Raw genomic sequence first — 57,671 nt, forward strand, 5'->3', positions numbered from 1 at the left:
ACAGGATAGTAAACTTTATTTTTCATATTATGAATAAATTTACGACATTTTCGCCAATGAGTTGACTGACATAGTAGAAATAGAGTATACTAATTTCTGCATTTTTAAAAGGAGGAAGAATATGACGCTACCGGAAATCAAAAAGCTTGCCCAGCAGGTTGGAGTCCCTGCAACTGGTAACAAGGTTGATCTCATCAAATCTATCCAGAGAAAAGAGGGGAATTTCGATTGCTTTGGATCAGCAACCGGCAATTTTTGCGATCAGTGGAACTGTCTCTGGAGAAATGACTGCCTGAAACCATCTAAAAAATCTCAGTAATCTTCTGATAGCAAAAATCCTGATACTGAGAATCCATAAAACAGGTCAATACTGTCATTATAAAGATAAACTATAAAAAGGGCGGCGTAGCCAAGTGGTAAGGCAGAGGTCTGCAAAACCTTTATTCAGCGGTTCAAATCCGCTCGCCGCCTCCAATAGACTCAGATCATCAATTCTTCCCTTATCGTAAATATAGAAGGCCATACCCTGGCAGGCTCTTCAGCAAAGATCTTATTAACATCTGCCTTTATGGTAATCCAGTCGCCGCGCATTATCTCGTGTTCAAGCTGACCAGGCGCCCAGCCGGCATACCCTGCGTAAACACGCACCATGGCATTTACCGGTCCTTCCTGCAGGAGTGAGAGGATCAATTCCTTTTTCCCGGTAAAATACACATTATCAAAGACCTGTTTTGTCCCTTCCCCTGACTTATCAGAGGTAAACAGGATATTTATATCACCAATGTCCACAGGCCCACCCTTGAAAAGGGGTATAGCTGCACCTTTCAGTCCCTTTAGTTCAGGGATTAAGTGGCGCAACTGAACATATGACGGCCTGTTGATAACCACCCCCGTTGCCCCTTCCTTGCCGTAAGAAACCAGCAGGACCACTGAATGAATGAAATTAGGGTCAGCAAGATGAGGTTTCGCAACCAGGAATACGCCCGGCTGGAGCGGCACGATCTCATGATTATCAGAGGGTACGGCTGCTTCAGGGAGAGAACAGAGGCAGAATGCAATAACAACGAGACATAAAATATATTTTGTCTGTTTAATTGTTTTCATGAAGATCCCTCCTCATTGACAACGTATTTGCAGGCGACGAGACCGATACCTGCAACAGGATAGAGAAAATCCTGTAAAGCAAAGAGAATTATTTTGATTCTGCTTTGCATAGAGGTATATAATATTATCATAAAACTGAACCTTAAAAGGATAAATAATGGAACAACATTTGGACGACAGCCGCCTGCAGGCGGATATACAGTATCTTGAAGACGCCCTTAGCGAGGTAATAAGGGAGCAGGAAGGGGATGAGCTCTTCCATTTAATAAAAGATTTTGAAAATGCCTGTAAGAAAATCAAGGACCAATACGACCCTTCCATCGAGGAATTTCTTCTACGGGAATCAGAAAAACTCAATATTCCTACAGCATCAAAGCTAATCCAGGCGTTTGCGCTTTATTTCTATCTGCTGAATACGGCTGAAGAAAACTTCGGTATGCAGCAGAGAAGGGAGATTCTGCGGGAGGGGGAAAGGATCAGAGGCTCCTTTGAGGACTGCCTTGCAAGGTTGAAAGACAAGGGTGTAAACAGGCAGATTATCCTTGATGTTATAGACAACCTTTCAATAGAACCGGTCATGACTGCCCATCCAACTGAGGCAAAACGTCTTACCATACTGAAGAAGTACAGGAAGATATACCTCACAATATTTAAAAAAGAAAACCCTATATGGACACCTGATGAAAAGGCGCTTCTTGGCCAGGAGATAATCAATGAGATACAAAAACTCTGGCAAACAGGCGACATATTCCTTGAAAGGCCCACTGTACAGGAAGAGATTACCAACGGGATCCACTATTTCCGGGAGGCATTTTATCCGGTTATTCCAAAACTCTACCTGGCGTTAAAAAGGGCACTGGGAAAATTCTATCCTGATAATGAACTACACCTCCCCCCTTTCCTTAAATTCGGTTCATGGATTGGGGGAGACAGGGACGGTAATCCTAATGTAACGCCTGACCTGACAAGGTGGGCGCTGAAGGCTCAGAAAGACCTGATCCTCTCCCTTTATATTCAGTCTGTCAATGAGTTAATAGGCAGTCTCAGTCAGTCAACAACAAAGGTCAATGTCTCCCCGGAACTCCTCGCATCAATAGAGATTGATGCGGCAAATATGCCAGATACAGGTCAGCGTATCATTGACAGAAACCCATATGAACCATACAGGCAAAAGCTTTCATTTATAAAAATAAGACTTGAGAAAACAAGGGAGGTCAATACCGCAGTGTTGACCTCTGCGGTGGCCCATTCAGAGAAGCTCTATCAAAATGCATCAGAGTTCCTGAATGACCTGCAGATAATCCGGAGGAGTCTTTATGAAAACAAGGGTTCAAAGACCGCAGAGATAGAAATAGACGCGTTGATAAAGAGGATAGAGGTATTTGCATTCCACCTCGTCCGGCTTGACATACGGGAAGAGGCGTCAAAGCATACAAGGGCAATATTGGAAATATTTGAAGTGCTGGGAATATATCCGGATTACATTAATATGCCTGAAGATGAAAAGATCCGGATCCTTGCAATGGAAATAGAGAACCGGCGCCCGCTGATCCATGAGGACATGACCCTGCCTGCTGAGTGCCGCAGGACAGTAGAGACATTCAGGGTTATTAAATGGGCAAGAGAAAACATAAGTCCTGATGCGATTAACACCTATATAATCAGTATGACCCATGAGTTAAGCGATATACTGACAGTACTGCTTCTTGCAAAAGAGGCCGGCATCAGGTTCCTTGACATCGTCCCACTCTTTGAGACTATTGATGACCTTAGAAGGTCCGGCACAATAATGGAGGGCCTGTTCTCACTTCCTGTTTACAGGAGACATCTGGAGCAGCGTGGAAAATTGCAGGAGATCATGCTTGGCTATTCTGACAGCAACAAGGACGGCGGTATAATTACATCCGGGTGGGAACTCTATAAGGCGCAGAAGATACTGCGGGATGTTGCTCAGAAACATGGGATGCGCCTCAGGTTGTTTCACGGCAAAGGCGGTACTGTAGGAAGGGGCGGCGGACCAACGCACAAGGCTATTCTTGCGCAGCCTCCGGGCACTATTCAGTGCGACATTAAGATTACGGAGCAGGGTGAGGTTATATCATCAAAATATGCAAACCAGGGAACCGCACTCCACAACCTTGAGCTCCTGTGTGCAGGGGTTATCGAGGCCAGCACACCCGCCTTCCACAAGGAGATAGAAGCGCTGGATGAAAAATACACCCCTATCCTGGATGAACTCTCGTATATGGCGTATAAACTTTACAGGGAACTTGTAGATGACCCTCATTTTTACACGTACTTTATTCATGCCACGCCGGTTAATGAAATAGGTCTTGCCAAAATTGGTTCACGCCCCTCAAAAAGAAAGGAAGAGGGCTGGAGGATTGAAGACCTCCGGGCAATACCATGGGTATTCAGCTGGACACAAAGCAGGTGCATGCTGCCAGCATGGTATCCCATAGGGAGCACCTTTAAGAAATTTATTGATCGTGACCCTGCGGCCCATTCCATCCTCCTGAAGGAAATGTATCAAAAGTGGCCATTCTTTGAAAACCTGCTCGATAACACTCAGATGACTATGGTAAAGGCGGACATGAATATTGCACATCTATATTCCCACCTGCTGCCGGATTCAGCTATAAGAGACAGGATTTTTGATATCATAAAAATGGAGTTTGAATTATCAAGAGAGATGATACTCTTTATCACCGGACAAAAAGACCTGCTCGACAATGATCCATGGCTTCAGCGATCCATAAGGCTTAGAAACCCTTTCATGGATCCTATAAACTATATCCAGGTAAACCTGCTGAAGCAACTCAGGGGGGATAAGACCAGTGCAGTTAATAAGAAAGAGCTGACTGACACTGTTTTACTTACAATCAGTTGCATAGCGGCCGGCATGAGAAACACTGGATAGGTTCACTCGAAAATCTCCGTCCAAATCCCCCCTATCCCCCCTTTACTAAAGGGGGGAACTAATTTCCCCCTTTTCCAGGGGTAATATCCAATTCCATCGCCTCTCTACAGGAGTTCTTTATTTACCTTAATTTTTGCTTTGGCCCGCATGGCAACCGCATATGACATGACTGCCTTTTCCTGCTTCTGGAATTTCAGGAACTTCTTAAGCCTCTGAAGTTCCTCTGGAACCCTCTCTGCCGAAGCCCCACCCTTGCCTCCGGGCAAACCTGATGGAAAAGCCTCATTGACTTCAGCGTCCGAGACTGTAACTGAATCCCTTATAATGCTCTTAATCTTTTCTATAAGTATTTCCTCCCGCTGGGACCCCTCAAAAACCGCTTCAGACAAACGGTTTGCATCAAGAATGCCTTTATAAAGGCTGCGGTCAAATTTTCCTTCCCTGTGAAACATCTTCATTTTCATTATGCCATCCCTTAACTCGTCATCACTGACACTCAAACCAACATCACCTGCAGCCTCAAGCCAGAGTTTTCTTGCTACGAGATCGTCCATAACCTTATCCCTAATGTTCAGCTTCTCCAGCATTTCAGCATCAAACTTGTCTTTATACATATCCTTGTAACTCTCTACAGTCCTGTTGTAAACCCTCCTGTAGTCCTGAGCCTTTATATCCTGGCCATTTACAGAGGCGACCACATCGGCATCACGTGACTGAATACCATACCAACCCATTGAAAGGACAAACGTAACAGCAATAACCCCCATTATAATTTTGAGAACCAATGGGTTATCAACAGCAAGTTCGCGTACTATTTTTAACATGTTGAACCTCCCTAATACAGATCGTTTTTAAAATGCTTGCTAAGCGCCAGCTCCTGAGCATGATAGTGCGAGCCTATATCCGTTCCATAGCTTGTCTCAGGCCGTCCAGCCATTTTCTCATACCGTATCTTGAAAAAGACCTGACCATCTTCTATGCGGAACGGCACATCATGCGGCCTTACCTCAAGGACAGACCTCGTGCCATTAACCTCACCATGTCCATAACCAAAACCGCTGTCAAAAAAACCGGCGTAGTGCGTCCTCAACTCGCCGGACCCTGCATCGAACTCTATCATCTCGGCTGCGTATTCAAGAGGCACCCGCACCTTTTCTTTTGATGCAAATATATAAAACTCCTCAGGCTCCAGGATCAGAAATCCCTCCCTGGGGGCATGTATAGGCTCCCAGTAGTCAGACGCGAGATATCCACCAGCCTTGCTGAGATCAATGATTGAACTGTTTTTTTTTGCCTTAAATCCTACAATGCCTTTGCTTGTCCTTCCCTTTAGATCCACCCTCATGCAGAGCCCGTCTCTAATAATGGCCGCCTCTGACGGCAATAACACACCATCCTCGTTAAATAACAGTTTTTCTGAATCACAGACACTGGAAAGCAACCTGTCTTCAACATGCTGGCGGTCATTAAATAGTCTTAGCTGATTGAGGCTCTGGCCGGTCGTTACCCTGACTGTAAATGACCTTGGGAAGACTTCAAGGTATAGGGCACCGGAATATCCGTTATCAATCTCATCAAATCTGTAACCCTTGTCTGTAATAACCCTGGTAAATATATCCAGTCTGCCGGTTGAACTTTTTGGGTTGGCCTTGCCATTTATCTCCGGTGGCAGGTGCAGCTCTTCGATTAATGGGATAACATATACATTCTTCTTTTCGAGTATCCCATTATCATCAAGGTCTACCTCATACATGTACAGCTCATCGAGCAGTTCCTGCACACTCCTGCGCTGCGGCAGGAAACTGCTTCTGACCCGATAGGCCTTGCTGCCAAGCCTTAAGTCTATACTTGCAGGCTGCAGTTGTTTATCAATGACAGGGACTGAAGGCTTTATCACCCCGGTCCCGATTAGCTGTTTCAGATTTTGTATTGGCAGAGTGCCTTTATTCATCCCAAAATGCTCCTATGTACCTGTCATTCCCACGGAACCCCCCGTATAATTTAAGCGGAGAGTGGGAATCCAGAACCAGGCCTCAGTCTGGATTCCCGCTTACACGGGCATGACGTTTTCATGAACCTTGTGAGCCCTGAGCTGTGAGCTTGTCGAACAGTCGAAGGGCTCATGACGGTTCACCGGAAAATCTCCGTTAATCACAGCTAACCTTCTCCTGATCTGGCTGAGGGTAGCTGTAGACCTTATCATTATAATTCCTTGCTACTACCTCCCTGTCATTAATCTCTACGACAAAATCCGAAGGGAGCAGCGGGATCTTTCCCCCGCCTCCCGGCAAGTCAATAACAAATCTGGGTATTGCCATTCCTGATATCCTGCCCTGAAGCGCCTTTATTATGTTTAATCCACACTCAACCGGAGTCCTTAAATGATCTGTGCCGCGGGTGAGGTCAGCCTGATAAAGATAATACGGTTTTACCCGTATTGCCAGAAGTTTCTGCATTAGCTCCTTAATCGTCTCCACATTATCATTGATCCCTTTAAGCAGGACAGTCTGGCTTCCGAGCGGAATGCCTGCATCAGCGAGCCGGCCGCAGGCAATGGCAACCTCTTTCGTTATCTCAGCCGGATGAATGAAGTTTATATTCATATACAATGGATGATATTTTTTCAACATATTACAGAGTCTTTTTGTTATCCTCTGAGGCAGCGTACCGGGAACACGTGTGCCTATCCTGATTATTTCGACGTGCGGTATCTCATTTAATGACCGCAGTATCTCTTCAATCTCCCTGTCCTTTAATAGCAGGGGATCTCCGCCGGAGAGTATGACATCTTTTATCTCATTATGCTCCCGGATGTATGCGATGCCTTTTCTCACCATCTCTCTTGAGACAGGCTCCCTGCCTACAAACCGTTTTCTCGTGCAGAACCTGCAATAGACAGGACACTGATGGGTCACCATTAGCAGCGCCCTGTCTTCATAACGGTGAACTACGGAAAATACCGGGCTGTCACCCTCTTCATTGAGAGGGTCATCAAGTCCGGCATTATCATGGATCTCCTGGGCATCAGGGACAACCTGCCTGTAAAGCGGATCGTCTTTCCCAGTGATGAGACTCAGAAAATAGGGATTAATTCGTGCAGGATATTCATCCATAATCCTTGCAAGGGTCTCTGCATCAAGTCCGAATTCCTCAGAAATCTGCGAAGGCCTTATAAGGCTCTTTTTTAGTATATGCTGCCAACGCTCCACTATAACATCACCCCTTAATTATTGACTATCACTTCAAATCCCATTCCTGCCTTATCGCGACTAATCCCCACAGCAGTAATAACAGCATCCTTCATCCCATGGATAAGCCTCTTGTCGAGCGGGCATATGGTTGCCATTATCCCCCTCAACTTAACCTCTTCACCTTCCACAAAATAATATGGACAGAGCCGGACACGGCCTGTCATGGCCTTTATACCGTCATTCCCCTTCCCTTCCTCCAAATAACCTATCTGCACATGCCTTCCCTTATGAAACTCCTGAAGGATGTATGGTGTCGTGTTGAACCCCCCCAATACCTCTTCAATAACAGCGCTCCAGTCCTCTTTCGACACATCCTCACCGACTGTCACACCCCTGCTGCCCCACGCCAGCTCTGAAAATCCGGAGGGCTTTATGACAAACTGCCTCTCCTTCTGCGTAGCATCTGAGAGATCAGACCAGTGAGAAACCGCCTTTCTTTTGCCAATCCTGAGTCCTGGTATTATACCATATGGCGGCATTTCAGAGGGATCGAGAATCCATGTGCAGGGAAAGAGATCAGCCAAAGTATTAAATACATCCTGCCCCAGTTCATTAATCCAATACTCTTCGAGGAGAGGGTGATGAAACAGGGCATAAAGCATCTTCTCCTCAAGGAAGTGTTTAAATGGAGGGGTTACTGCCACCTCCTTTTTTTTAGCGCAGTACAGCATTAGTTCTGTTTTAGGTACATTTCTGAGATCAAAGAGTTCGAAAAATCTGTAAATTGCATCAACCCTCAAACGTCCGGCACCTGTATCAAGGTATAATCCATCTTCATCATAAATCAAGTCCTGCGGTTTCACTGTATACGCCCTGCCGCCGGACTCCCTAATTGTTGCTGACAGAAACTCCATTTCAGCCATGTAATCCCTGGATTCATCTGATACTACGGTTGCGACTACAGGGTCATGCAGCGAGGAAACACCCCTTATCATATTCATAAAACCATTAAAAATCCCATCATCCTGACCTGTTACTGAATAGCCGAAGGAACTGTACACCCTGTTAAGACTTCCTGTTAATCCTATTCCCCCGGGAACAGAATCCAGTTCAGCCGCAACCATCCCCTGTTCTGTAAGAATTATATCAGGTCTTATAACGGCCGGGAGCAGCCGTTTCATCCTGTTCATTGAGGCATATTCTATAAGAGATTGAGGCTTTCCCTGATTGAGATATCCGGCAATCCAGGAAGGCTGCCTGCCAATAATGCTTTCGTAATATATTTTATTCGATGCTTTATAGAAAGAATAAAGGCAGGGGCCAAGCTGCTCAAGCGCTCTGACTTCAGTGTCTTCCAGCAGGTAAGGCTCAGGGGAGACACGCCACTGGTTATACACACCATCAATTGTAAGTCTTTCCCTGATATGCCGGCACCGGTCTTCTGGTGACATACCCATAAATACCCGTCCTCTACTGAATGGACCTTGTACGGCCGGAAGAGGTCTGTGCCAGTTTTTTTGCAGCTATATACTCGTGAGGAATTCCTTCCACCTTGGAATTCCTCAAACCAAGCACATATATAGTCAGGTCCTTTGCCTGCTCCTCAGTAAGGCCAAAATTGGGCATTATGGTAGCAGCAAAGTTCATCTCAGGATTGCCGGGAACAACCTTCTGTGGATCAAGAAAATGTTCATATATCCAGTGTGCCATTGTATGATGACCTTCGATATGCTGGAAATCATGAATCAAAAAGAAGGCGAGTTCTGTCTTGCTGCCCAAGCCTGTGAGTTCCGGACCGATCGTGCCGCCAGTGCCATTTATGTTGTGGCACCCCCTGCACCCAAATTGAAAAGAAAGGTCCCTGCCTCTTAAGAATGCAGCAGCTCCTGGGAAATCTGCGGCTGTTATTGAGTTATCATGCAGCTCCATATGGCATTTGGGGCACGACGACTGGGCATACTCCTGCGCCAAAAGCTGGCGATTGAGGTGATGAACTGCCCCATGGGTCCCTTCCACAGAAACTACCTGGCCGTCACCCTGATGGCATACAGTACAGCCAAACTTATCCATTGGATGGGTCTTAAGAAAATCACCCGGATGCGCAGTCAGCGGTTGAGGTTCATCAACAGCAAGAGGATTGCTTACCCCCATATGGCAGGTAATACACCTGTCCGTAGTATTTAATTGCGGAAGCCATATCTGATCTATTTTGAGTGGCGCCTTGAGATACGATGGGTCATTCAGCTTCGATGCCATCTTTTTATTGTAATTCCTCTGATAATGCATCCACTCTTTGTTATTCTCCCTGTAGAAAATAAAAATTGCAATGATCATAATAATAACAACTGCAGCGGCAAATATCTTATTCCGCTTTCTCATGACTGCTCTATCCCAGTTACGATCTTTCATAATGTTACTTTCTCTTATTAGTCCTCTTGTATAAATTCTCCATATAACTGGAAACACCCATAATACCAAAAGTAATTATTGCAGTCACGATTACGAAGAATACCCCTATGCCAAGTCTTTGCAACATATTGTCTCCACCCTAAATTTTAAACCACGGTGTCAGCACTACATATTTTATATTAAAAACAAGCCTGAGTCCGATTTTTACAGGTATGCCAATCATTATGAGATACATTACCGCCAGAGGCACATACCTGACCAGACCGAGCTTTTTAACAAAATCCTTAAAATACATTGCCGGTATAATAAGGCCGGCCCCAAAATACGCAAGCACTATAAGGTCTGACAATGCCTTTCCTGCAAACACACCTATACCGAGTACTCTTGCAAAGATAATTGGCAGGTCTTCAAGGCCAGTAGCCGGGGGTTTGTGTACATGGGCATTATCCCACGGCCAGTACCAGTTCCAGTCAAGACCCCTGAACCAGACGCCAATGACAATAAGCACCAGCCACAGGGCCATGCCAAATGAATAGCTGGTTACAGCAAATTTACGTTCCGAGAAGGTATAATAGCCCCTGCCCCTGGGATTTCTGTCGAGGAAGGGTATCAGCATCAGACCGCCTGCAATAAGAATAGGAAGTCCGACACCTGCTATCCACGGGTCAAAAAATACAAGCAGTTCCTGAAGACCCAGAAAATACCAGGGCGCCTTCATCGGATTTGGCGTTGTATCCCGGCTTGCCTCTTCTTCAAGGGGTGCGCCAAGATAAACAGAGGCAAAGAGAAGGAGGCCTGTCACAATTAATACACAGAGAAATTCAAGATAGAACAGATGCGGCCATGAAAATATCGTATCTTCCGGTTCTTTTTCGATACCCGGGGTTGTCCCCTTGACGAGCTCCATCAGACCATATGTCTTATCAGGATCTCTCGGGAAAATATCGTGAGATTTCTCTGCCATCATATCTCCCTGTTTATTATAGCGGGCCTGAGAACCCGTCTTTCCTTACCCTCCAGAAATGGACTGCAAGGAATAACACTACAAGCATTGGCAGTACTACACAATGAAGCACATAGAATCTTAGGAGGGCGTTCTGACCCACCTCAGTACCGCCAAGCAGCATAAACTTCACATCATTGTCGGGCCTCATGCCAAGCTGTGTCCCGAAAGGTCCTTCAACACCAAACAGCGGGGTTGCAGCAGCCATCTTTGTTCCCACGGTAATAGCCCAGAGTGCAAGCTGATCCCACGGAAGCAGATAGCCGGTCCAGCTTAACAACAGTGTAAGCATCAAAAGCACCACACCTATCACCCAGTTGAATTCGCGGGGAGACTTGTACGAGCCTGTAAGAAATACCCTCGTCATATGTATCCAGACTGTAGCAACCATCCCCTGGGCAGCAAACCTGTGTATGTTTCTGAATGTCGTCCCATACGAAACAACAGTCATCATATCCTTGATATCCTGATAGGCACGCCTGACATCAGGTACGTAATAGAACATCAGCATAACACCTGTTAATGCGAGCATTACAAATAACAGGAGTGATACACCTCCCATGCACCATGTATATCTGAATCTTATGGACTCCCATCTCGTCTTAACAGGATGGAGGTGATACAGGACATTGCTGAATGTAGTAAGCGACCGGTTGCGAGGCGTATCTTCATAACCATGACGGAATACAGCCTTATAGACTTGTGTGCTCTTTATCCACTCTGTTATCTTATCCGACTTACCGCTGGCCATCATTCCTCCCCTTAACTACACGTTCAAAAAGAACGGCTCTACCTCACGTGAGGCCTCATCAACCCTTAAACCCTGCTCTGTTGATACAGGATCAGGGTCCTGCCTGTGGTTAAAGTCCACAACAATCTGTCCATCAGTGGGATCAATCTTGATCGCTGCACGCCACAGGAGCCTTGGTGACGGCCCTCCTAATACATTCCCTTCTATACTAAAAATGCTGCCATGACACGGGCAAAGGAACGCCTGTTTGTCCTGAAACCAGTTAGGGGTGCAGCCAAGATGCCTGCATATGGATATCATCACATAAATACCGCGTTCATTGCGGACTACCCATACCTGCCTCTCTTTCTTCCACTTCTCACTAAGTCCCTCAGGATAATCCGATGGCTTGCCTATTTTAAAGACCTTCTGAGTTTCGTACAGCACATTAGGGAAATAAAATTTATAGAAGCTGTATGCAGACCCGCCGAACGTAGCAGCAATCCCGCCCCACCCGACTAAAGAGAAAAAGTCCCTTCTTGTTATTGTCTCATCAATATCTTTCACTTATTCGAAACCTCTTCAAACTCCTCTATATATTCAAATATCTCCATAGTTACGGCGCCTGTAGGGCAGCGCTTGGCGCAATGCCCGCATCTTATGCACATATCTTCATCCTTTATCATTGCTGTGCCCATCTGTGCCACCGCAGCCCTGTCGCCAACAGCAAGCTCTTCCCATGAAATCTTATATCTTGCCTCAACCACCTTTCTTAAGTTTTCATCCCCGTCTATTTCCGTTACAGGGACCATCTTAAGACAGTACGTTGGACACACATCAACACACCCTCCGCAGAGTATGCACAGGTCACCATCAAATATTGTATTTATGTGACACTTCAGACATCTGATCCCCTGTTCTGTGGCTGCATCTTCTTTATATCCTATCTCAACAAGGTCTACGTTCTTCTTTCTTGCCCCCGCATCTATTGCCGGAGGCTCTTCCCTCTCAAGACGGTCATAGTCCCTGAACATCTTATAATCTTTTGGCCCTGCAACAGGGTGCATGATGCCCCTTCGCTTTATCCGGATACTTACGCCCCTAAGATATTCATCAATAGACCTTGCGGCCTTCTGTCCAGCAGCCACAGCAGTAATCAGGAGCTTAGGCCCATACGCCACATCACCTGTTGCAAAGATGCCGGGGACACTCGTTTTATAGTTATCAAGGTTAACCTTTAAAACGCCTGGCCTTACCTGTTCAATCCCGTCCTCTTGTTTTATAAATGAGAGATCTGCCCCCTGACCAACGGTAATGATCACCGTGTCGCACTCTATTACAGTCTCTGAGTTGGGAGCAAACTGCGGATTAAACCTCTTATTCTCATCAAACACACTTAAGCATTTTTGAACCTCAAGCCCTGTGACCCGGCCGTCTTTTCCAACTATCCTCTTAGGGCCAAAACCGTCGTGAAGGATGATACCTTCTTCTTCACCTTCCATTATCTCAACCGGATCAGCAGGCATTATACTTCTTGTCTCAAGACATGACATATGAACCTCTTTATCCGGCCCAAGTCTTACAGCAGACCTTGAGGCATCGTAGGCCACATTACCACCACCAATTACCACTATCTTTTTGCCGATCTCAGGCGGTCGCCCGTAATTACATGCCTTGATAAAATCCATCCCTATATGTACGCCTTTTAGATTCGTTCCTTCTATAGGCAGGGAGCGGCCATTCTGCAAACCTACTGCTATGAGAATCGCCTTATAACCCATATCTTTCAGATTAGCAAGCGTCAGGTCTTTTCCGACAGGCGTGTTGCACCGAATCTCAACACCCAAAGCCTCAATGGATGCAATTTCAGATTTGACAAGCTGTCTGGAAAGTCTGTAGTGGGGAATTCCAAAAACCATCATACCGCCCGGCTCTGGCTCTGACTCAAATACAGTGACTTTGTAGCCAAAGAGTGCCAGATCATGCGCAGCAGTGAGCCCTGCCGGCCCTGCGCCAATTATGGCTACCTTCTCTGCAGTTCCGGGTTTTAGAAGTTCTCTGCGGGTTTTTGAAAATCTGAGGACGCCGCGGGGATCGGCTACAGCCTCAACACCATACTTTTCTGTTACAAAACGCTTAAGGGCCCTTATTGATACGGACTCATCAATATTCCCCCTCCGGCATGCAGCTTCACACGGATGGCCGCATATGCGGCCGCAAACTGATGCAAAGGGATTGGGCCCCCTCGCAATTGCATAAGCCCTCTCATAATCGCCCTCGGCAATCGCCTGAACATAACCGCCAGAGTCAGTTCCAACCGGGCACGAGCTTCTGCATTTTACCTGTTCAGCAAAGTAGTCCACATCAGGGACTACCACCTTATACCTGCTCTTCAAATAAACCCCTCACAACCTGATTGTCTGCTACCAGGCCTCCTCATCATATTGAGATGGATTGATAAGATCTCGGACAGATATTACTCCAACTACCTTACCACTCTCTGTAACTGCAAGGTGTCTTACCTTCTTTTGATCCATGTAATCCCCTGCCTCAAATATTGTCTTATTGCTATCTATAGTCAGAAGAGGAGAGCTCATTATTCCTTTAACCAGATAACTGCTCCCATCCACCCCTTTTGCCACAACCTTTTTAACGATATCCCTTTCAGTCACGATTCCCGCTATCTCACCGCTTTCTTTATCCAGGACAAGGACACTTCCAACCTCTTTAGATTCCATGATCTTTGCGACCTCCTGAACGGTTATTTGCTTGTCCACAGTCACGAGACTTCTTGCCATCACCCTTTTCACAGGGATCATTAAAATGCCTCCTTTTAGGATCTGATTTGCGGGAATTCTAAATTATCATGTAAATATTATGCTTGTCAACTGGCTGGTATGATTTTTTATCAAAAAATTTTGAGGAATATGAATAAAATTACTAAAGAAAAAAGGACAGGTTTCCGAATTTACGAATTATAGACACAAAATAGCCTGTCTGCCTTTCAGGGAGGTGCAAAATGAGCCTTACAGTCCTTAAACAAAAGATCTTTGCGTTATACGACAGCTTTACAAATGATACCATTGATGCCTTCAAAATAGCTGAGGTAAAAAACCTGCTATGGGTGCTGAAACCTCTGAACAGAATAGGCAGGGAACAGATAGATATACTGTGGGAATTCTTCGGCCGCGACGTTGAGGAGAGAGCCACTGGCGGCAAGTGGAACCTGGAGCATCTACTGGAGAGAAAGGCCAATATTGACTCAGCACTGGATATTGTATTCGAGCTTGGCTGCGTAGCCTGAATCACACTAAAAGTATTGGCGCCCCCGAGACGAATTGAACGTCCGACAAACGGTTTAGGAAACCGCTGCTCTATCCGACTGAGCTACGGGGGCGGTGTTAGTCAGTCACTCATTGGAATCAAGGTACAAGAATATCAAGGGGTGACTTTCCATTTTAATCTCTTTAAACTGAACGCCAATGGCAAACATATTTTCCACCGGCTTTATCCATCTGATCATACCGGCAATTTCTTCGGATTCTTCACCGCTGACATTTTTAAAAAATACTGTCAGGACCAGCTCCGCATTGATCTCATATGGTTTCTGTGAATAGATGGCTGCTCCGCCTCTGCTTATATTAACTGCCTGGCAGCCAAGAGACGAAGCCTCACCATTTTTTCTTACATCAATCCTGCCTGTTAGTGAAACCCTTGTATGCTCCCTGCGCTCAGACAACCTCTTCCCTTCCTGACTTTTACCAGTCACAGGATTTGTACTATACTACAAGCAGACTCAGTTTTCAATATCAAATTATGATTCTAACCTGCCGGAAAGACAACAAAATTGTATTGACCATCCAATAAATCATCTGCTATCATTCAACTACCTGAAAGCAGGTAACGCATGGACAGGGGGAAAGACATTGAGACTCCCTACCGACACCGTGGATCTACAAGAGACAAGAGGATTGCAGATGGATGCAGGTACCTTGCAAAGCCATTTACCCCAACCGATGTAAAAAAACTGATTTCAGATTTCTTTGCATCTGATTACAGAGAGGGCGGGATTGCCTGAGAAAATCAAGGCCTTAATCAAGTCAGGTCCTCAGCCGGGTCTTGAAATGGCCTTTGTCAATATTCCCTCAGTCGGCGATGATGAGGTCTTGATAAAGCCAAAAGCAGTATCTGTCTGCGGCACTGACCTTCATATCTACAAATGGAACGACTGGGCGCAGATGCGCATCAAAAGGCTTCCTATGATCCTGGGACATGAGTTTGCCGGCGTGGTCACTGAGGTTGGACGTTCTGTAAAGAATGCTGCCGTTGGAGACTATGTGTCGGCAGACAGCCATGTCGTATGCGGCAGATGTCTTCAATGCAGGATAGGACAGCAGCATATCTGTAATAATCTTGAGATACTTGGAGTAGACAGGGATGGCTGTTTTGCAGAATACGTTGCAATGCCTGCAAGGGGGGTATGGAAAAATGACCCTGATGTACCCCCGGAGATTGCCTCAGTGCAGGACCCCCTCGGAAATGCCGTATATTGTACACTCGTTGAACCAGTCACAGGAAAATCTGTATTGATTATCGGCGACGGGCCGATAGGCCTTTTTTCCGCGGGCATAGCGCGTGTTTCCGGCGCAAGCTGGGTCGGGCTGATCGGCCACCACGCTTCACGGATGGATGTGGCACGGGAGATGGGCGCTGATTCCCTGTTTCACGGTGATGACACTGATCTGGAACAGAGGATTATGGATATTACAGGTGGAAACGGCACAGACATTGTCCTTGAAATGTCGGGCAGTGAAAAAGGACTCAAACAGGGACTGAGGCTGTTGAGAAAAGGGGGCAGGATTTCTCTGTTCGGACTTTTCCCGTCACCAGTACAGATAAACCTCACAAACCAGGTAATATTCAAAGGCATAACCATTTATGGGATAAATGGCCGTATTATATTTGATACATGGGAGCGAATGCACAATCTTTTAAAGTCAGGGAGGCTCGGTATATCGCCTGTCATTACCCACAAACTCGCTTTTGATGATTTTGAGAAGGCGTTCGCGCTGCTGATGGAAAGACCAAGGAAGGCGGTAAAGGTAGTGCTGATGATGTAGCCCCGACCTTTATAGTCGGCTTGCAGTGGGGGATGACCCCGCGCGCTACGTCATGGCTGGACAAGGAAGCATTTTCGGATTAGTAATGTACGCAAGATATAAGGAATACCTGGAAAATCAACTCAACGCTATCAGGGAGGACGGCCTCAGCAAGGATGAGCGCATCCTCTCATCCCCTCAGGGTATCTCCATTCAGGTCAGAGGCAGGCATGTCATTAACATGTGCGCCAATAATTACCTCGGCCTCTCAAATCATCCCGGCATCGTAGCTGCTGCCAAAACTGCCCTCGACACGTGGGGCTACGGAATGTCGTCAGTCCGTTTCATCTGCGGGACACAGGATATTCACAGGGAACTTGAGCAGAGGATCTCTTCATTCCTCGGAATGGAGGAGACAATCCTCTACACTTCATGCTTTGATGCCAATACAGGCCTGTTTGAAACCCTCCTCGGAGAACAGGACACAATAATAAGCGATGAATTAAACCACGCATCCATAATAGACGGAATCAGATTGTGCAAGGCAAAGCGACTTAAGTTCAGGCATATGGATATGAATGACCTTGAGGAAAAATTAAAAGAGGCCGCTGATTCAAGATTCAGGATGATTGCATCAGACGGCGTCTTTTCAATGGACGGTGATGTGGCGCCATTACGTGACATTTGCTCACTGGCGGAAAAATACGATTCGCTTGTGATGGTGGATGATTCACATGCTACTGGATTTTTTGGCCATGAAGGAAGGGGGTCACTGGAATATTGCGGCGTTGAGGGGAGGGTGGACATTATTACAAGTACGCTTGGCAAGGCTATGGGAGGCGCAACAGGCGGGTTCACCTGCAGCCGCCGGGAGATTGTCAGTATGCTACGGCAGAGATCAAGGCCATATCTCTTCTCAAACTCCCTCGCCCCTATGGTGGTCGCAGGGACTTTAGAGGCGCTTAACATAATAGAGGGGGGTACATCACTTCGTCATACGCTCATGGAGAACACCAGATCCTTCAGAACGGGGTTACTTGGTATGGGATTTAATATCAGAGAAGGCGTGCATCCGATTATTCCTGTTATGCTTGGAGACGCTAAGATGGCAACAGGCATGGCGTCTTCCCTGTTTGAAGAAGGGGTCTACGTGGCCGGGTTCAGCTATCCTGTTGTGCCAAAGGGGCAGGCCCGGATACGGGTACAGATATCCGCCGCCCATACCAGAGACAACCTTGATTTCGTCCTGGATAAATTCAGGAAGGTGGGAAAATCCCTTAACATCATTTAGAGCCAGCGGCGAAGGAGCCAGCCGGCTGATTCGCAGACTATTGAAGGCCAGGCACGGGCCGACCAGCGGTCTTCTGTCATCTCATCAGCATGAGACAGATCCTCAAGGAATTGATTCCGGAGTTTACGGCAAAGGACGCTGTCCCTTGTTATCATATTCAGTTCATAGTTGAGGAAGAAACTTCTGTAGTCGAAATTGGAAGACCCTACTGTGCCCCACGAACCATCAACAACAATGGTCTTGGCATGCATAAGCCCGGGCAGGTATTCGTAAATCCTTACCCCTGCCTCAAGGAGAGCTGAATAGAGACTGCGTCCCGCCCAGTGCGCCAATGGTATATTGGACTTTGCCGGCACCAGTATCCGGACATCCACCCCCCGGCCGGCTGAATTAATCAGCGACTTCATGGTCCTGTTATCAGGAACAAAATATGGCGTAGTCAGGTAGACAAAGCGCTTTGCACCGGTGAGCATGGAAGTAATAAAGCAGTTCAACAGATACCGGCACCCATCAGAATTGTTCGGAACAAGAACACTGGTGGAGGATCCGTTGTCCGGCATCTTCCAGTGAACTTTTCCGTCCCAGAAGGCATAAAACATCTCAGTAGCCTGCTGTGCAAGGGTATTTCCAAAACGAATATGTGCATCGCGCCATCTCTCCATGCCGACAATCGAACGGGAGCTCTGGCGGTGGATATTAAACCCGCCAAGGTATGCATCTGATTTGTCTACAATCAGAAGTTTCCTGTGATGGCGTCTGTTATACCTGAGCGGGTCAAACCATGACCACCTGTGAAACCATTTTACAGAAACATTATGCTCCCTTAAATATTTCTCAAACCTTCTGCCCCCCCTCAGCAGTGTGCCGGCAGAGTCAAGATGGAGAAGGACTTCCAACCCCTTGCCCGCCTTGTGAGCCAGTGCTTCCGCAAACGCCCACCCGACTTCATCATCAGCAAATATATAACTCTCAAGAAGAATATTTTCCCTGGCACTTGCAATTGAACCGAGCATAGCCTCATAGAGCAAATCGCCTTCTGTAAAAAGGTCGAAGGAATCACTTCCAGGCACCAATGACGGCAGACAGAGTTCAGGTTCAGAGTTGTAGCGTTGAATAAAGTCAACCTGTTTGTCTGAGGCAATACAATTGACTGGGTTCTTATTATACATTCGTAGTTCCAGGTCTATTTTTCAACAGTGTATTATTTAATAGCATCCCCCCACGGCTTGTCAAGGTTAGCCTCATATGGTATCGTAATTATAAGTCCCGGGGATTAGATGGAAAAACTGCATTATATCGGCCTGCTGTTTCTTAATTTCACTGTTCTGAACCTTATACTATCCCTCACATTCTTTGTAATATCTTATGGCTTAAAAAAGTCCGTTTCCTCCATATATATCAGGAGCAGGGTATTATTCATATCAATCATGGCTCCGCCGGTTGTCTCTTCTTTTATTCTTGTTACATCCTTTATCCCTCCTGTATTTGTCAAGCCTCATAACAGCCCAATGCCTTGTCTTAATGAGCCTTACTGCTACATTTTCTCTTTCCTCCCTGAATTCCCCATGTTCAGGGCTGCGCTTACTGCCGCTGTAATCCTTGTTCTTTTATCAGCTCTCTACTCAATAGTATCTTTGTACGGATATTTCAGGCTGCGGCGGCAAATAGGCCGGCTTGATAACCTGCTGGGGACAGAATTAAATTCTGTACCCAATGGCCTGATTCCCGGCGGGAGGTCTATTCAGCATATCAAGGTCATAGAAACACCACTCACGTTTAGTTTCGTCTGGGGATACCTGTCAGAGACGATCGTTATATCAACCGGCGCCTTGAAAGCCCTTTCTCCTGATGAACTAAAGTGTCTGTTTGCTCATGAGGCTTCACATTGCAGGAGAAGGGATAATATTCTTAAAGGGATGCTGTCGCTGTGCCGAAACACCCTCATTGCGTTCCCTCATGTTCATCTGCTGTGCAGATGGTGGAAGGAGGAGATAGAGTTGATTGGAGACGATGCCGCTGTGCTGATTACAGGAAAGCCGATGGACGTGGCATCAGCAATACTAAAGATGCAAGGGTCATCAGCGACTGGCCTGAACCGGAGTGTCTGGAGGTTTGCAACAGGCTTCACTGCGTCAGCAAACGCAAAACCTCTGACAAGGAGGATAGAAAGATTGATAGAACTCAACGATTCAATATCTGCAGATGGAAAAGGAAGTCACCCATTAATACCTTCTGAAGTCAGCATTCTTGCAGGCCTGACACTGATGTTCCCTCTGTTATTTGTCATGATATATGAGATTGACCCGCTAATGATCCACTGTTACCTGGAAAAACTTACCTCGGTGTTCTGATTATGGATGCAATCCTGAGCTACTTAAACGCAGCTGACTACATGCCGGAACTGTCCGGCAAGATTGCCCTCGTAAAATCTGACTTCAATGTCCCGATTTTAAGCGATATCTCCGGCACTTCAAAGGTTGCAGACCCATTCAGGATCCTTCAGGCAGCGCCATTTATCAGGGAATTGATAAATGCAGGGGTCATACCCGTTTTAGCAACACATTTGGGAAGGCCAAAGGGATACAACCCCTCACTGACCCTGGACCCCATAGCAGGACACATCTCCGAAGCCATCGGGAATGAGGTGGAGATTATCAGATTCGATCCTGAAACCAGGTCGTTTAATCCAAAACAGTTTAATGCGGACTACATCAAAGGGCTTTTTAGAAACGGTACCGTGTCCATGCTCGATAATATAAGGTTTCATACTGATGAGACGAAGAACCTTGACAGCCTGGCCAGGGCACTGGTTTCAGTGGTGGAAATAAGCATCCAGAACTCCTTCGGAACTGCCCACAGAAAAGAGACCACATCAAACAGGATACATGAGTTTATACCAGGGCTTGCAGGCAGTCTGCTCGTTGATGAGATTGAATCTCACGCAAAAACCAAACGTCCCGGCTCTCCCTATGTTGTCATAGTAGGGGGCGATAAGGTGGAGGACAGCCTGCAGCTCATGAGGTCAATAGTCAGGGCGGAAAAGACAACCCACTGGAGCAATATGTTCAATCCCGAGCTTAACCTTCAGATAGGTGAAAGGCTTGTGGACTATGTCCTTGTGGGAGGTCACCTCATGTATGCATTCGTATACGCACAATTAACCATGTTAAAAGATGAGGACCTCAGCGGACTGCCCGGAGATGTAAAAAAGGACCTGCGGGGTCTGCGGGAGGTACGGCTAAAGGGCTATGATGGCCCTGAAGATGGAGGTTATAAGTACAATACTGAAGAGATAAATCTCGCACAGGGGCTGCTGAGGTTATATAATAAATACCAGTTCAGAGATCCAAACCCGGCCGAAGGCAGACGCCTGATAGTGCCGGTAGATTATGCGGTAAAACGTGGTAACAATGTCTTAAGGTCTGTACAGCTCCATGAACTGCTTGATGATGATGAGATAGTGGACATTGGAGACCGGACAAAGGATATGTATACTGCTATAATAGAAAAGGCCCGCACCATAGTCTGGAACGGCCCCCTCGGCGCAGATGATGAAAAGTATACTGAAGGGACACGAAGGATTATCGCCTCTATTCATTCAAACAAAGAGGCTGTAAAAGAAATAGGCGGAGGCAGTACAAACTTCATGATATCTGCATATGAAAGGGAAAGCGGGCTTGGACTTGATATGGGGTTCAGGTCAACCGGTGGCGGATCTACTCTCTTAGAGACAGCTTACGACTCTCCGGTGACAATATCACTCATAATGAGTGCAAGAAAACTGCTTGAGGGTGGATACGGGATGCCATATGAGACATTGAGAAAGGCCGTCATCAGGCGTCAACTCTGATTTTGACTGATTCGTAAAAACCTGCTGCCCTATCTGTTGACCTTGTACTCCTCAAACCACGCCATCTGTATCGCCTCTAATATCCCTTCATTGGATTTCTTAGGGTCATCAGAGAAGTCAGGCAGGGAAATAATCATTGCATGCATATCTGTAAAGCGGATGGTCAGGGGGTCTATGCCTGGATATTTGTCGTATAGCTGTATACCTATTTCTTCTGAATCCTTCCAGCCAAGTTTCATGCGTAATTCTTACCTCCTGTCATTTTGAAGGTATCTCCACCACTACATCCCCGTAAACATGCGCCTGACAACCGAGACGCGAAGTAAGTGTCAGTCCGACAGCCTTATCAAGCATGTCATTTTCTTCATCTTCTGCCTCAGAGAGGTTGTTCATGCCATTCTTAACAATTACATGACATGTCGTGCATGCACAGTTACCGCCGCAATTATGATCAAGTTCAATATCATTCTCTAATGCAATATCGAGTATGGACTTCCCCTCTTCGGTTTCTATGGCAACGTTCTGAGGAAGGAAGGTAACTTTTACCTTCTTACGCTCCACTGCCCCGGTATTCTTATAGTCAGACAACTTAGTTTCCATTTTTCACATAAATGGGGTCAGATCTTGAATTTTGATATAAAAAGACCACACATCAAAATTCAAGACCTGACCCACGGGTTTAGCATTATGCTGAAAAAGATGTACCGCAGCCGCAGCTGCCTTTTGACTGCGGATTAACAAACTTGAATCCGCCTCCTGTCAGCCCGCTTGTATAATCTATTGTAGTGCCAAACAGGTAAAGGGAGCTCTTCATATCAATTATTATCTTGACCCCTTCCACCTCGTAGACCTGATCGTCTGCCCCTATTTCATTATCAAAATTGAGGGTATAAGTAAAGCCGGCACAACCCCCTCCTGTCACACCAACCCTTAGCCCGCCGCTTGTAATCTTATTCGTCTCCATAATCCTTTTAACTTCTTTTATTGCATTCTCGGTCAAAGTGACCGGTTGACCCGCAGTTGTTTCCATAATGCACTCCTTTCAAACAGACTTTTTATAATTGTTACTCGTCGCCTTTTTTGTTCTTATAATCTTCAATGGCCGCCTTTATAGCATCTTCAGCAAGTACCGAGCAGTGAATCTTTACAGGCGGCAACTGTAGTCTCTCTACAATCTCAGTATTCTTGATCTCCATCGCCTCATCCACTGTCTTGCCCTTTACCCACTCTGTCGCCAGGCTGGAGCTTGCTATGGCACTGCCACAGCCGAATGTCTTAAATTTTGCATCCACAATAACCCCATTGTCAATCTTTAACTGAAGTTTCATAACATCGCCGCACTCAGGGGCGCCTACTATTCCAGTTCCAACATCCTTCTCACCCTTTTCAAAGCTCCCCACGTTCCTCGGGTTATTATAATGGTCTATTACCTCATCACTGTATGGCATTTTAAAACACCCCCCTTAATCTTTCTTCCATTTAAATTGTTTCAGGTCAACTCCTGACCTGGCCATTTCATATAGCGGAGACATCTCCCTTAATCTGTTAACAGCCTCTATTACCCTTTTAATCACATAGTCCACCTCTTCCTCTGTGTTGAACCGGCCAAGCCCGAAGCGTATTGAGGAATGGGCGAGTTCAGAGCTGACACCCAGCGCCTGCAGTACATACGAGGGCTCCAGCGTTGCTGAAGTACATGCAGAACCTGAAGAAAGGGCAATCTCTCTCAGGCCCATGAGGAGCGACTCACCTTCAACATAGGCAAAACTGAGATTAAGATTTCCCGGCATCCTCCTGGTCAGATGACCATTAACGCTTACCTCGTCCAGAGATTCCATAATACCCTTCCGAAGCCTTTCCCTGAGAGTCAGAAGCCTTTTCGACTCTTCTCCCATGACCTCCATGGCAATCTCACATGCCTTTCCAAATCCTGCAATACCCGGGACATTAAGGGTGCCTGAGCGCATACCCCTTTCGTGCCCGCCCCCATCCATCATCGGTGAAAGTCTTACACGGGGATTTTTCCTCCTTACATAAAGCGCGCCAACCCCTTTTGGACCGTATAACTTATGCGCAGTGTATGACAGGAGGTCTATACTCATGGACTGTACATCAACCGGTATCTTTCCCACACCCTGGGTAGCATCGCAATGAAAAAGCACACCCCTGTCCCTGGCTATTTTGCCAATCTCTTCAACGGGCTGTATAACACCTATCTCATTATTAACCAGCATTACTGATATCAGCACTGTCCTGTCATTAATGGCCTTCCTCACGTCATCAGGGTTTACAAGTCCTTCCTTGTCAACTGGAAGAATCGTCACCTGCATACCGGATTTTTCAAGCCGTTTTACTGTATCAAGTACAGAGCGATGTTCAGTAGCCTGCGTGATTATATGGTTCCCCTTCTCTGCGTACATCTCTGCCACGCCCTTTAGCGCAAGGTTGTTTGATTCAGTAGCACCGCTCGTAAAGACGATTTCCCGTGATTCAGCGTTTATAATCCTCGCAAGCCGTTCCCGCGCTGCCTCAACCGCCTTGTCTGCATCCCAGCCGAAACTGTGATTACGACTCGCTGCATTGCCAAAATACGTGGTAAAGTACGGGAGCATCTCTTCGACGACCCCTGGATCAACCCTTGTGGTAGAGTGGTTGTCCATGTAGACAGGTAAATTCATGTATTCCTCCTTTTATACTGCCTTAAGCTCAAATTTTTCTATCAACTCTTCAAGGGTGGTGGTGTTCAGCATGTCCACTATCCTGTGCTCCAGTCTTTGCATTGGTGTCCGGATACTGCATTTGTCAAACTGATAACACTTGCTATTTTGTTCTTCCGAGCAATTCAATATGTTTATGTTCCCTTCCACCGCCTCGATAATCCGGGCAACAGTAATATCAGAAGGATTTGTACTCAGCGAGTAGCCACCCTTGGGCCCGCTAATGCTCGTTATCAACCCGCCTTTTACCATACGCTGAAGTATCTTTGCCAGCAGCTCCACAGGAATACTGTAAGCCTCTGCGATCTCCTTGGTATTGACAACGCGCTCGCCGTGATTCCATGCTATATAGGCTATTGCCATCAGACCATAATCTATCTTTTTTGTAAGTTTCAGCATGTCCGACCTAAATAGTATCCGACTAATTCAGTCGGATATAAATATAGCAACTATAAACATGGATGTCAAGGGATTTTCTATATGGAGGATCTTAGGTATATAAAACAAACATTAATTAAACTTCAGCAATACCTTAAGCACTCCCCTGGCTGCTGCATACTGAAATGCCCTGATTCCCTCTTCAATCGGGAAGACCCTGCTGACCAGCGGCCGAACATCAACGCTCTTTGCCTCCAGAGCCTTTATGGCAGGAGGGAACGGACCGCACCTGGAGCCAATAAGGGTCAGTTCATCAATCACCACCCTGTTCAGATCCACTGCTCCCCTCTCTGCAACCGTTGTCTTGATGATTATCCTGCCACGGGGCCTTACGATATTGAGAGCAGCCTCAAGGCCGGATGGGGAGCCGGTGGCATCCACAACAATATCAAAAACCCTTTCGTTGGCAGGCGGCTCCGGCGTCGTCCTGATTCCCCTATTCTCAAGGATAGAGAGCTTATCCCTGTGCCGGCCGGCCACGATCAACTCACACCCGCTGAGGGATAAAACCTGGGCAATGAGGAGGCCGAGTTTTCCGTCACCCAGCACACAGACCTTGTCCTCCGGTCTGATTTGCACCTGCTCCATGATTTCAAAAGCAGCAGCAAGGGGCTCTGCAAAAACCGCCTCTTCGTCAGAAACAGAATCCGGGATGATATGGAGATTGCTTACAGGAAGTATGAGATAGTCTGCTAAGGCGCCATTCCTGTTTAAGATCCCAAGGACAGAGCGATTGGGACAGTGGTTCTTAAGGCCGATCTGACAGTAGCTACAAGTTCCACAACTAACATTAATCTCGCCTGTCACCCGCTTGCCAACCAGACCATTATCCGGAGATTTTTCCACTACACCGGCAAACTCATGCCCTGGAATGCCGCTGAATCCCATGTATCCTCTAAGTATCTCGATATCAGTATTGCAAATCCCTGCACAACTGACCCTGATCAGCGCCTCATCTCCTGTAGGTACAGGCGCAGGATAGTCATTCAGATAGGAGAGACCGTTTTTAAATAACAGGGCACGCATAAGGATTATTAATTAGCAGTGCCAAACCTGCATAGGCATTGTTTCCTCCAGCTATCCACATGGATTCCATTTACGGCCGTCAGCATGTATGAATTCATCTGCATCACTGGGGCCGCATGTACCCAATTCGTAAAATGCAAGAGGAGGGGCATATTCGCCTTCCCATCCCCGTAAAACAGGGTCTGTTATTTTCCATGCCAGCTCAATCTCGTCGCTTCGTGTAAATAGCGAAGCATCCCCCTGCAAGGCATCCAAAATAAGCCTTTCATACGCATCCGGCAGTATATTCTCCCCAAAGTCCTGCTCATACAGGAAGTCCATGCTAACGGTGCGGGTTTTCATACCTGCCCCCGGCACCTTTGTCTCAAAGCCGAGGCACATCCCTTCATCAGGCTGAAGACGCAAGACCAGTCTGTTGGGGGGTAATTGAGCATCAGCAGGCAATGGAAACATCAGATGCGGGACATGCCTGAATTGAATCGAGATTTCAGTCACCTTGCTGTTTAAGGCCTTGCCGGAGCGAAGATAAAAGGGTACATTCCGCCAGCGCCAGTTGTCAGTAAAGAGTTTTAGAACAGCAAAAGTTGCTGTCTCGGTACCCTTGGCAACACCCTTCTCATCGCGGTATGTCCGGTATTGCGCCCGGACTGTGTATTTGGCAACCTCTTCCGGTCTTATGGGGCGCACAGCCTTAAGAACCTTTACCTTCTCATCGCGAAGTGAGGTGGCATTAAATTCTGCAGGAGGCTCCATTGCAGTGAGGGTAAACAACTGCAGCAGGTGGTTCTGAAATACATCCCGCAGGACACCTGCGGTATCATAATACCCTGCCCTGCTGCCCAGTCCCACCTCCTCTGACACCGTAATCTGGACATGATCAATATAATTACGATTCCAAAGCGGTTCAAATATGGCATTGCCGAAACGAAAGACCAGGAGATTCTGCACAGTCTCCTTGCCAAGATAATGGTCTATGCGGTAAATCTGACTTTCGTTGAACACCTGATGGATACAATCATTTAAGGCCTCTGCAGAAAAAAGATCCCTCCCAAATGGCTTTTCAATAATAATGCGGCGCCATTGCTCTTTTGACTGATGTGACAGCCCAGCTTCTCCCAGTCTGTTTACAATAACTGGATAGAGTACCGGGGGGGTAGAAAGATAAAAGAGGTAATTATCCCCGACGCCATGTTTCTTATTTAAATCATGTAAAAGCCTCTTTAAGGATTGGTAATCTTCGGGATTGTCATATTCTGCCCTGTGATAAATAATCTTTTTCCCAAATGAATTCCAGTTGCCGTTTAGATCTTTGCTCATATGGGAGTATGTGCTTATGCCCTCCCTTACCTTCCTGCGGAATCCTTCGTTAGTCATGTCGCTGCGTGCCACGCCAACAATAACAAACTGTTCCGGTAACAGGCCATCGCAGTACAACCTGAACAGGGAAGGCATCAATTTTCTCTCAGTCAGATCGCCTGAGGCCCCAAAGATTACAATTGCAGCAGGGCTTGAAATCTTCCTTATATTATCCTTACCTGATACCGGACTGTCCTGAGATATAATATCCTTTTTGGCCATCTCTTATTTTGCCTTCCAATCCACATGAAAAATACCCGGTTTATCAACCCGCTCAAAAGTATGGGCGCCAAAATAATCACGCTGGGCCTGTATAATATTTGCCGGCAGATTCTCTGAACGATATGCATCAAAATAAGCGAGGGAAGCACTCAAAGCCGCTACGGGAATACCTGATTCAATGGCGGTCTTCACAGCAAAACGCCAGGAGGCTTGCCTGTCTTGCACCGCTTGCTTAAATTCTCCGTCCAATAACAAATTCGGCAAATCCGGTTTCCTGCGGTACGCACGCATTATGTCATCAAGCAGCTTAGCCCGGATTATGCAGCCCGACCGCCAAATCCTGGCTATCTCTCCCAGATCCAGATTAAATCTATATTCATCTGAAGCCCTCCTCAAAAGGCACATGCCCTGGGCATATGAACATACTTTTGATGCATAGAGGGCATCCCTGACCGCATTTATGATCTTTCCCCGCTCATCACCATACTTATTTGGGGGACCGGAAAGGATCATAGAGGCCATCCTGCGATCTTCCTTCATGGAAGAAATAATACGCGCATCCACAGCCGATGTAATTGTAGGAATTGCAATACCTATATCAAGTGCATTCTGGGTCGTCCACTTACCGGTGCCTTTCTGGCCAGCCTTATCCAGTATCATCTCCACGAGGGGACGTTTTGTATCGTCATCCATTTTGGTAAAGATATCTGCAGTAATTTCTATAAGGAATGATGAGAGCTCCCCTCTGTTCCATTCAGCAAATATCTCGCTAAACTCTTCCGCAGAAGGGTTTATTGTTGATTTGAGTATGTCATAACATTCCGCAATAAGCTGCATATCCCCGTATTCAATGCCATTGTGTACCATTTTAACGTAATGACCTGCTCCGCCCGTACCCATATAAGACACACATGGCGCCCCGTCAGCGGCCCTTGCAGCAATCGCTGTCATTAATGGCTCAATCAGGGCATAAGCCTCCTTTGTGCCTCCCGGCATCAGGCTCGGCCCAAAGCGGGCGCCTTCCTCTCCGCCGGAAACACCCATGCCGATATAGCAGAGGCCGGTTGGCTCCAATTCCCTAGTCCTTCGTTCCGTATCAGTAAAGTGTGAATTGCCGCCATCAATAATTATGTCCCCGGCCTCCAGCAATGGTTTTAATTCAGCGATAACATAATCAACCGCACTGCCTGCCTTCACCATTATCTGAACGATGCGCGGACGTTCAAGGCTTTCCACAAATTCCTTCAGGGAGTACGCAGCCGTAATCTCTTTAGCCCTAGCCTCGCCCGACATAAATTCATCAGTCTTTTCAGCGGTACGGTTGTATACCGAAACCGTGAAGCCATGGTCGGCAATATTCAGAACCAGATTTTGCCCCATTACTGCAAGCCCAATCAGGCCAAATCTATTTTTCTTCATGATATCCTCTCCACTTCCAGTTCCGTATTTCCGGCATATCCTGGCCATGTCTTCTGATGTATTCACTGTGCTCTATGAGTCTGTCGCGAACAAATTGTTTGATGTATGCTGCAATGTGAGCAAACCTTGGGATCCTGTCAATCACATCGCCGGCGAGATGAAAGCGGTCAAGGTCATTCAGAACAACCATGTCAAATGGAGTCGTTGTTGTCCCCTCCTCCTTGTAGCCCCGGACATGGAGGTTTTTGTGGTTTGTCCGGCGATATGTAAGCCGGTGTATCAGCCATGGGTAGCCGTGATATGCAAATATGATTGGCGTGTCAGTTGTAAACAGTGTGTCAAAGTCTTTGTTAGACAGGCCGTGGGGATGTTCTTCCTTAGGCTGCAGGGTCATGAGATCAACCACATTAATTACCCTTATCCTGATGTCAGGGACAAGCTGGCGCAGAATCTCAACAGCGGCAAGGGTCTCAAGGGTCGGAACATCTCCTGCACAGGCCATAACTACATCAGGCGCACACCCCCTGTCATTGCTTGCCCAATCCCAGATTCCTATACCGGCGCTGCAATGCTTGATTGCAGAATCCATGTCAAGCCATTGTGGCAGGGGGTGCTTGCCTGCAACAATGACATTTATAAGATTATGACTCCGCATGCAGCGGTCTGTTACACTCAGCAGTGAGTTGGCATCCGGCGGAAAGTAGACACGCACGATATCTGCCTTCTTATTGAGTACAACATCAATAAAACCCGGGTCCTGATGTGAAAAGCCGTTGTGGTCCTGCTGCCATACATGTGACGTCAGGAGATAGTTGAGGGACGCAACAGGCCTTCTCCAGGGTATCTCCTTTGACACCTTGAGCCACTTGGCATGCTGGTTGAACATGGAATCCACTATATGGATGAATGCCTCATAGCATGAAAACAGTCCATGACGCCCTGTAAGGAGATAGCCCTCAAGCCATCCCTGACACGTATGCTCACTCAGGATCTCCATGACGCGGCCATCAGGCGACAGGTGATCGTCCTCAGGCAGTGTATCCGCCATCCATGTCCTGTCAGTCACATCAAACAGGGAACCAAGACGGTTGGATGCGGTCTCGTCCGGCCCCATCACGCGGAAATTTTTCATTTCCATATTGAGCCTCATTACATCCCTTATAAAGGCCCCCATTACACGTGTCGCCTCTCCTGTAACCTGGCCCGGCTGGGGTACATTTATCGCATACTGACGAAAATCAGGCATCTTAAGGTCTCTTAAGAACACCCCTCCGTTTGCATGAGGGTTAGCGCCCATGCGCAAATTGCCGTCCGGAGCCATTTCAACTATCTCGTGCCGCAGTTTCCCGTTTACATCGAAGAGCTCTTCAGGCCTGTAACTCTTCATCCATTCTTCAAGCAACCTGAGATGGTCCGGCTTCACCGACATTTCAGAAAGGGGCACCTGATGGGAGCGCCAGAAGTCCTCTGTTTTAAGGCCGTCAACCTCCTTCGGGCCTGTCCAGCCCTTTGGAGTCCGCAGTATTATCATTGGCCAGTGCGGCCGTTTGACAGCCTTATTGGAACGCGCCTCATGCTGAATAGCCCTTATCTCAGCAATTACAACATCCATTGTCGCGGCCATAACCTGGTGAATAACTGAAGGGTCAGAACCTTCAACAAAATATGGCTTGTATCCATAACCTGCAAAGAGGCTTTCCAGCTCCTCCCTGCTTATGCGTGAAAGGATTGACGGATTTGCAATCTTGTATCCGTTCAGATGAAGAATAGGGAGTACAGCGCCATCGCGGGCAGGATTAAGGAATTTGTTTGAATGCCAGGATGTTGCAAGGGGGCCTGTCTCAGCCTCACCGTCACCAACTACACACGCAACGACCAGGTCAGGATTATCGAATGCCGCGCCAAAGGCATGAGATACGGCATATCCAAGCTCTCCCCCTTCATGAATGGAGCCGGGTGTCTCAGGCGCACAATGGCTCGGGATGCCTCCCGGGAATGAAAACTGCCTGAACAGCTTTTTCATACCCTCCTCATCCTGTGAAATATCCGGATAAACTTCACTGTAAGAACCTTCCAGGTATGTGTTTGCTACCAGGCCAGGACCACCGTGGCCCGGACCTGTAACATAAATTACGTTCAATCCGCAATTTTTTATGATACGGTTCAAATGTGCATAAATGAAGTTGAGCCCGGGTGTAGTCCCCCAGTGGCCGAGGAGACGGGGCTTTATATGCTCAAGCCTGAGAGGCTCCTTGAGAAGCGGGTTATCCAACAGATAGATCTGACCTACTGAAAGATAGTTCGCCGCACGCCAGTAGGCGTTGATACGGCGTAATTCCTCAGGACTAAGGGGACCGGACATCATCTCAGCATTAGCCTCATGTTTCTGAGTCTGTCTCCTGACCTGATTCTTTGTAGCATTCATTTTATATCCTCCTGTATTAATTTAATTGCCTCGCGAGCAAGCACTCCGGCCTCATCAACAGGAACAACCCGTACGTCTGCCTTACTCGTCGCATCGCTTATCCGCCCCTCGCATCCGATCGTGTTCGTATTCGAAGTATCATTAAGCGAGATACCGCACCACTCCATTCCTTCAAGGATACCCTTCCGAACCTGTGGTACATTCTCGCCGACACCACCGCCAAAGATAATGCCGTCCACGCCACCAAGAACAGCCATGTATGCTCCAATATACTTTCGCGCACGGTAACAGAAGAGATCCACTGCGAGATGTGCATCCGGGCTTTCTGAATCAATTAATTGCCGGATGTCATTGCTGATACCTGAGACACCCAGCAGTCCGGACCCTTTTTCCAAAAGATTATCTGTTGCATCAGGTGTCAATCCTTCCATCCGCTGCAGAAATGTCACAAGGCCCGGGTCAATATCACCGCAGCGCGTAGCCATCATAAGCCCTTCTGATGGCGTAAACCCCATGGAAGTATCCCTTGCCACCCCTCTGTCTGTTGCTGTCACAGAGCAACCGGCGCCAAGCTGGAGTGAGATTAGGCGGCCGCCGTCAGCAATGTCAGGACGGAGTTGACGCCACCTCTGCCACATCGCCTGATGGGCAAGGCCATGAAAACCATAACGCCGGATATGATACCGCCTGCCAAGTTCACAGGGAATGGCATAAGAAGAGGCAACTGCCGGCAGGTCTTCGTAAAATGCGGTATCAAACACACCAACCTGAGGCACTTCTGATCCAACGACATCCATTGATGCATGAATCCAGACCACTGCATGCCTGTTGTGGAGCGGAGCCAATGTCTCCAGACGCTTTATCTCAGCCACAGATTTGTCATCAAGAATCCGGCTGCCGACAAGTGTTGAGCCTCCATGCACAACGCGGTGAGACACAATATCAACTTTATTGATATCATGAGCATGAAGAAAATCCTTCAAAAGCACCTTAGGGTCCCCATCGCTATGGTTGTGTCGCACAGACCCAATAGCTTTACAGGGATCAAGACCAAAACATTGTTTAAGTGAAAGGCGCACAGAAGAACTGCCTGTATTGACTGTCAGTACAATCATAAGGACTCCATGAGGTAATTTCGTCCAGGATGAAATTTAATTCAAAGATGGGCTTATACCAGGATTATACCTTATCGAAATATGATATTAAAGCCTTGAGCCCTCACCAGGCCAGATACCCGAGATGCTCCAGCAATATTTTTGTGCCTATGGCTGCGAGGATGACCCCGCCGGCTATCTCTATCTTCTTCTCAAAGAGATGACCGAACCTGCCGCCAATGACAACCCCTATGCAGGATAGGATAAATGTCACAAGACCAATAACGATAACAGGGGTAACAATGGAGATATTAAGAAAGGCAAAACCAAGGCCGACGGCAAGGGCATCAATGCTTGTTGCAATTGAGAGAATAAAGAGGAGATATATGCTCAAGACCTCTGTCTCCCTTTCCGCATCCTCTATCTTACCTGCCTCATAGATCATCTTGACACCTATTGCACAGAGAAGCACAAACGCAATCCAGTGATCAATGCCTGCTATCAAATCCCTGAGGCCAAGTCCGGTAAACCATCCAATCACCGGCATAAAAGCCTGAAATGCGCCGAAGAAGAGTGCAATCGTAAAAGTCCTCCTCACATGGAGCGTTTTCATCGCAATCCCGTTTGCAATGGATACGGCAAAGGCATCCATTGCAAGGCCAAGAGCAATAAACAGTATAGTCAGGAAACTCATGTAATTTTATAAATTATACTAAATGGGCCAATTGTCAAATCTCTCTTTACAATTTTATCCCAAATGTATATATTCTGCCTCATGGTACATATACTTATTGATGGATACAACCTCATGGCCAAGATGGATGGGTTGACAGGTAACTTTGAGGTCAGGAGAGAGAGTTTTCTCAGTACACTGAGCCAATACAGGACGCAGAAATTTCATGAGGTCATAGTTGTATTTGATGGCGAGAAGGGGGGATGGGCTGAGGAAAGTCATGAGAGGACGATGGGTATAATCATCATTTATTCGAGGCTTGGGGAAAAGGCTGATGACGTTATTAAAAGGATGGTAAAGGAAGATGACCTGAATTATACAGTCATAACCTCTGACAAAGAGATAGCATCTTTCTCTGAAACGCACGGGCATACGGCCATACCCTCAGAGGATTTTATACCAAAGCTGCGAGGCAGAGGCAGTGCGTCTCCAGGGGAATGGAAGGATGAGGATAATGAAGATTACCGCCCTGTTACAGTAAAGAAAAAGGGCAACCCCCGAAAGCTTTCAAAGACTGCAAGAAGGCGCAAACAGAAGCTGGACAGATTATAGAAAGGAGCTAAGATATGAAGTCATATTTCATCTTAATATTAATGCTGATCGCTTTCACCGCGGGATGTGCAAGCACCACAGTAGAGAGGGTCAAACCAGAGGAGGCTATTGATTTGAGCGGCAGGTGGAATGACACAGATTCCCGCCTGGTTGCAGAGGCGATGATGAAAGATTTACTGTCAAGACCCTGGCTTGATATCTATGTCGAAAAGAATAAGAGACAACCTGCTGTCATCGTTGGCACAGTAGTCAACAGGAGCCATGAACATATAAATGTTCAGACATTTACAAAGGACATTGAAAAAGAACTGACGAACTCCGGCCTGGTGCAGTTTGTAGCCTCCAGTGGTGAAAGAGAGGAGATCAGGGAGGAGCGGGCCGAACAGATGATACACGCTACGGAAGAAACTGCCAAAGGGGTCGGCAAAGAGACAGGGGCTGATTATATGCTGAAGGGGGTCTTAAATACCATTCAGGATGAAGAAAAAGGTACAAGGGTCATTTATTATCAGATTAACCTTGAGATGATAGATATTGAGAGCAATGTTAAGGTTTGGCTGGGAGACAAGAAGATAAAAAAGGTTGTTGAGAAACGGCGCTTCGGTTTCTAACCTGAATACGGCGGGGATCTGAATGAAGAGAGGTTTTTTACTATTGTTGCTGCTCCTTTCTTCCTGCGCCCCTGCTATTCATCATTATACCCTTATAAACAACTATCTCTATCAGGGCCAGTATACAGAGGCAGACCGTATCCTTGAAAAATCAAAGGACGATTATGGCATCAGAAATAGGGTGCTCTACTACCTCGACCGCTCGATGATCTTACACCTTGCAGGCAGATTCGCTGAGAGCAATGCCTATCTGGACAGGGCAGAGTCACGGATTGAAGAGTTATACACCAGGAGTGTGACTGCTGAGGCCGGCGCTATGCTTACCAATGACAATATACTCCCTTATGAGGGGGAGGACTTTGAAAAAGTGATGGTCAATGTTATTGGGGCGCTTAACTATGTTTACCTGAATCAATGGGATGATGCCCTTGTAGAGGCGCGGAAGATTGATCACAAACTTAATACCTTCAGCGATAAATATGAAAAGAAGAATGTATACAAGGAGGACGCCTTCGCCCGTTATCTTACAGGCCTGCTATACGAGGTGAAGGGTGATTACAATGATGCCTTTATTGCCTACAGAAAGGCATTTGAAACATATAAGGTTTACGAACAGGACTATGGGACACAGGTCCCGCCCGTGTTACCAGCAGACCTCCTGCGTTTGAGCGGATTATTAAATCTTGAAGAAGAACACGGCTTTTATCAGGATATGTTTTCTGATGCCTCCTGGGTTGCTCAGGATCAGAGGACGTGGGAAGGTGAGATAATATTTTTCAGCCTCGATGGATATGCACCGGTTAAAACGGATTACTTTATAGACGCGCCAGTCCCTGACAGTAAGGGAGGAATTTACCAACTGCGCATTGCCCTGCCAAAGTTTGTGATACAGCCGGATGATATTGAACATGCAGGGATAACTTTGTTTGATTCCGGCGGGATGGCAGCCTCACAGGAGATGTTCCTTGCAGAGGACATTGCAGCAATTGCCGTTAAAGACCTTGATGACAGGATAGGCCGTATTACTGCAAAGGCTGTTTCGAGGGCTGCAGCAAAGTACATCGCATCGCTTGAAATCAGTAAGGCGGTTAAACAGGACACGGTTGCAGACGTTCTCATAAAATTAGGGACGAATATTTATGCGATTGCCAGTGAACAGGCAGACAAGCGCAGCTGGCAGACCCTGCCGGCTCAGATAAGGATGGCCAGACTTGCTGTACCGCCAGGTACATATACGCTTTTGGCAGAGTACTACGGTGCTGATAACAGGTTATTGATGAGAAAGTCATATCAGGTCATTGTAAAGTCCGGTGAGAAGGTTTTTTTAAGAAACCGGTACATTAGCAGACCCAATTAATAAGTGCCTGTATCTCTTTACAAAACCGGCAAATTGGTTTAACATAAAAACGTACCTGATTTTATTGAGGCGCATAATTGTCTATACTTCTGATCCTTCTTGTCCTTCCGCTGTTTCTCCTTTGGCCGGATGATGCATTTGCATGGGGACCGGCCACACATCTCCAGCTTGGCTGGCAGATAATAAATAATCCTGCCATGCTTGCTGCCCCGGTAAAACCACTCCTTGAGGCATTCCCATATGACTATCTTTATGGTTGTATCAGCGCTGACATTGTGGTGGGTAAGAGATTTACCAGAGAATTAAAACACTGCCACAACTGGCACGTGGGGTTCAATGTCCTGAGCATGGCAGAAAGCCACTCACAAAGGGCATTTGCATACGGATATCTCAGTCATCTCGCTGCAGATACCATAGCCCACAACTATTATGTCCCTGAAAAGATGGTATCTGCCTACTCTACGAGATTCCTGCGGCATATCTACTGGGAAATGCGTTTTGACGCCTTATCGGACAAGATAGTCTGGGACCTGCCCCAGAAGATCATGAAAGATGTACATGCTGACAATGACCCTCTGCTGGATAGCGTCCTTGAGAATACCCTGCTTTCATTCAGCACGAACAAGACCATTTTTAACAATGTTATGATGATACACAGGATAGAACAGTGGCATAAAATGATTGGCAGGCTTTCATCATACTCCAGATGGGTATTACATAAAGAAGATGCAGAAATATATTATCAGAAGTCGTTGAACGCCATCCTGGACATGCTGCAGAGAGAAGAGTCGGCGGCGTGTATCAAAGAAGACCCTACCGGCAGGAAGAATCTTGCCCTGGCCAAGCACCTGCGAAAGAACTTAAAATTCATGAAAAGAAACGGTATGGGTTCCACCATTGTAACACCGGTATTTCCCTTCATGGAGGTTACAGATCTATCAACGGAGATTCGGAAAAACAGGTCTTAGCATTTCACTCCTGACCTTCGGGGCAATGCAATTGCCTGATGTTCCGGAGGAGCAGGCGGTCGCTACAGTCCACCGGGCAAATGAACTCGGTATTAATCACTTTGAGACTGCACGGGGTTATGCCAACAGTGAAGAGATACTCGGGAGGGCGCTTAAGGGCTTTGACAGGTCTCAATATTTCCTCACAACCAAGATTACGCCAAAACACTACCAGAACTACAGGGCATATATAGAAGAATCATTGATGCGACTGCAGGTGGACTATCTCGACAACTTCGACATTCACGGCATAAATAATGACGAGCAGATTAACCTTACGCTTATGAAGGGAGGTGTGCTTGAAACCGTGAGAAAGGCTATGTCAGAAGGCCTGATAAGGCATATTGGATTTTCATCGCATGGGCCTGTCGAAGTGATACTGAAAACAATGGGAACTGGTGAGTTCGAATCAGTAAACCTGCACTACTACTACTTCAATCAGAGGAATCTTGCTGCAATTAAACTCGCTTGCGAGATGGACATGGGTGTGCTTATTATTTCACCTACGGACAAGGGGGGACAACTTCATAAGGCCCCCGAACTATTAAAGAGACTTTCCACCCCCTATCATCCGATAACCATTAATGACCGTTTTTGTCTATCACATCCTGAAGTAACGACAGTTACTGTCGGCGCAGCGCATCCTGATGAATTTAACCCCCACTTAAAGGCAGTGGAAATTGAAGGTGTGTTAAGACCAGAGGAACAGGAGATTATTAAACGACTCGATGCACAGTACGACAAACTTGGAAGCACATTATGCACCTTTTGTCATAAATGCCTCCCCTGCCCCGAACAGATCAACATTCCTGAGGTGTTAAGACTCAGGAACATTGCAATTGCCTTTGATATGACAGAGTTCGGCAAATACCGCTACAGGATGTTCGAAAATGCAGACCACTGGTTCTGGGGGAAAAAGGCAACTTGTTGCACGAGGTGCAACGACTGCCTTCCGCGATGCCCTGAAAGACTCAACATACCGGATTTACTAATAGAAGCCCACAAAATATTTTCATCCGGTGAAGGAAAAAGGAAGTGGAAAGACTAATTGTTTCCAGCGGTTATAACGCTATATTTTAAATCCTGTCAGGCAGCCCTTCTGCGGCCAGGGACGATATTGTAAATTCCCAGCTTCGTCATCTTGTATTTAAGAGTACTTAGAGGTATACCCAACTCATTAGCCGTTTTCTTACGGCTCCAGTTCAGGGACTGCATCGTATTAATAATGAAATCCCTTTCAAACGCCTCCAGTGCTTCTGCCAGCTTGCTTTTTTCCGTTAACATCATGAACCACCTTCTTTCTGAATGTAACCTCGGGCATCCGAGGGGTTGTGCTAACCATTATCGGAACCCAAGGTTCAGGAATTAAGCCTCATTTTCATCATACCACACATAAATTGTGAGGACAAATTTATTTGAATTCTGTACCGTACCTTGATTTTTACCTGTTAAATTTCAGTTTAAGATACTCTCCGACAAGGATTGCTGCAGGGTAGAGTATCTCCTCTTCAGTCTTTATATGTGCTATGAGTTTCTTAGCTATAAAGGCTACTTCCATCTTATTTTCCTTAATGGATATATTAGCCAGTTTTATGAGTGCATCTACTATGGCCTGATGTTCGGCAAGCATCTGGGGCAGCATTGCCTTCAGCTTATCAGTAATACGGAGCATGTCTGTCATCTCCGGGTTTATCTCTCCACGAGCAAGTGGCTCGAGCAAACCAAGCGGAGGCATAGCGTACTCCTCTTCCCTTACAAAATGGGGATGGATAATCATGGCTACCTTCTTCGCAGCCTCTCCGGTTGCGCCGCCAGTCTCAGTAACGCTCCCAAGTTCCCTGTGAAGCTCGTCATGCTCTTCATTAAGTGATGCTGGAATTGTAAAAGCCATATATTCACCTCCGGCAATTTAGTATTATACCACGCGAGCCTGTTGATGCAAATTTTTGTGTATGATATAGTAGCGATAAATAGGGACAGCGACTATTTATCTATTATCGCAGGAGGGAATATACTTAATCCTGTTTACAGTTTCAGTATAAGCAAGAATGAAGAGGTGGCTGCCAGTATTTCTGAAGGGAAAGATCTTCAGGTATTTGATATCCGTGTACATTTAAAGACAAAGTCGGGTGATTTGACACCAACAAAGAGGGGAGTCGAGATTCCGGTCTCCATGCTCCCTGAGATTCGCAGAATGGTCAATCTCCTTGAGGAGGCATGTGCTGTAAGGGGGCTTTCAGATGAATTTGAAAACCTCGAGGATCTGAAAGGCGAAAGGGAGGTGACGTTTGCCCATCCAAGCGAAGAAGAGTTGGCAAAACTACTGAAGTTCTATCACATACGATGGGATTATGAACCAAAAACCTTTCCTATAAAGTGGGATGAATCTGGAAATGTTGTTGAAAGTTTCACCCCTGACTTTTATCTGCCTGACCTCAATTTATATATCGAATTGACCACAATGAAACAGGGTCTCGTAACAAAAAAGAACAAAAAGGTTAAGTTGTTAAGGACATTATATCCGGAGATAAATATTAAATTATTTTATGGAAAAGATTATAAAAGACTGCTAAGGAAATACGAGCATGAAGACAAAAAAATACCCTGAGTACCAGGAGCTTCATGTCCAAGAGGGTCTGTTCCGGAAGCCAACTTCTGACTTTCGTCAGCCTGCTAACTTTGCAGAACCTTTACCCGTCTTTGGGTCCCTTTGATCACCTCCGGGGGACATCCAGAGGGACAATTGAAGTATCCATGTGTCTCAGGGTACTCTTATCATACCACTCTGAAGGGGGGGTGTCAAGAAATGAAAGAACTGGAAACCAGTGAGATAATTATAACGCAGGATGACTTGCAGAAGAGGATTTCAGAGCTTGGCAAATCCATTGCTGAGGACTACAGAGACAAGAATCCAGTGCTGATTTGTGTGCTCAAAGGGGCAGTTGTTTTTATGGCAGATCTTATCAGGGAGATTCCCATACCTATTGCCATTGACTTCCTTTCTATCTCTTCTTATGATGCCGGAAGAGGCGAGGCAGGGGCAGTAAGGATCATTAAAGACCTCGATATCAATATTGCAAACAGGGATGTCGTAGTTATTGAAGATATCATAGATACAGGATTCACTCTTGGCTACCTCCTGAGGATCCTGAAGGCAAGAAACCCGGCTTCCCTGAAGGTTGCCGTGCTCCTCGACAGACCTGCACTAAGGATAGTAGACCTGCCTGTAGCATACAAAGGATTTGAAATACCTGATGAGTTTGTAGTAGGCTACGGGTTGGATTATAAGGAAAGCTTCAGGCACCTGCCGTATATTTGCAAGCTTAAGACAGCCTGATTATCCTATCTTAAAAAATACGTCATTTACGATCTGCCTGCCAAAATGGTCATTCACCCTTGCTACAAGGTCTTTCTTGTAAAAACTAAGCTCCTGAATCCAGGCATTACTATCAACGTTAACATACAACTTCTTGAAGCGAATGCTGTCTGGCCTGGTGTGGGCTGCTATTATGCTGCCTGCAATCTGCTCCCATTTCTCAGCAATAGTATACTCCTGCATCTTGCCTTCGAGACCGTACTGCTTTATCAGCTTCATCAGGATGCCTGAAACCTTTTGCATCTGCTTTTCTACCTCCTGCTTGCACTTATCATTATTTTCCTGTAATATGCCGGATACATGGCCGTCTTTAAAAAGAATATATGGATTCTTCTCATCCTCATTCTTCTTGGTGCACTCCTCGGCAATGTACTTGGAGAAATACTGCGAGCTATCTCTCCGGAAGGACCTGTCAGAAATATCTTTACCGAAGGATTTTATATCGGCATCACCCCTCCTGTTACGCTCGACATCAGGATACTGACTTTTACAATAGGTTTTAGCCTGCGGGCAAATCTATTGACCCTTCTCGGATCGATCCTCGGCATATATATCTACAAATACGTTTAGAGAATTATACACCCAAACACTACCTGATACCCACACATTTTTCTTTGAGTGACCTTATCTTGTCCCGAAGCTCTGCCGCCCTTTCAAACTCGAGCTTTCTGGCCGCCTCCTTCATCTCTTTTTCCAGGGATTTCAATACAGCCGCCAGTTTATCCTCCTGAACATATTCCTCTGCAGTCTCTTTTACCGCAGGAATTGTAACATAGTCTGACTCGGATATTTCGTACAGTGTCTCCTGAATCCCCTTTATTACGCTGACAGGCGTTATATTATGCTGTCTGTTATACTCCTCCTGTATGAACCGCCTGCGGGTTGTCTCATCAATAGCCTTTCTCATTGAACCGGTGATTGTATCAGCATACATAATTACCGTACCGGCCACATTTCTGGCCGCCCTGCCTGCCGTCTGTATAAGAGAGGTGTGGGACCTCAGGTAGCCTTCCTTGTCAGCATCCAGAATAGCAACAAGAGAGACCTCAGGTATATCAAGCCCCTCCCGCAGCAGGTTAATGCCAATCAGGACATCAAACTTCCCCATCCTCAAGTCCCGTATTATCTCAACCCGTTCCATGGTCTCTATGTCAGCATGGAGATACTGCACTTTAATCCCGAGTTCGAGATAATATTCTGTCAGGTCTTCTGCCATCCTTTTGGTCAATGTCGTGACAAGCACCCTCTCTCCGCGGACTGACCTTGTCCTTATCTCAGCGAGGAGATCATCTACCTGCCCCTTTGCCGGCCTGACTGTGATGACCGGGTCTGTAAGACCTGTTGGGCGTATAATCTGTTCGACCACCGCACCACCTGCCTTTTCGAGCTCATACGGCCCTGGGGTTGCAGAGACATATATAGCCTGATTCAGACACTTCTCAAACTCCGCGAATTTGAGCGGCCTGTTATCAAATGCCGACGGGAGCCTGAAACCATACTCCACAAGGCTCTTCTTTCTTGAATGATCCCCTTCATACATTCCTCTGACCTGCGGAACAGTCACATGACTTTCATCAATAACGAGCAGAAAACCCTGGGGGAAATAATCCAGCAGCGTAGGCGGAGGCTCTCCTTCACTTCGCCCGCTGAGGTATCTCGAGTAGTTCTCAATACCATGACAGTAGCCTATCTCTTTTATCATCTCAAGATCGAAGTTGGTCCTCTGCTCGATTCGCTGGGCCTCAATGAGGCTGTTTGCGGCTTCAAAAAATCGTATTCGTTCCGCAAGCTCCATCTTTATTGATTCAAGCGACCGCTTCAGCCTGTTGGGGGGTATCACATAATGGGTGCCTGGGTATATAGCCGTCTTGACAAGACGCTTTTTAACAACTCCTCTCAGTGGATCAATCTCTGAGATTGAGTCAACATATTCACCGAACAACTCAATCCTGATGCAGTACTCCTCTGAAGATGACGGGTAGATCTCTATAACATCGCCCCTTACCCTGAAGGCGCCGCGGTGCAGATCATAGTCATTTCTTTCATACTGTATCTCTACCAGTTTTCTGAGTATATCCTCCCTGTCAACCTTCATACCTTCTTCAAGATAGAGGAGCATACCCTGGTATGCCTCAGGCGAGCCAAGTCCATATATGCATGAAACAGAAGCAACGATAATCACATCATTTCTCTGGAGAAGGGAAGTGGTTGCAGAATGCCTCATGCGGTCTATGGCATCGTTTATTGAAGAGTCTTTTTCTATATATGTGTCTGTCTGCGGTATGTATGCCTCGGGCTGATAGTAGTCGTAATAGCTGACAAAGTATTCAACGGCATTTTCAGGAAAGAAGTATTTAAACTCGTGGTAGAGCTGAGCAGCCAGTGTCTTGTTTGGCGCAATGACAAGGGTTGGCTTCTGTACCTGTTCTATAACATTTGCAAGGGTAAAGGTCTTGCCGCTGCCGGTTACGCCGAGCAGGACCTGATGTTTTAAGCCCTGTTTGATTCCATCGCTCAGGGCACTGATTGCCCCTGGCTGATCTCCCTGCGGTCTTAAGGGTGACTTGAGACAAAATTGCATAATCTACATTCTAAACCTTTGCCTCTCTCAAAAATTTTGCGGCCTCTTCAGGTGAGGTTGGATTTATGTAAAATCCTGAACCTGACTCAAATCCTGCTATCCTGACCAGTTTAGGCATTATCTCGAGATGCCAGTGATAGTACTCTTTCATCTGGCTGCGTAATGGACATGTATGGATAATAAAGTTATAGGGGGGTACATTTAATACCTTGTCAAGCCTCTGGAGTACATTCTTCATAATCCTTGCAAAACTGCTGTATTCCCACGGCTGGGCCTCATCAAAGCATGAGTTGTGATTCTTGGGTATAATCCACGTCTCAAATGGAAATCTGGCTGCAAACGGTGTAAGTGCAAGAAAGTGTTCATTCTCTGTAATTGTCCTGTCTTCAGAGAAAGACTCCTGACGCACAATATCACAATAGATACACCTCTCCTTGTAATTATAGTAAAGCCTTGCCCCTTCAATCTCTTCAAAGACGTGTCTGGGGATAACCGGCAGTGCGATAAGCTGGGAGTGTGAATGTTCAAGAGATGCACCTGCAGCCTCCCCTTCATTCTTAAATATCAGGATATATTGAAACCTGCTGTCTTTTTTCAGATCAACCACCCTGTCCCTGTATGCCCAGATAATATCCTCTATCTTTCTCTCAGGAAGGGTTGACATAGTAGTATCGTGGAGAGGGGTCTCTATGATCACCTCATGCGCCCCTATCCCATTCATTTTATCGTAAAGACCTATGCCTGTTTTATCAAGATTCCCTTCAATCTTAAGGGCAGGAAATTTATTTGCCACAACGCGCAGGCTCCATCCGGCGCTATTGGAGGCTGTACCAGGCTCACGGTAAGCCAGAATCTCCGGCGGGGTAACCTTTTCATTGCCTGCGCAAAAGGGACAGAATCCCCCCTTTCTCTTTGGGTGGGCCTCCTGAAAATCTGACGGCCTCCTTCCTCTTTCTGAGGATATTATTACCCATCTTCCGGTTATAGGGTCTTTTCGTAATTCAGACAATGTAAACCTCCTTATTAATTATTCGATGCCTCACTTATTCCGAGCATCTTCATCTTTCTGTGCAGGTTACTGCGCTCAATCTTTAAATCTTCAGCTGTCTTTGTTATGTTCCAGTTATTTTCCTTTAACTTTTCCAGTATGAAATACCTCTCAAAACCCGTACGTGCATCTCTGAGCGATCCGGAACTGACGTTGATAAAAGGAGTTGCATTTTGCTGCTGGTCCCCTGCGATGATTGACAAGTCACCCGGGTTGATCCGGTCTCCGGATGCCATGATTGCCATCCTCTCCATCAGGTTTCTCAGTTCCCTGACATTACCAGGCCAGTCATACCTCTTCATCAATTCTATAGACTGCTCAGTAAGCATTTTCTCCTTTAGCCCCTGCTCCCTTGTCACCTCTTTCAGAAAATGCCTGGCAAGAAGAGGGATGTCTTCTTTCCGCTCCCGTAAGGGTGGCGCATGGAGAATAATAACATTTATTCTGTAAAAAAGGTCTTCCCTGAAGGCGCCTTTTTTTATCTCGTCTGTGAGACTCTTATTCGATGCTGTAATAAGCCTCACATCCACCCTGATGTTTCTCGACCCTCCGACGCGTTGAAATTCCTGCTCCTGAAGGACACGAAGGACCTTCGCCTGTGTATTTAAACTCATATCACCTATCTCATCCAGAAACAGGGTGCCGCCGTCAGCTATCTCGAACTTTCCTTTCTGAACTGAAACTGCGCCGGTAAACGCCCCTTTTTCATGTCCGAATAATTCACTCTCAATAAGGGATTCAGGTATTGCTGCACAATTCACTGCAATGAACGGCTTGTCCGCACGCTGACTTGCACGGTGTATTGACCTGGCTATCAGTTCCTTGCCCGTGCCATTTTCACCTGTTACAAGCACCCGGCTGTTTGATCTCCCCACAACTTTTATCTGTTCCTTCAAAGAGCGCATTGAAGGGCTCTCACCTATGATCTCATACCACTTCTCAATCCTTCCCTTGAGTTGAACATTTTCCAGCTCAAGGCGCTGCTGGTTTATAGCGTGTTTTATAATTAAGTGTACCCGCTCCATCGAAAGGGGCTTTTCAATATAGTCATACGCCCCCAATTTGGTGGCCCGGACCGCTGTTTCTATGGTGCCATGTCCTGACATAACTATAACTGCAACCCCCGGATAAGTATCTCTAATCTCCTTCAGCACTTCAAGCCCGTCAATATCAGGCAGCCAGACATCAAGAAGCACTACAGACGGCGTATTATCTTTTATCTTCTTAAGCGCCGCACTCCCGTTTTCCGCAGTAGTGATGGCATAACCCTCATCATCAAGTACGGCAGAGAGGACATCCAGTATGCCTTTTTCATCATCTACTATTAGGATATGGTCGGACATGCTCTACACCGGTAATTCAATAACAAACCTTGTGCCCCTCGGTACATTATCACTTACCAAAATTCGTCCGTTATGGTCAGAAACTATTCGGTTGACTATAGCCAATCCTAAACCGGTCCCGCTCTTCTTCCTTGAGAAATAAGGGATAAAAATCCTCTCCCTGTCCTCAGGGGGGACCCCTGCGCCGTCGTCGGCTATTTCAACCCGCACATTGCTGTTCCTGCTGTCATACTCTGTCTTTATGAACACCCTGCCAGTACCGTTAATAGCCTCAACAGCGTTCTTGAACAGGTTTACAAATACCCTTTTAAACTGCTCCCTGTCAATATTTATCCCAGGCATTGACTCAGAAAGATCTTCTGTAAAAGTAATTTCCCTGTGTGCCTCCCGATATAATGACAGAACCTCCTTTATGACAGAATTCAGATCATTGATCGTTGGCTTTGCCACAGGCATCCTCGCAAAACCCGAGAATTCGTCCAGCATCATCTTGAGGGCATTAACCTCATTTATTATTGTGCCTGTGCAATCGTCGAAAATTTTATCATAGTTCTCCGCCCTTTCATAATGTTTTTTCCTGAGCCGCTCAGTGCAAAGCTGGATGGGGGTAAGCGGATTTTTTATTTCGTGGGCCAGACGCTTTGCAACTTCCTGCCATGCAGCTATCCTCTGCGCCTTAATAAGCTCCGACAGGTCGTCAAAGACTATGACATTACCCGAAAAATTTCCATCGGCATCATATAAAGCAGTCATCTTGAGCCGAAGAGTTATGCTCCTGTTGTTTATATTGAACTGGATCTCTTCATCCTTCAGTGTTCCCCCTCCCCCTCTTATTCTCCGTATAATGTCGCGCGCTGCATCAGCAGGTATACGGCTTAGAATTTCCTGAAAATTCTTCCCTTTTATTGCTTCCTTAGGCATATCAAGTACCGTCTCTGCCGCACGGTTAAAGGTGGTTATATACCCATTTTTATCAACAGATATAACCCCTGTAGCAATATTCTCAAGGACAGTCTCCATATATGCCCTTCTCTGCTCTATCTCTATATTCGAATCCCTAAGAGAGCTGTAAGCCTCCTCCAGTTCAGACTTGCCCTGTTTCAGATCCCACGTCATTTTGTTGAATGAATTGATTAGCACGCCGATCTCATCCCTTGATGACGCATCAACCTTCACATCAAGATTCCCTTCAGCAACAGCCTGCGTAGCCTCCGCAAGACTCTGGATAGGCGTGGTAATATTCTTAGCCAGGTAGTAGCCAAACCATGTCGCAGAAAACATGATCAAAAGGGTTATTGTGAGGAATGATAATATGTAGCTGCTCTTGATCGGTTTCTTGAGCAGGGCCATTTGATTGTATTCTTCATAAAGTCTTGTGATCTCCACCATCTTTTCCACGAGACCTTTTCTGATATGGGAGACTACTGCGACAGCGCCGATTAAGCCCTCCCCTTCAGGCAGACCTGAATAAACAGGTGAAACAGCTATAACAGCATCTCCTGATTCAAGTGTCTTCACAACAACTGATTTCTCACCCCTCAGACCCTTCTTCACAAACTCTGCTGATGCCCCTGAATATCCCCGCTTGACAAGGAACTTGTCAATAGAGCGGCCGAGCAGTTTCCCGTTTTTATCAAAGAGCTCTATACCGGACATCTTGTAATCTGCCTTCTCATCTTCAATTATTTTTATCAGACTGGCCTTCTGATTGCTCTTATATGATATTTCTTCAGACACCCTCTTCGCTATAACCTCTGCTGAATGCATGGTTTTATCTTTTTCCTTTTCATAATAGCTCTGTGCCACATCGAATGAGTTTTTCAGTGATTTTTCGACCTGTATGTTGAACCAGTTATTTATACTGTTTGTAATAAGACCACTTGCAACAATAAAAAGCAGGATTGATGGAATAAGTGAGAAACCGACAAATGACGCTATCAACTTGGTCCTGAACTTATTTCCGAGTATTGTCTGCTGCCTGTCGAAGATATATTTGACAACATTCCTGGAAAGGAGCAAAAGCAGGACCACCATCAGAATTATGTTTACGTTGAAAAGCGTAAGTATGAGGATATTATTGTGAAGGAGTGATGTCCCGCTCTTTGAAAGGACAACTTCAGCAACTGTCAGCGCTATGCTTATCGCAAGAAATATTGATATGATGATTACAGGTTTCTTCATTTCAGGTCTCTTGCCATAAAGACAACCGAATCATACCAGTCTGTACTGAACCGTGAATACGGGACAAAGAAAAAGAGGTACCGCAGAAGGAAGGGGAGTTTCCCTGCCTTCATTTCCGCCTTTATACTCACATAGTATTGTGCCCTGTTACTGAGAGCATTTAATGGTGTAAGGCCTATTCTCTCCAACTGCGACAAATCTGCAACCATATTATCGTATGAATCATAGATCTGCTCCGACGTTGATCCGGCAGTTGTCCTGGTAACAAGGAACTGTTTCTTGAGGATATCATACTTAATCAAATATCTTACTGTGCCCGATACCTTCTCTTCATCGAGCCAGTTCGGCATCACCCTTTTAATTACCATGTAATAAAAAAACTCTTTACTCACACCATTGATAATCTCCGTCTTAATCTCAGGGGTAAAGCCTCCCATGAGCCTTGCAGAGACTAACAGCTCATTATTTCCTTTTGTAATCAGGATATCAGAAATACCGTCTGAAGCCGTCAGCCCTGCAGACGTCCAGAGCAACATGCAGGTTGCCAGTATGGCAATCGCCCTGAAAATCATTATTGCTTAACAGTTTCCTTCCTGTTAATAAAAAATGACAGTATGTCGATCGGTAAAGGGAATATTATGGTGGAGTTTTTCTCCGTTGCAATCTCCGTAAGTGTCTGAAGATATCTGAGCTGCAGTGTCGTCGGGTTTGCGCTCATAATGCCTGCAGCGTCCGAAAGTTTCTGTGATGCCTGGAACTCGCCGTCTGCATGGATGACCTTCGCGCGCCTCTCCCTTTCCGCCTCGGCCTGCTTGGCCATCGCGCGCTGCATCTCCTGAGGAAGGTCAACGTTCTTTATTTCGACATTGGACACCTTTACTCCCCAAGGCTCAGTATGACGATCGAGTATGCGCTGGAGGTCCTGATTCAATTTATCTCTTGCGGACAGCAGTTCATCAAGTTCCGCCTGTCCAAGGACACTCCTCAGTGTAGTCTGTGAAAGCTGAGATGTCGCATAAAAATAATCCTCGACCTCAATAATAGCCTTTTGTGCATCAATCACCCGGAAATAGACAACAGCGCTGACTTTCACAGAGACATTGTCTTTTGTAATTATATCCTGCGTAGGAACATCCAGTACCAGCGTCCTTAGACTTACCTTGACCATCTTTTGAATTCCTGGAATGAGGACGATCAGACCCGGTCCCTTTACCCGCCAGAAGCGGCCGAGCATAAATATAACACCCCGCTCATATTCCTTGAGTATCTTGATGGCGCTATACAAAAACATTACTGCTATTATTATGATTATAAGAGGACTTAAAAAAAGCTCCATATTACACCACCTTTCTTTAATCTTTCATCCGAAGATGCAGTTTCAAATCCCCCCTCCCCCCCCTTTAGTAAAGGGGGGGAGTATATATCACCCTTTCAAAAAGGGGGACTAAGGGGGATTTTCATTGTCATGTCACATTACACCTTCTTTACAACAACGGTCATGCGTTCAGTACCAATAACCCTTATCTTCTCTCCCTTACTAATCTGCTCATCACTCCTTGCATCCCATATCTCGCCATGAACGTATACCTTCCCCTCCGTGGCAATATCAGAAGCCGCCTCGCCTATCTCACCAATAAGGCCATCACTGCCGCTCAGCGGCTGCCGTCTGTGCACCTTTACCGCAAGCCCGATAGCGACAGCAAAAAACAGGGCGGTCATCAATGCTGCAGGAAGTATTATCAGCCATGAAATCCTGAAAAATGGCGCATCTACCTTCATCAGCATGATCGAACCAAGCACCATAGATATTACACCTGCTACAGAGAGTAGTCCATAGCTCACGATTTTTATCTCTGCTATAAAGAGGATAATGCCAAGTATTATAAGAAGTAAGCCGGCATAATTTACAGGAAGCGTCTGAAAGGCATAAAATGCCAGTATCAGGCATATGGCGCCTACAACACCAGGGAAGATGGCGCCTGGACTGGCAAGCTCAAAGAACAGGCCATATATACCGAGGATCATCAGGACATAGGCAATATTGGGATCGCTGAGGGCATTCAATATCCGCAATCTCATACCCATAGGGAACTCCTCAACAACTACTCCCGCAGTGTCAATCCTGACCTTTCCTGCGTTAGTAGTCACCTCACGGCCGTCAATCTTTTTTATTAACTCGTCCCTGTTCTCAGCAATAAAGTCTATTACCTTGAGATCGAGCGCCTCTTTTTCAGTTATGGATACGCTCTTCCTTACGGCGTTTTCAGCCCACTCTATATTCCTGCCCCGTTTCCCTGCAATAGATTTGATATAAGCAGCAGCATCATTTTCGACCTTCTCTTTCATAGTATCATCCATCTGTCCGCCACCGACTGCAACAGGATGGGCGGCGCCGATATTCGTCCCGGGTGCCATTGCTGCCACATGGGCAGAGAGGGTGATAAATACACCTGCAGAGGCGGCCCTGGCTCCGGCAGGAGATACATATACGATTACAGGGACATTAGAACTCCCTATCTCTTTAACAATATCCCTCATCGAGGTATCAAGCCCGCCCGGCGTATCAAGTTCGATTAATACGGCAGTAACATCCTTTTTATTGGCATCATTTATTACCTCGACAATATACTCTCCTGCAACAGGATTAATTACACCGTCGTATTTGGCAACGTATATACGTTTCTGGGCTGAAGGCGCAAGGCTATAGACACCCAACAAGAATATGATACATGAAATTATTATTCTTAAATTAATATGTAATTTTCCTGCCTTCATTCGAAAATCTCCGTTCAAATCCCCCCTATCCCCCCCCTTTCCAAAGGGGGGAACTAATTTCCCCCTTTTACACAGAGAAGAATTACTTTCCCCCTTTGGAAAAGGGGGACTAAGGGGGATTGTCATCTGCCGTCGTGAGCCGTGGCTCATGACGGTTCACCTGAAAATCCCCTCGGCGATGGGACACTTCCCATCTGGCTTTCTTCGGGGGAAGTGTTCCCAATTGCCTGCCGGCGCTACCTGACTGCTTTCTTCTCCAGCGCCTTTGCCTCCTGCCATAACTCTTCCATGGCCTCTAAAGACACGCCTTTCCAATCCAGGCCCTGCTGTGCGATCGTTTCCTCAATATGCCTGAACCTCGACATAAACCGGCTTATAGTCTTTCGCAGGGCATCTTCAGGATTAACCTCGATAAAGCGGCCTATATTTACAAGCGCAAACAAGAGGTCGCCGAGCTCATTCTCCATAGCTTCGCGATCCTTGCCCCTGAACGCCTCTTCAAACTCCTCCATCTCCTCCTGAACCTTTGCAAAGACCTGGTCCACATGCTCCCAGTCAAACCCCACCCGTGCGGCCCTTGCCTGCAACTGATGGGCGCGAAGGAGGGCAGGGAGGTGCGCAGGGACCCCTTCAAGGATTGACTTCCTGTCATTTCCTTTTTCACCCTTCTTTATCTCCTCCCACTGCTTCAGCACCTCTTCAGCATTATCCGCCTTCTTGTCCCCAAAGACATGTGGATGCCGTCTCACCATCTTTTCACAGGAGGCAGTAAGTACATCTTCAATATCAAACTCTTTATCTTCCTTGCTGATTCTCGCATGGAAGAGTATCTGGTAGAGCAGATCGCCCAGTTCCTCCCTGAGCTTCTTTGCATCTTTCTCTTCAATGGCCTCCAGCACCTCATAAGCCTCTTCAATCAGATAAGGCTTTAACGACTCCCTTGTCTGCTTTTTATCCCAGGGACACCCATTCTCCCCTCTCAATGTGTCCATTATCTGAACAAGCCTGTCCCAATTATTCGACATCATTTCTCCTTTTTGCATTATATGGCTGTTTAATTATGAAGAGTTACTGAGTGTGTGTCAAATTATTCACCTTCCAAACAGATCTCCCAGGACTCTCTCCATTCGCTCATAATGCGTCCCCTTCCAGTATATCTTGTGGCAAATGGAGCACCTGCCAAATACGTCCTGTGTTTTACATACGTATTCAGGGACAGTCCTGCATGCATCTTCTCTCGTAAAGGGCTCAAGAATATTATTGCACATAACACAACGGGTAAATGGTTCAGTTGGGTACGGTATACTGAGCTCTCTGACTACCTGCCGGATCTGCTCAAATGGTTTGTCGTACGAAATAAACAGGAAATTCCTGAGACCCCTTCTTTTGATGAATAGAGTATCCCTTGTCAGGAGGATCCTGTTCTCTGCTACAGAAAGCCTCAAAAGTTCGGAGTCGCGGATATGTCTGAAGTATGCCGTATCATAACCCAATATGCGCAGCCACTTCGCAAGCCTCCCAAGCATCTCATCGGCAATGAACCGCATGATAATCCCTCAGGTATCTTCCTCCGTCCCGACAGGCTTTATGTTGTCAGGAGAATTATGGGCCGGAGAGTTTACTTCTGGTGTTACATGCCATGCCTCCATTTTATCTGCTGGATACGGCGTAAGCAAAGGCAATATCTCCTTTTCATCCTGTATTTCCGGGTCAAGCCATTCGGCCCGGTAATCCTCTGGAATTATGACAGGCATCCTGTTATGAATAGGTTCCAGCAATGGATTGGCGTTTGTCGTGATGATTGTGCAGGTGCATATAAGACCTCCTTCAGGACTCTGCCAGTAACTGTATAGCCCTGCAAATCCAAATGGCCTTCCGGACTTAAGATGTATATAAAATGGGGTCTTATCATTACCCTCTTTTTTCCACTCATAGAATCCATCTGCAACGACAAGGCAGCGGTGTTTCCTGACGCTGCTTTTAAAACTATGTTTTTCTGCCAGTGTCTCAGCCCTTGCATTTATCATCTTGTAACCAATATGGGGGTCCTTAGCCCAGGGTGGTATAAGACCCCACCTGCTCCTTATGAGCTTGCGGCCTCCGTCAGCAACAACGATAAGGACATCCTGGGTTGGGGCAATATTATAGGCTGGGGTGAGTATCAGCTCTCCTGTCACTACATCAAACTCACCCGCGATTTTACGTATTGAACTGAATAGAACGAAACGTCCGCACATTTCATGTAAATTATCTCATATGCTGAGAAATGCTACTATAAAAAATCATCACCATAGGATGACAGGAAGTAAACGGAGACAAATCTAAGGTACTCTCGATCTACTCAGTATCTATATTGCACTGTTAAGTATCCACTCTTTAGCCATTTTGCGTTCCAAGTTTTAAGAATCTGTCTCTGTACTTAAAATTGAAAGAAGTATCTATATCCACTAATCCTTCTTTGATTATATGGGCATTGATAAAGGTCTTGTTTCTCAGGTAAAGGTAGCAGAGGAGGTTGTTTCGGTCATCATATTTCTGATTGTCAAACTTCATAAAGACTTTCTGCCCCTTTGTTTTCTCTATAAGATATTTGATCGCCTGCCCGTTAGCAGCCTTTTTTTCTCTTACCCCTATAAGGCGAACAACCAATTCATTGTTCAACTTCAACAGTTCAGGACTGATTACTTCTTTTACTTAGTATAAGGCTTCCCTGTCACTGCTATTCTTATCAATTCTTGAACCGAATTGAAGCTTTTTAGGATCTATCCTCTTATCAAGTTTATGTGGGTCTTTAAAGATATACGGGAGATTTTCAATTTCTCTACTGAGGTCGGTCGTTACATTATCTTTTTGAAAGACATATTCTGTATTTACAATGTCCGGTTGAGCAACATTCAGTTTATCTTTAATTGTTGAAATAAAATCCGGATTTATTTCATAACCTGCTGAATTACGGCCCAAGTTATAGGCAGCGAGTGATGTAGTACCACTGCCGAGGAATGGGTCAAGAACAGTCTCGCCGGAAAATGAAAACATTTTTATCAGACGCGACGGCAATTCTTCAGGGAACATGGCAATGTGTCCGTCTTGCTTTGCCCCGGCAAAGTACCAGTGTCCTGAAAAATAGGTATTCCATTCATCTTTTGATATTATAGAAGACTCCTTTTGTGCCTTGGTAGGTACTGGTGGAACACCTTGTTTCTTGAAAAGCAGGATAAACTCATAATCGAGTTTTAAAATTCCGTTTCTGGGGTACGGGAAACTCCCCATTATGGTAGCGCCTCCGGTTGTATTGTACGTCGTGACTTTCTGCCATATGACAGCCCCCATATAGTCAAAACCAATCGTTTCACAAAACCTGATTATTTCTGTTCTTATTGGAATTACCTTATACCGGCCATAATAGACCGAACGGGCAAACTGGTCTCCGATATTAATGCAAAGCCTGCAACCTGGTTGTAATACCCTGTGGCATTCTTTCCAGACAAGATTTAGATTATTGATATAGCTTTCATATCTTTCATGAAATCCGATCTGTTTTTCAGTTCCATAGTCTTTTAATTGCCAGTATGGAGGTGAGGTCATGACCAAATGAACTGACTTGTCATTTAAGAGATTCATTTGTCTGCTGTCACCCGTTATTATTTTATGTGATGTTTTCAATCTATCTCCGAAATTAATTCTTCCTGCCCACACAGTTTGGCACTGCTTGATTATGAAGAGTTCGGGAGAGTGTGTCAACTTACTTACTATCCATGCTATATTGATAAATAGACATCAATATTCTATACTACCATCACCCTGGAACAAGTCAGGAATAAGGCATAAATTATGGACGAGAAGGGAATATGTGAAAATATCCATATCGTTCCAGGCAACCGCCATACTTTGCGTGCGGAAGGGAAACGGGAGACACTCCATGACAGTTGTAGAGTTACTGAACGAAAAACGTGAAGAAATCCTGCGCATAGCGGAGAAGCACGGGGCGTACAATATCCGCATCTTTGGATCAGCCTCACGGGGAGATACTACGGAAGAAAGCGACATTGATCTGCTGGTGGAGGTTCGAGAGCAAACCAGCCCCTGGTTTCCCGCCGGTTTGGTGGATGAACTTCAACATCTGCTTGGCCGTCCGGTTGACGTGGTTACAGAGGACGGCCTTTATTGGCTGCTGCGCCGGAGGATTCTCAAGGAGGCAAAACCCTTATGAAGAAAGACCCGAGAATCTATCTTGCCCATATCCTCTAGTGCGCTGAGAAGATTGAACGGTACATCGAGGGAGGTGAAAAATCATTCTTTGCTTATACGATTATTCAGGATGCGGTGATAAGGAACTTTGAGATCATCGGAGAGGCGGCAAAACGCGTTCCCGACGACTACAGGCAGAAACATCCTGATGTCCCGTGGCGCCTGATGGCAGGTTTCCGGGATGTATTGATCCATGGCTACGAAGGGGTTGATCTGGAACGGGTATGGAAGATCGCAACGCAGGACCTTCCGCCGGTAAAGAGATCCATTGCCGGCATACTGCCGCCGCTTGCACAGCTTGAAAAGGAATTGGCAGGTGAAGAAGACGAAGACAAAGAAGGAGGTAGCATCTGAATAATATAGACCTTGTCTAATCCAAGCCCCGCAGTAAGTCATAAAAATTCATTTTTTTAGCGCTCCGTATGACGCCAACCTATTGATGTTGCAGTTCCTGTTATTTGAAAATAGGATTTAGAGCAGGCCACTCCCTTGAAATCGCTATTTCACAGGGTAATAATGGCATTATGGATCGTGAGTCAACTTATTCCCGACACTGACAGGTATTATGTTGCCAGGAGAATTATGGGCCGGAGTGTTTACTCATAGTGATAGATGCCATGCTTCCTTTTTTCTGCTGGATACGGCGTAAGTAAAGGCAATATCCTCTTTAACTCCTCAGACCCGAGCTAATGCGCGTAACTTTTTTATCTTCTTTATCTCCTTTGCAGATGATGAATGAGCCACATTATAGAGATCCCAGGCAACCTGCAAATTAAGCCAAAACTGTGCTTCCATACCGAAAAGTTTCTCCAGTCGAAGCGCCGTATTCGGCGTTATTCCCCTCTTCCCGTGAATCAGTTCATTAACACGGGGATATGAAACCCCGAGTTTTTCCGCCAATTCACTTTGCGCCATATTCAGGGGTTTAAGAAATTCTTCCAACAGCATTTCGCCGGGATGCGTTGGCGGACCATGTTTAGGTATGCGAACCATATTCTGCCTCCTTGGTTCAGTGGTAATCTGTAATTTCTACTTTTTCTGCTCCATCGTTTGTCCACACAAAACAAATGCGGAACTGGTCGTTAATTCGTATGCTATACTGCCCCTTCCGGTCATCCTTAAGGGCTTCCAGGGAATTTGCCGGCGGAATTTTCAACGACTCCAGAGAAACAACGCCATTGAGTTGATCAAGTTTTCGTTGCGCCACGCGCCAGATTTGCTGCGGACAAGCCTGACGCGCGTCTCTGGTGTTTTTCCTGTCAAAGATATCCTCTGTGCCCCTCTCCCTGAACGATTTGATCAACAGGCCTCCCTGATTGAATCAATATACCACTCTTAATTATAACGGATAACGTTATATATGGCAACATCAATTCTTCCATAAGCAAAAGGCACGCAGACTTATTACGGGTACTTTAATTTACCAGCACGACTGTGGCATGAAAGGGGCTTCCGGAGGGATCGTATTTTCCGAACACGTCTACTTTGTCTCCATTCTGTAGCGCTTCAAAGGGGACCTGCTCAATCCCCACATAAGTGTCTAATTCAGTGCTTATTCTAAGGATCACGGCATCTGACATAACATGAACCGGAAGCAGTACTGCTGGACAGTCAAGATAACCCGGGCAATCCTGGCTGAGTTGAAAAGTCCGGCTTTCCGGATCAGGATCAAACAGGTTCCCTTTGAGGTGTGTCAGAATAAACTCCTGGGGCTTTACAATGATTAGTGCGGCATGTAAGAGGTCCGGCTCTGTCCCCAAATCAAGCACCCCTTCAACAAGGACCCGTTTGCCCATAACCAGATCTTCTGCATTTAGCCTCTGCCGGGTTACCGCCTCAAATATTAAGGTCTCATTATATACCTGAACTTGGAGTTCACCTATCACCCCCAGGCCAGGATCAGGCCTGAAACCAAAGCGCCCCCCCTCATCTATTCCACTCGTAATTTCACCGCTCAGGCGGATATACTGGCCGATCTCTATAAGGCCGGCTTTGAGATGCAGATCATCTTCAAAGGAGAGCAGTCCCCGGACATGAACACCCTGTCCAACCTCAAGGGAATCAAAATCCCCTGGCTGCCCGCCCTCATCAAAGATACGGGTCATGTCCGTGACATCCACACGTACGAGGTATCTCCTCGCAAGGCTATTCTCATTCATCAGACCATCCTCATACTGGTCTGCTGCCATACCTATCTTTGACAGATTGAAGATCGGGTGGGTTCGCAAGAGGAGGAAGGAGTGTGTCACTGGATCTATTGAGGCAATCTTACCTCTCACGGAAACCAGACGGGTGTCATAATCATGAACGATATTAACAAAGACCACGGGCCGGAATTGGTAGACCGGGCTATTCGGGTTTGAAACATGGATGAAAATGGATTTTTCTGCGTCGCAATCAAGACTTACGACCATGGCCTCACCCGGGATCACCTCGATCGGCTGGTCCGGCACCAGGTCTATCTTCCCGTTTGCCACAAGGTGGATTTGGCTGGTGGTAACAACCTGCCCGTCTTTTTTGACAAACTCAGGCTCGCTTACCCTCAGGCGGATCTTGCTATATATACCTGCAGGGACATCCTCTGTAATGGTAAAAAGATCCTGAACCTCCTGAAGGGCCAGCAGGTTGACGCGGCGTTCGCCGTTGAAAAGGACGACAGGTCCTCCATCATCTGATAAGAGGCTGACTTCATTGACTGTTACATTGACCTCTGAAAACTCGTCTGTAGGCCCATCTGTAAGCAGGATTGCTACCTTGCCGGTCCGGGCAGAACCTTCACTGACACTGGCCGATGACCCACAACCGCTGAGAATGCCTGTCAGGATTAAACTGAGGCCGATGAAAATAAACGAAATGCTGCTGATGTTCTTTAGTGTCTTCATGATGGACCTCCGTTAGATGGACCGCATCAGGTGACCTAAATATATATTAGCCATATTGTAATGTCAAAGAAAAGATTACCGGGACATCTAAATGCACGATATAAAGTAAAAACTGGGGCAGATTTATTTTTGCTCTTTCCAGCCAATATAGCAGTATTTCACATCACAATGTTAGCACAGGACCAAGCAGAAACAAAGGTTCAGGATGCAAAAAGGGCTTGTAGCGCTTACCTGACTATAAGCGATTTGCCTGTCATCTCAGCAGGTTTTTCAATCCCCATCAGGTCGAGGAGGGTTGGGGCTATGTCTGCAAAAATGCCTGTGCCGGGCCTTAGCCGGATGCCTTTTTTTGTTACAATGAAGGGTACCAGGTTTGTGGTGTGGGCTGTGTGGGGGCTGCCAGTATTGTATTCTATCATCTGCTCTATATCGCCATGGTCTGACGTAATGCACGCAACACCATTTACATTACGGACAGCAGTGAGCACCCTGCCGAGGCACTCATCTATCACCTCGACCGCCCTGATGCCTGCGCTGAGGACACCTGTGTGACCTACCATGTCAGGATTTGCATAATTTACCAGGATAAATCCATATTCACCTGAGCGAATCCGCTTCTCGAGCTCTTCTGTAACCTGATACGCGCTCATCTCCGGCTTCAGGTCATAGGTCGCAACTTCTTT

General features: G+C 46.3%; 59 protein-coding genes, 2 tRNA genes and 2 pseudogenes (1 of these 63 running past the window's edge). 19 read left to right on the forward strand and 44 right to left on the reverse strand.

Translation table 11 applies throughout. The features are described from left to right. Positions 1–121 precede the first annotated feature (121 nt). Both IT393_03695 and IT393_03700 read left to right on the forward strand, forming a co-directional pair. Entirely contained in the window at positions 122–319 is a 198-nt protein-coding gene (locus IT393_03695; protein ID MCC7201756.1) for an SAP domain-containing protein, read from the forward strand. An 80-nt stretch (positions 320–399) separates the two neighbouring features. Continuing rightward, positions 400–474: transfer RNA gene (locus tag IT393_03700), tRNA-Cys, on the forward strand. A gap of 6 nt (positions 475–480) precedes the next feature. On the opposite strand, the gene IT393_03705 is transcribed toward IT393_03700, so the two are convergent. Beyond that, positions 481–1,104 (reverse strand): YqgE/AlgH family protein, encoded by a 624-nt coding sequence (locus IT393_03705; protein ID MCC7201757.1) that lies wholly within the window; start codon positions 1,102–1,104, stop codon positions 481–483. A 157-nt stretch (positions 1,105–1,261) separates the two neighbouring features. Here IT393_03705 and ppc point away from each other — a divergent pair, with 157 nt between their 5' ends. Continuing rightward, a complete protein-coding gene (gene ppc, locus IT393_03710; GenBank protein ID MCC7201758.1) occupies positions 1,262–4,024 on the forward strand; it encodes a phosphoenolpyruvate carboxylase in 2,763 nt (920 codons plus the stop codon). Positions 4,025–4,128: 104 nt separating this feature from the next. On the opposite strand, the gene IT393_03715 is transcribed toward ppc, so the two are convergent. The 10 genes from IT393_03715 to IT393_03760 form a co-directional block, all read right to left on the reverse strand. Further along, positions 4,129–4,848 carry a SurA N-terminal domain-containing protein gene (locus IT393_03715; protein MCC7201759.1) on the reverse strand — a complete coding sequence of 240 codons (720 nt, stop codon included), beginning with the start codon at positions 4,846–4,848 and terminating at the stop codon, positions 4,129–4,131. 11 nt (positions 4,849–4,859) lie between these two features. Continuing rightward, positions 4,860–5,975: a 2'-deoxycytidine 5'-triphosphate deaminase gene (locus IT393_03720; protein ID MCC7201760.1), complete on the reverse strand. Its 1,116-nt coding sequence runs from the start codon at positions 5,973–5,975 to the stop codon at positions 4,860–4,862. A 196-nt stretch (positions 5,976–6,171) separates the two neighbouring features. Next, positions 6,172–7,233: a KamA family radical SAM protein gene (locus tag IT393_03725; GenBank protein ID MCC7201761.1), complete on the reverse strand. Its 1,062-nt coding sequence runs from the start codon at positions 7,231–7,233 to the stop codon at positions 6,172–6,174. A 14-nt stretch (positions 7,234–7,247) separates the two neighbouring features. Then, positions 7,248–8,672, reverse strand: coding sequence for a hypothetical protein (locus tag IT393_03730; GenBank protein ID MCC7201762.1), 1,425 nt, complete (start codon positions 8,670–8,672; stop codon positions 7,248–7,250). A 13-nt stretch (positions 8,673–8,685) separates the two neighbouring features. Further along, positions 8,686–9,624: a c-type cytochrome gene (locus IT393_03735; protein ID MCC7201763.1), complete on the reverse strand. Its 939-nt coding sequence runs from the start codon at positions 9,622–9,624 to the stop codon at positions 8,686–8,688. 139 nt (positions 9,625–9,763) lie between these two features. Continuing rightward, a complete protein-coding gene (locus IT393_03740) occupies positions 9,764–10,531 on the reverse strand; it encodes a cytochrome B6 (protein ID MCC7201764.1) in 768 nt (255 codons plus the stop codon). Between the two features lie 73 nt (positions 10,532–10,604). Continuing rightward, entirely contained in the window at positions 10,605–11,378 is a 774-nt protein-coding gene (locus IT393_03745; protein ID MCC7201765.1) for a cytochrome b N-terminal domain-containing protein, read from the reverse strand. 15 nt (positions 11,379–11,393) lie between these two features. Beyond that, entirely contained in the window at positions 11,394–11,924 is a 531-nt protein-coding gene (locus tag IT393_03750; protein ID MCC7201766.1) for a ubiquinol-cytochrome c reductase iron-sulfur subunit, read from the reverse strand. Further along, complete coding sequence (locus tag IT393_03755) at positions 11,921–13,753, reverse strand: FAD-dependent oxidoreductase (protein MCC7201767.1); 1,833 nt, start codon at positions 13,751–13,753, stop codon at positions 11,921–11,923. Before IT393_03755 ends, IT393_03750 begins: the two co-directional genes overlap by 4 nt. 27 nt (positions 13,754–13,780) lie before the next feature. Next, positions 13,781–14,176 carry a CBS domain-containing protein gene (locus tag IT393_03760; protein ID MCC7201768.1) on the reverse strand — a complete coding sequence of 132 codons (396 nt, stop codon included), beginning with the start codon at positions 14,174–14,176 and terminating at the stop codon, positions 13,781–13,783. A 200-nt stretch (positions 14,177–14,376) separates the two neighbouring features. Between IT393_03760 and IT393_03765 the strand changes: the two genes are divergently transcribed. Further along, positions 14,377–14,661 (forward strand): hypothetical protein, encoded by a 285-nt coding sequence (locus IT393_03765; GenBank protein ID MCC7201769.1) that lies wholly within the window; start codon positions 14,377–14,379, stop codon positions 14,659–14,661. 16 nt (positions 14,662–14,677) lie between these two features. On the opposite strand, the gene IT393_03770 is transcribed toward IT393_03765, so the two are convergent. Continuing rightward, a tRNA-Arg gene (locus IT393_03770) sits at positions 14,678–14,754 on the reverse strand. A 12-nt stretch (positions 14,755–14,766) separates the two neighbouring features. Further along, entirely contained in the window at positions 14,767–15,126 is a 360-nt protein-coding gene (locus IT393_03775; protein MCC7201770.1) for a PilZ domain-containing protein, read from the reverse strand. Positions 15,127–15,264: 138 nt separating this feature from the next. Here IT393_03775 and IT393_03780 point away from each other — a divergent pair, with 138 nt between their 5' ends. From IT393_03780 to kbl, 3 genes are all read left to right on the forward strand, one after another. Next, positions 15,265–15,435, forward strand: coding sequence for a hypothetical protein (locus IT393_03780; GenBank protein MCC7201771.1), 171 nt, complete (start codon positions 15,265–15,267; stop codon positions 15,433–15,435). After that, the gene (gene tdh, locus IT393_03785) at positions 15,428–16,477 is read left to right on the forward strand and encodes an L-threonine 3-dehydrogenase (GenBank protein ID MCC7201772.1); all 1,050 of its coding nucleotides are present in this window, start codon (positions 15,428–15,430) and stop codon (positions 16,475–16,477) included. The genes IT393_03780 and tdh overlap by 8 nt, the downstream gene beginning before the upstream one ends. An 85-nt stretch (positions 16,478–16,562) precedes the next feature. Then, positions 16,563–17,747: a glycine C-acetyltransferase gene (gene kbl, locus IT393_03790; GenBank protein MCC7201773.1), complete on the forward strand. Its 1,185-nt coding sequence runs from the start codon at positions 16,563–16,565 to the stop codon at positions 17,745–17,747. Here kbl and IT393_03795 read toward each other — a convergent pair. Then, a complete protein-coding gene (locus IT393_03795) occupies positions 17,744–18,916 on the reverse strand; it encodes a phosphatidylserine/phosphatidylglycerophosphate/cardiolipin synthase family protein (protein MCC7201774.1) in 1,173 nt (390 codons plus the stop codon). The genes kbl and IT393_03795 overlap by 4 nt on opposite strands. A 108-nt stretch (positions 18,917–19,024) precedes the next feature. On the opposite strand from IT393_03795, the gene IT393_03800 reads away from it, so the two are divergent. Both IT393_03800 and IT393_03805 read left to right on the forward strand, forming a co-directional pair. Further along, the gene (locus tag IT393_03800; GenBank protein MCC7201775.1) at positions 19,025–20,098 is read left to right on the forward strand and encodes a M56 family metallopeptidase; all 1,074 of its coding nucleotides are present in this window, start codon (positions 19,025–19,027) and stop codon (positions 20,096–20,098) included. Between the two features lie 2 nt (positions 20,099–20,100). Further along, positions 20,101–21,597, forward strand: a complete 1,497-nt coding sequence (locus IT393_03805; GenBank protein ID MCC7201776.1) for a phosphoglycerate kinase — start codon at positions 20,101–20,103, stop codon at positions 21,595–21,597. Positions 21,598–21,626: 29 nt separating this feature from the next. Here IT393_03805 and iscX read toward each other — a convergent pair whose 3' ends face one another. The 12 genes from iscX to IT393_03865 form a co-directional block, all read right to left on the reverse strand. Beyond that, positions 21,627–21,836, reverse strand: coding sequence for a Fe-S cluster assembly protein IscX (gene iscX / locus IT393_03810; GenBank protein ID MCC7201777.1), 210 nt, complete (start codon positions 21,834–21,836; stop codon positions 21,627–21,629). 19 nt (positions 21,837–21,855) lie between these two features. After that, the gene (locus tag IT393_03815) at positions 21,856–22,197 is read right to left on the reverse strand and encodes a 2Fe-2S iron-sulfur cluster binding domain-containing protein (protein MCC7201778.1); all 342 of its coding nucleotides are present in this window, start codon (positions 22,195–22,197) and stop codon (positions 21,856–21,858) included. A gap of 85 nt (positions 22,198–22,282) precedes the next feature. Next, a complete protein-coding gene (locus IT393_03820; protein ID MCC7201779.1) occupies positions 22,283–22,627 on the reverse strand; it encodes an iron-sulfur cluster assembly accessory protein in 345 nt (114 codons plus the stop codon). 34 nt (positions 22,628–22,661) lie between these two features. Beyond that, positions 22,662–23,045, reverse strand: coding sequence for a Fe-S cluster assembly scaffold IscU (iscU, locus tag IT393_03825; protein MCC7201780.1), 384 nt, complete (start codon positions 23,043–23,045; stop codon positions 22,662–22,664). Between the two features lie 15 nt (positions 23,046–23,060). Beyond that, complete coding sequence (locus tag IT393_03830; GenBank protein ID MCC7201781.1) at positions 23,061–24,275, reverse strand: IscS subfamily cysteine desulfurase; 1,215 nt, start codon at positions 24,273–24,275, stop codon at positions 23,061–23,063. 12 nt (positions 24,276–24,287) lie between these two features. Next, a complete protein-coding gene (locus IT393_03835; protein MCC7201782.1) occupies positions 24,288–24,713 on the reverse strand; it encodes an Rrf2 family transcriptional regulator in 426 nt (141 codons plus the stop codon). A 111-nt stretch (positions 24,714–24,824) separates the two neighbouring features. Next, positions 24,825–25,778, reverse strand: coding sequence for an alcohol dehydrogenase catalytic domain-containing protein (locus tag IT393_03840; protein ID MCC7201783.1), 954 nt, complete (start codon positions 25,776–25,778; stop codon positions 24,825–24,827). Positions 25,779–25,829: 51 nt separating this feature from the next. Further along, positions 25,830–27,356, reverse strand: coding sequence for a glucose-6-phosphate dehydrogenase (gene zwf / locus IT393_03845; protein ID MCC7201784.1), 1,527 nt, complete (start codon positions 27,354–27,356; stop codon positions 25,830–25,832). A gap of 3 nt (positions 27,357–27,359) precedes the next feature. Continuing rightward, the gene (gene gndA / locus IT393_03850) at positions 27,360–28,775 is read right to left on the reverse strand and encodes an NADP-dependent phosphogluconate dehydrogenase (protein ID MCC7201785.1); all 1,416 of its coding nucleotides are present in this window, start codon (positions 28,773–28,775) and stop codon (positions 27,360–27,362) included. Next, on the reverse strand, positions 28,762–31,140 hold the full coding sequence (locus tag IT393_03855) for a phosphoketolase family protein (GenBank protein ID MCC7201786.1): 2,379 nt from the start codon (positions 31,138–31,140) through the stop codon (positions 28,762–28,764). The genes gndA and IT393_03855 overlap by 14 nt, the downstream gene beginning before the upstream one ends. 56 nt (positions 31,141–31,196) lie before the next feature. Beyond that, the gene (locus IT393_03860) at positions 31,197–32,315 is read right to left on the reverse strand and encodes an acetate/propionate family kinase (GenBank protein ID MCC7201787.1); all 1,119 of its coding nucleotides are present in this window, start codon (positions 32,313–32,315) and stop codon (positions 31,197–31,199) included. 103 nt (positions 32,316–32,418) lie between these two features. Then, positions 32,419–32,988 carry a manganese efflux pump gene (locus IT393_03865; GenBank protein ID MCC7201788.1) on the reverse strand — a complete coding sequence of 190 codons (570 nt, stop codon included), beginning with the start codon at positions 32,986–32,988 and terminating at the stop codon, positions 32,419–32,421. An 81-nt stretch (positions 32,989–33,069) separates the two neighbouring features. On the opposite strand from IT393_03865, the gene IT393_03870 reads away from it, so the two are divergent. From IT393_03870 to IT393_03890, 5 genes are all read left to right on the forward strand, one after another. Next, positions 33,070–33,579 carry an NYN domain-containing protein gene (locus IT393_03870; GenBank protein ID MCC7201789.1) on the forward strand — a complete coding sequence of 170 codons (510 nt, stop codon included), beginning with the start codon at positions 33,070–33,072 and terminating at the stop codon, positions 33,577–33,579. Positions 33,580–33,620: 41 nt separating this feature from the next. After that, entirely contained in the window at positions 33,621–34,190 is a 570-nt protein-coding gene (locus IT393_03875; protein MCC7201790.1) for a penicillin-binding protein activator LpoB, read from the forward strand. 22 nt (positions 34,191–34,212) lie between these two features. After that, positions 34,213–35,547, forward strand: coding sequence for a hypothetical protein (locus tag IT393_03880; GenBank protein ID MCC7201791.1), 1,335 nt, complete (start codon positions 34,213–34,215; stop codon positions 35,545–35,547). Between the two features lie 77 nt (positions 35,548–35,624). Continuing rightward, positions 35,625–36,515: a zinc dependent phospholipase C family protein gene (locus IT393_03885; protein ID MCC7201792.1), complete on the forward strand. Its 891-nt coding sequence runs from the start codon at positions 35,625–35,627 to the stop codon at positions 36,513–36,515. Continuing rightward, complete coding sequence (locus tag IT393_03890) at positions 36,481–37,602, forward strand: aldo/keto reductase (protein ID MCC7201793.1); 1,122 nt, start codon at positions 36,481–36,483, stop codon at positions 37,600–37,602. Before IT393_03885 ends, IT393_03890 begins: the two co-directional genes overlap by 35 nt. A 38-nt stretch (positions 37,603–37,640) precedes the next feature. Here the strand turns inward: IT393_03890 and IT393_03895 are convergent, their stop codons facing one another. Together IT393_03895 and IT393_03900 are read right to left on the reverse strand one after the other, a co-directional pair. Beyond that, positions 37,641–37,841, reverse strand: a complete 201-nt coding sequence (locus tag IT393_03895; GenBank protein MCC7201794.1) for a hypothetical protein — start codon at positions 37,839–37,841, stop codon at positions 37,641–37,643. A 154-nt stretch (positions 37,842–37,995) separates the two neighbouring features. Further along, positions 37,996–38,445: a hemerythrin domain-containing protein gene (locus IT393_03900; GenBank protein ID MCC7201795.1), complete on the reverse strand. Its 450-nt coding sequence runs from the start codon at positions 38,443–38,445 to the stop codon at positions 37,996–37,998. A 45-nt stretch (positions 38,446–38,490) separates the two neighbouring features. Between IT393_03900 and IT393_03905 the strand changes: the two genes are divergently transcribed. Both IT393_03905 and hpt read left to right on the forward strand, forming a co-directional pair. Beyond that, entirely contained in the window at positions 38,491–39,162 is a 672-nt protein-coding gene (locus IT393_03905; GenBank protein ID MCC7201796.1) for a hypothetical protein, read from the forward strand. Between the two features lie 198 nt (positions 39,163–39,360). After that, the gene (gene hpt, locus IT393_03910; GenBank protein ID MCC7201797.1) at positions 39,361–39,891 is read left to right on the forward strand and encodes a hypoxanthine phosphoribosyltransferase; all 531 of its coding nucleotides are present in this window, start codon (positions 39,361–39,363) and stop codon (positions 39,889–39,891) included. On the opposite strand, the gene IT393_03915 is transcribed toward hpt, so the two are convergent. Next, complete coding sequence (locus IT393_03915) at positions 39,892–40,173, reverse strand: DUF721 domain-containing protein (protein ID MCC7201798.1); 282 nt, start codon at positions 40,171–40,173, stop codon at positions 39,892–39,894. Positions 40,174–40,230: 57 nt separating this feature from the next. Here IT393_03915 and IT393_03920 point away from each other — a divergent pair, with 57 nt between their 5' ends. Then, positions 40,231–40,500, forward strand: a complete 270-nt coding sequence (locus tag IT393_03920; protein MCC7201799.1) for a DUF4321 domain-containing protein — start codon at positions 40,231–40,233, stop codon at positions 40,498–40,500. Between the two features lie 19 nt (positions 40,501–40,519). On the opposite strand, the gene uvrB is transcribed toward IT393_03920, so the two are convergent. The 11 genes and pseudogenes from uvrB to IT393_03975 all read right to left on the reverse strand — a co-directional run bounded on the left by uvrB (position 40,520) and on the right by IT393_03975 (position 53,479). Then, the gene (gene uvrB / locus IT393_03925; protein MCC7201800.1) at positions 40,520–42,511 is read right to left on the reverse strand and encodes an excinuclease ABC subunit UvrB; all 1,992 of its coding nucleotides are present in this window, start codon (positions 42,509–42,511) and stop codon (positions 40,520–40,522) included. A gap of 10 nt (positions 42,512–42,521) precedes the next feature. Next, complete coding sequence (gene galT, locus IT393_03930) at positions 42,522–43,520, reverse strand: galactose-1-phosphate uridylyltransferase (GenBank protein MCC7201801.1); 999 nt, start codon at positions 43,518–43,520, stop codon at positions 42,522–42,524. A gap of 14 nt (positions 43,521–43,534) precedes the next feature. Beyond that, complete coding sequence (locus IT393_03935; protein ID MCC7201802.1) at positions 43,535–44,902, reverse strand: sigma-54-dependent Fis family transcriptional regulator; 1,368 nt, start codon at positions 44,900–44,902, stop codon at positions 43,535–43,537. Between the two features lie 3 nt (positions 44,903–44,905). Then, positions 44,906–47,083, reverse strand: a complete 2,178-nt coding sequence (locus IT393_03940) for a HAMP domain-containing protein (GenBank protein ID MCC7201803.1) — start codon at positions 47,081–47,083, stop codon at positions 44,906–44,908. Beyond that, entirely contained in the window at positions 47,080–47,655 is a 576-nt protein-coding gene (locus tag IT393_03945; protein ID MCC7201804.1) for a DUF4390 domain-containing protein, read from the reverse strand. The genes IT393_03940 and IT393_03945 overlap by 4 nt, the downstream gene beginning before the upstream one ends. Then, complete coding sequence (locus IT393_03950) at positions 47,655–48,419, reverse strand: slipin family protein (protein ID MCC7201805.1); 765 nt, start codon at positions 48,417–48,419, stop codon at positions 47,655–47,657. Before IT393_03950 ends, IT393_03945 begins: the two co-directional genes overlap by 1 nt. 137 nt (positions 48,420–48,556) lie before the next feature. Beyond that, complete coding sequence (locus IT393_03955) at positions 48,557–49,858, reverse strand: nodulation protein NfeD (GenBank protein MCC7201806.1); 1,302 nt, start codon at positions 49,856–49,858, stop codon at positions 48,557–48,559. A gap of 236 nt (positions 49,859–50,094) precedes the next feature. After that, positions 50,095–50,886, reverse strand: coding sequence for a nucleoside triphosphate pyrophosphohydrolase (gene mazG, locus IT393_03960; protein ID MCC7201807.1), 792 nt, complete (start codon positions 50,884–50,886; stop codon positions 50,095–50,097). A 63-nt stretch (positions 50,887–50,949) separates the two neighbouring features. Further along, positions 50,950–51,405: a Mut7-C RNAse domain-containing protein gene (locus IT393_03965; GenBank protein ID MCC7201808.1), complete on the reverse strand. Its 456-nt coding sequence runs from the start codon at positions 51,403–51,405 to the stop codon at positions 50,950–50,952. Between the two features lie 9 nt (positions 51,406–51,414). Next, positions 51,415–52,095, reverse strand: coding sequence for an SOS response-associated peptidase (locus tag IT393_03970; protein ID MCC7201809.1), 681 nt, complete (start codon positions 52,093–52,095; stop codon positions 51,415–51,417). A 139-nt stretch (positions 52,096–52,234) separates the two neighbouring features. Continuing rightward, positions 52,235–53,479 (reverse strand): annotated as a pseudogene (locus tag IT393_03975) (site-specific DNA-methyltransferase). A 298-nt stretch (positions 53,480–53,777) separates the two neighbouring features. On the opposite strand from IT393_03975, the gene IT393_03980 reads away from it, so the two are divergent. Together IT393_03980 and IT393_03985 are read left to right on the forward strand one after the other, a co-directional pair. Beyond that, positions 53,778–54,068 (forward strand): nucleotidyltransferase family protein, encoded by a 291-nt coding sequence (locus IT393_03980; protein MCC7201810.1) that lies wholly within the window; start codon positions 53,778–53,780, stop codon positions 54,066–54,068. Then, positions 54,065–54,460: pseudogene (locus IT393_03985) on the forward strand (DUF86 domain-containing protein). Before IT393_03980 ends, IT393_03985 begins: the two are co-directional and overlap by 4 nt. 321 nt (positions 54,461–54,781) lie before the next feature. Here IT393_03985 and IT393_03990 read toward each other — a convergent pair. From IT393_03990 to IT393_04005, 4 genes are all read right to left on the reverse strand, one after another. Then, complete coding sequence (locus IT393_03990; GenBank protein MCC7201811.1) at positions 54,782–55,099, reverse strand: HigA family addiction module antidote protein; 318 nt, start codon at positions 55,097–55,099, stop codon at positions 54,782–54,784. A 16-nt stretch (positions 55,100–55,115) separates the two neighbouring features. Then, complete coding sequence (locus IT393_03995; protein MCC7201812.1) at positions 55,116–55,409, reverse strand: type II toxin-antitoxin system RelE/ParE family toxin; 294 nt, start codon at positions 55,407–55,409, stop codon at positions 55,116–55,118. A 112-nt stretch (positions 55,410–55,521) separates the two neighbouring features. Then, positions 55,522–56,988, reverse strand: a complete 1,467-nt coding sequence (locus IT393_04000; protein MCC7201813.1) for a DUF4382 domain-containing protein — start codon at positions 56,986–56,988, stop codon at positions 55,522–55,524. A gap of 227 nt (positions 56,989–57,215) precedes the next feature. Next, positions 57,216–57,671: the 3' end of a 2,3-bisphosphoglycerate-independent phosphoglycerate mutase gene (locus tag IT393_04005; protein MCC7201814.1), read on the reverse strand. It continues 1,092 nt past the right edge of the window; only the last 456 of its 1,548 coding nucleotides appear in the window; its start codon lies beyond the right edge, outside the window; the stop codon is at positions 57,216–57,218.

It is taken from the genome of Nitrospirota bacterium, assembly GCA_020851375.1.
Lineage (GTDB): Bacteria > Nitrospirota > 9FT-COMBO-42-15 > HDB-SIOI813 > HDB-SIOI813 > RBG-16-43-11.

Bases quoted from the DNA above. Each gene is read 5' to 3' on its own strand.
- IT393_03830 (MCC7201781.1), bottom strand. From the start codon at position 24,275: ATGAATTTACCTGTCTACATGGACAACCACTCTACCACAAGGGTTGAT.
- hpt (MCC7201797.1), top strand. From the start codon at position 39,361: ATGAAAGAACTGGAAACCAGTGAGATAATTATAACGCAGGATGACTTG.
- IT393_03740 (MCC7201764.1), bottom strand. From the start codon at position 10,531: ATGGAGCTCGTCAAGGGGACAACCCCGGGTATCGAAAAAGAACCGGAA.
- IT393_03835 (MCC7201782.1), bottom strand. From the start codon at position 24,713: ATGCTGAAACTTACAAAAAAGATAGATTATGGTCTGATGGCAATAGCC.
- IT393_03950 (MCC7201805.1), bottom strand. From the start codon at position 48,419: ATGGAGCTTTTTTTAAGTCCTCTTATAATCATAATAATAGCAGTAATG.
- zwf (MCC7201784.1), bottom strand. From the start codon at position 27,356: ATGGCCAAAAAGGATATTATATCTCAGGACAGTCCGGTATCAGGTAAG.
- IT393_03730 (MCC7201762.1), bottom strand. From the start codon at position 8,672: ATGGGTATGTCACCAGAAGACCGGTGCCGGCATATCAGGGAAAGACTT.
- IT393_03945 (MCC7201804.1), bottom strand. From the start codon at position 47,655: ATGATTTTCAGGGCGATTGCCATACTGGCAACCTGCATGTTGCTCTGG.
- IT393_03815 (MCC7201778.1), bottom strand. From the start codon at position 22,197: ATGGAAACTAAGTTGTCTGACTATAAGAATACCGGGGCAGTGGAGCGT.
- IT393_04000 (MCC7201813.1), bottom strand. From the start codon at position 56,988: ATGAAGACACTAAAGAACATCAGCAGCATTTCGTTTATTTTCATCGGC.
- IT393_03705 (MCC7201757.1), bottom strand. From the start codon at position 1,104: ATGAAAACAATTAAACAGACAAAATATATTTTATGTCTCGTTGTTATT.
- IT393_03860 (MCC7201787.1), bottom strand. From the start codon at position 32,315: ATGATTGTACTGACAGTCAATACAGGCAGTTCTTCTGTGCGCCTTTCA.
- uvrB (MCC7201800.1), bottom strand. From the start codon at position 42,511: ATGCAATTTTGTCTCAAGTCACCCTTAAGACCGCAGGGAGATCAGCCA.
- IT393_03900 (MCC7201795.1), bottom strand. From the start codon at position 38,445: ATGGCTTTTACAATTCCAGCATCACTTAATGAAGAGCATGACGAGCTT.
- IT393_03745 (MCC7201765.1), bottom strand. From the start codon at position 11,378: ATGGCCAGCGGTAAGTCGGATAAGATAACAGAGTGGATAAAGAGCACA.
- iscU (MCC7201780.1), bottom strand. From the start codon at position 23,045: ATGCCATACAGTGATGAGGTAATAGACCATTATAATAACCCGAGGAAC.
- IT393_03905 (MCC7201796.1), top strand. From the start codon at position 38,491: ATGCAAATTTTTGTGTATGATATAGTAGCGATAAATAGGGACAGCGAC.
- IT393_03915 (MCC7201798.1), bottom strand. From the start codon at position 40,173: ATGCAAAAGGTTTCAGGCATCCTGATGAAGCTGATAAAGCAGTACGGT.
- IT393_03840 (MCC7201783.1), bottom strand. From the start codon at position 25,778: ATGCGTGCCCTGTTATTTAAAAACGGTCTCTCCTATCTGAATGACTAT.
- IT393_03990 (MCC7201811.1), bottom strand. From the start codon at position 55,099: ATGGTTCGCATACCTAAACATGGTCCGCCAACGCATCCCGGCGAAATG.
- IT393_03820 (MCC7201779.1), bottom strand. From the start codon at position 22,627: ATGGAAACAACTGCGGGTCAACCGGTCACTTTGACCGAGAATGCAATA.
- IT393_03735 (MCC7201763.1), bottom strand. From the start codon at position 9,624: ATGAAAGATCGTAACTGGGATAGAGCAGTCATGAGAAAGCGGAATAAG.
- IT393_03980 (MCC7201810.1), top strand. From the start codon at position 53,778: ATGACAGTTGTAGAGTTACTGAACGAAAAACGTGAAGAAATCCTGCGC.
- kbl (MCC7201773.1), top strand. From the start codon at position 16,563: ATGTACGCAAGATATAAGGAATACCTGGAAAATCAACTCAACGCTATC.
- IT393_03695 (MCC7201756.1), top strand. From the start codon at position 122: ATGACGCTACCGGAAATCAAAAAGCTTGCCCAGCAGGTTGGAGTCCCT.
- IT393_03955 (MCC7201806.1), bottom strand. From the start codon at position 49,858: ATGAAGGCAGGAAAATTACATATTAATTTAAGAATAATAATTTCATGT.
- IT393_03965 (MCC7201808.1), bottom strand. From the start codon at position 51,405: ATGCGGTTCATTGCCGATGAGATGCTTGGGAGGCTTGCGAAGTGGCTG.
- IT393_03895 (MCC7201794.1), bottom strand. From the start codon at position 37,841: ATGATGTTAACGGAAAAAAGCAAGCTGGCAGAAGCACTGGAGGCGTTT.
- ppc (MCC7201758.1), top strand. From the start codon at position 1,262: ATGGAACAACATTTGGACGACAGCCGCCTGCAGGCGGATATACAGTAT.
- IT393_03875 (MCC7201790.1), top strand. From the start codon at position 33,621: ATGCTGATCGCTTTCACCGCGGGATGTGCAAGCACCACAGTAGAGAGG.
- IT393_03865 (MCC7201788.1), bottom strand. From the start codon at position 32,988: ATGAGTTTCCTGACTATACTGTTTATTGCTCTTGGCCTTGCAATGGAT.
- IT393_03920 (MCC7201799.1), top strand. From the start codon at position 40,231: ATGGCCGTCTTTAAAAAGAATATATGGATTCTTCTCATCCTCATTCTT.
- IT393_03940 (MCC7201803.1), bottom strand. From the start codon at position 47,083: ATGAAGAAACCTGTAATCATCATATCAATATTTCTTGCGATAAGCATA.
- gndA (MCC7201785.1), bottom strand. From the start codon at position 28,775: ATGAAGAAAAATAGATTTGGCCTGATTGGGCTTGCAGTAATGGGGCAA.
- IT393_03935 (MCC7201802.1), bottom strand. From the start codon at position 44,902: ATGTCCGACCATATCCTAATAGTAGATGATGAAAAAGGCATACTGGAT.
- IT393_03800 (MCC7201775.1), top strand. From the start codon at position 19,025: ATGGAAAAACTGCATTATATCGGCCTGCTGTTTCTTAATTTCACTGTT.
- IT393_03805 (MCC7201776.1), top strand. From the start codon at position 20,101: ATGGATGCAATCCTGAGCTACTTAAACGCAGCTGACTACATGCCGGAA.
- IT393_03760 (MCC7201768.1), bottom strand. From the start codon at position 14,176: ATGATCCCTGTGAAAAGGGTGATGGCAAGAAGTCTCGTGACTGTGGAC.
- IT393_03855 (MCC7201786.1), bottom strand. From the start codon at position 31,140: ATGATGTCCGGTCCCCTTAGTCCTGAGGAATTACGCCGTATCAACGCC.
- IT393_03720 (MCC7201760.1), bottom strand. From the start codon at position 5,975: ATGAATAAAGGCACTCTGCCAATACAAAATCTGAAACAGCTAATCGGG.
- mazG (MCC7201807.1), bottom strand. From the start codon at position 50,886: ATGATGTCGAATAATTGGGACAGGCTTGTTCAGATAATGGACACATTG.
- IT393_03880 (MCC7201791.1), top strand. From the start codon at position 34,213: ATGAAGAGAGGTTTTTTACTATTGTTGCTGCTCCTTTCTTCCTGCGCC.
- IT393_03765 (MCC7201769.1), top strand. From the start codon at position 14,377: ATGAGCCTTACAGTCCTTAAACAAAAGATCTTTGCGTTATACGACAGC.
- IT393_03795 (MCC7201774.1), bottom strand. From the start codon at position 18,916: ATGTATAATAAGAACCCAGTCAATTGTATTGCCTCAGACAAACAGGTT.
- IT393_03780 (MCC7201771.1), top strand. From the start codon at position 15,265: ATGGACAGGGGGAAAGACATTGAGACTCCCTACCGACACCGTGGATCT.
- IT393_03870 (MCC7201789.1), top strand. From the start codon at position 33,070: ATGGTACATATACTTATTGATGGATACAACCTCATGGCCAAGATGGAT.
- IT393_03715 (MCC7201759.1), bottom strand. From the start codon at position 4,848: ATGTTAAAAATAGTACGCGAACTTGCTGTTGATAACCCATTGGTTCTC.
- iscX (MCC7201777.1), bottom strand. From the start codon at position 21,836: ATGAAACTTGGCTGGAAGGATTCAGAAGAAATAGGTATACAGCTATAC.
- IT393_03970 (MCC7201809.1), bottom strand. From the start codon at position 52,095: ATGTGCGGACGTTTCGTTCTATTCAGTTCAATACGTAAAATCGCGGGT.